Here is a 57,671-nt window from a genome sequence, read left to right on the forward strand (position 1 = left end):
CTGTAAGAGCGGAACCAATATCAGCCATCACCCAAATAACGGATATGTACCCACCCCCCGGCCACGCCAATCATCCCCCAGCCTTATCGCGCACCATTCACCCCCAGCCGTATTTATTGTGACCCCAGGCCCCGTGCCTGACACTCAACCCATCCACCCCTAACCACCCCTGGAGTCCCCAATGAGTGAGCCTGTGCAGTTCCAAGACAAGGTCGTGATCGTCACCGGTGCCGGCGGCGGACTAGGCCGCGCCCACGCACTCCTGTTCGCCAGACACGGCGCCAAAGTGCTGGTCAACGATCTTGGCGGCTCAACCCAGGGCGAAGGCGCCAACGCCTCGGCGGCCGACCGCGTCGTGGCCGAAATCCGCGAAGCCGGCGGCATCGCCGAGGCCAACCACGACTCCGTCACCGACGGTGACAAGATCGTCCAGAACGCCCTCGACGCCTTCGGCCGCATCGACGTCGTGGTCAACAACGCCGGGATCCTGCGGGACAAAACCTTCCACAAAATGGAAGACAGCGACTGGGACCTGGTCTACCGCGTACACGTCGAAGGCGCTTACAAAGTCACCCGCGCCGCCTGGCCCCACCTGCGTGAACAAGCCTACGGCCGGGTGATCTTCACCGCCTCCACCTCCGGTATCTACGGCAACTTCGGCCAGTCCAACTACGGCATGGCCAAGCTCGGCCTGTACGGCCTGACCCGCACCCTGGCGCTGGAAGGCCGCAAGAACAACATCCTGGTCAACGCCATCGCCCCCACCGGCGGTACACGCATGACCGAAGGCCTGATCCCGCCGCAAGTCTTCGAACGCCTCAAGCCGGAATTGATCAGCCCGCTGGTGGTGTACCTGGGCAGCGAGGCGTGTCAGGAAACCTCCGGGCTGTTTGAGGTGGGCGGCGGCTGGATCGGCAAGACCCGCTGGGAGCGCAGCCTGGGGGTTGGGTTTGATCCTGAAGCCGGGTTCTCCCCGGATGATGTCGCCGCCCACTGGCAGCAAATCTGTGACTTCGACGGGGCCGCTCACCCCAAGGACAACATCGAGGCCTTGAAGGAGATGATGGCCAACCTGCAGAAGTACAGCCTGTGATCATTACGTGAAAAAGTTTTAATCAAGCGGGGCGCCATGGCGCCCCGCTTTATTTCAGGCATAAAAAAAGCCGCTGCAAAGGCAGCGGCTGAAGTAAGACGTTTGATCAAGGAGCAATAAATCAACGTCAGTGAACACCGGTAACAGATTGAAAATATTGATCAATCCATAAAAAACTGGCTGTTCTTCCAGGTTCTGGAAGCGGGCGGTTTGCCCTGAAAGCCAGGCAAGAATAGGCTTTTGTTACAAAATGAAAAATAGCGATTCGAGACAAGGACTGTTACCAAACCCGCAACAGTGGCAATAACACCTCATCCATCCTCCTGATAATCCTTCATCCATCTCGTCCATGGCCTCTCCAAGACCCCAGCCAGAGCGCCCTCTCATCCTTTCGAGCGACAACACGAATACCTCCTTGGTGCGCTTATCGCTCTTGATCGCGGGCAGTAGGGTGGGGCCTTCTGTCACACCACCGGGGAAGACGCATGACAAAAACAACAATGCGCGCCATCTTCAGGCCACAGGCGCTGGCCGCTGCGGTTGCTTTGGGTTGCTGTGCCCAGGCGCAGGCTGTTTCGTTCAACATCGGCGAGATCGAAGGGCAATTCGATTCCTCGCTGTCGGTCGGTGCCAGCTGGGGCATGCGCGATGCCGACAAGAAGCTGGTGGGCATTCCCAACGGAGGAACGGGCCAGGCTTCCACCGGCGATGATGGTCGCCTGAACTTCAAGAAGGGTGAGACCTTCTCCAAGATCTTCAAGGGCATCCACGACCTGGAACTCAAGTACGGCGACAGCGGCGTGTTCGTGCGCGGCAAGTACTGGTACGACTTCGAACTGCAGGACGAAGACCGCGAATTCAAGCAGATCAGCAATAACCACCGCGACGAAGGCGCGCGCTCTTCCGGCTACGAATTACTCGATGCATTTGTCTATCACAACTATTCCATCGGCGATTTGCCGGGCAACGTGCGCGTCGGTAAACAGGTGGTCAGTTGGGGGGAAAGTACGTTCATCGGCAACTCCATCAACAGCATCAACCCCATCGACGTTTCCGCGTTCCGCCGCCCTGGCGCCGAGATCAAGGAAGGCCTGATTCCGGTCAACATGGTGTTCGCCTCCCAAAGCCTCACCAACCAGTTGAGCGTGGAAGGTTTCTACCAGTTGAACTGGGAAAACACCGTGGTGGACAACTGCGGCACCTTCTTCGGTAACGACGTGGTGGCCCACGGCTGCAACGGCAACTACACCGTCGGCAGCCCGGCGATTGCACCATTGCAACCGGTAGCGGCGGCGTTTGGCCAGGGCTTCCAGGTTACGAAAGAAGGCGTAGTGGTGCAGCGTGCAAAAGACCGCGAGGCGCGCGATGGCGGCCAGTTCGGCATGGCGTTGCGCTGGCTGGGAGATGACACCGAGTACGGCCTGTACTTCATGAACTATCACAGCCGCACGCCCACCGTCGGTACCATCACCGCCAACACCAACCTGGCAACCATTGGCGCTATTGCCAACGCGGCCAACGGGATCGCCCCGGGTACCGGGGCCGGCCTGGCGCAAAGCACGATGCTCGGTCGCGGCCAGTATTACCTCGACTACCCGGAAAACATCCGCCTGTTCGGTGCCAGTTTCTCCACCACCTTGCCCACCGGCACCGCCTGGACCGGCGAAATCAGCTACCGCCCGAATGCTCCCGTACAACTCAACACCACCGACCTGACGCTGGCCCTGGTCAACCCGATTGCCGGCAACGCCGCTTCACCGATCAGCAGTTCCTTCGGTGCCGACAACGCCGGCTACCGCCGCAAGGAAATCACCCAGATCCAGAGCACCATGACCCAATTCTTCGACCAGGTACTGGGCGCCGAACGCCTGACCCTGGTGGGCGAGGCGGCCTTTGTGCACGTCGGCGGGCTGGAGGCGAAATCCAAGCTGCGTTATGGCCGTGACTCGGTCTACGGCCAGTACGGGTTCGGCGGCGACACCGATGGGTTTGTCACGGCCAACTCCTGGGGTTATCGCGCCCGGGCCATCCTCGATTACAACAACGTATTCGCCGGGGTCAACCTCAAGCCCAACGTGTCGTGGTCCCAGGACGTCAGCGGCTACGGCCCCAACGGCCTGTTCAACGAAGGCGCCAAGGCCATCAGCGTCGGCGTGGATGCGGACTACCGCAACACCTACACCGCGAGCCTGAGCTACACCGACTTTTTTGGCGGTGACTACAACACCCTCACCGACCGCGACTTCATCGCCCTCAGCTTTGGCGTGAACTTCTGATTTGGCTTAAGTAAGGACAAGAGACTATGCGCAAAATGATTCTGCAATGCGGGGTGTTGGCCCTGAGCCTGTTGGCCGTCAACGTGATGGCCGCAGTGTCGCCGGAAGAAGCGGCCAAGCTCGGCACTACCCTGACCCCGGTGGGCGCCGAGAAGGCCGGTAACGCCGATGGTTCGATCCCGGCATGGACCGGTGGTATCCCGAAAAACGCCGGGGCGGTGGACAGCAAGGGTTTCCTCGCTGACCCGTTCGCCAATGAAAAGCCGCTGTTCGTGATCACCGCCGCCACGGTCGACAAATACAAGGACAAACTCTCCGAAGGCCAGGTGGCGATGTTCAAGCGCTACCCGCAAACCTACAAGATTCCGGTGTACCCGACCCACCGCACGGTCAACCTGCCGCCGGAGATCTACGAGTCGATCAAGCGCAGCGCGCTCAACGTACACGCGATCAACGACGGCAACGGCCTGGAAAACTTCACTGGCAACCGCTACTACGCTTTCCCGATTCCGAAAAATGGCGTGGAAGTGCTGTGGAACCACATCACCCGTTACCACGGCGGGAACCTGCGCCGCATCATCACCCAGGCCACGCCGCAGACCAACGGCAGCTACACGCCGATCCGTTTCGAGGAAGAAGTGGCCGTGCCGCAACTGATCCCGGACATGGACCCGGTCAAGGGCGCCAACGTACTGACCTTCTTCAAACAATCGGTGACCGCCCCGGCGCGCCTGGCCGGCAACGTACTGTTGGTGCATGAGACGCTCGACCAGGTGAAGGAACCGCGCCTGGCCTGGGTCTACAACGCCGGCCAGCGCCGGGTACGCCGTGCGCCGCAAGTGGCCTACGACGGGCCGGGCACTGCGGCCGACGGCCTGCGCACCTCGGATAACTTCGACATGTTCTCCGGCGCCCCCGACCGCTACGACTGGAAGCTGGTGGGCAAGAAGGAGATGTACATTCCCTACAACAGCTACAAGCTCGATTCGCCGACCCTCAAGTACGACGACATCATCAAGGCCGGCCACATCAACCAGGACCTGACCCGCTACGAGCTGCACCGGGTCTGGGAAGTGATCGGCACGGTCAAGCCGAGCGAGCGCCACATCTACGCCAAGCGCCACATGTACATCGACGAAGACAGCTGGCAGGTGGCGCTGGTGGACCACTACGACGGCCGCGGCCAGCTGTGGCGTGTTGCTGAAGGTCACGCGCAGTTCTACTACGACCATCAGGTGCCGGCCTACACCGTCGAAACCCTGTACGACATCATCGCCGGGCGCTACATCGCCCTGGGCATGAAGAACGAAGAGAAGAGCAGCTTTGTGTTCGGCTTTGCGGCTAAGGCGGCCGACTACACGCCGGCAGCATTGCGCTCGGAAGGCGTGCGCTAAAACCTGATTGAAATGCGATCAAACTGTGGGAGCGGGCTTGCTCGCGAAAGCGGTCTGTCAGTTAAAGCATCAGTGACTGATACACCGCCTTCGCGAGCAAGCCCGCTCCCACATTTACGGTGTTCCACCTTTAGAACGAGTGCCGGGTGGCCTTTTGGCTCCCGGCTTTTTTATGCCCGCCAATCAGCCTGCTGAATACTCCTCAACAACCGCCAGCCACAGGACTAGGGTAGGGCGCACGCCGCCTAATAATAAAAAACAGGGACGCAGTAATGACCGCCATGACCCGTTGTCTGGATCGTCCTGGATTCATGCCACGCTTGTCTCCCCATCATCTGTTGCGCCCGCGCCTGGCCGTGCCGCTGCTCAACGCCACTGCGCGGGTGAAGTTGCTCTGCGCCCCGGCCGGCAGTGGCAAGAGTGCATTGCTCGCCGAGTGCGCGTTGCAGGCGCCTTCGCAGTGCCAGGTGTACTGGTTGCCGCTGAATGGCGTGGCCTCGGATTTGTGTCAGCGCCTGGCGCAAAGCCTTGGCCTCGACTTTGTTGATGAGCCCACCTTGCTGCTGGCCCTGAACCGCTGGCAAGCGCCGGCCTGGTTGTTTCTCGATGACTTCTGCCGCGTGCCGGCGCCTGAACTGGATGGGTTGCTTGACCGCATTCTGGCGGCCAGCAGCCCGGCCTTGACCTGGTGGATCGGCGCGCGGCGGCGGCCGGCCTGCAACTGGCCCCGGCTGTTGCTTGATGATGAGCTGTGGGAATGCAGCGCTGCCGAGTTGGCGTTTGACCCCAGCGAAATCCAGCACTTGGCCGGGCCCAGCGCCGACAAGGTGTTGCAGTTCAGCGCCGGCTGGTGCGCCGGAGTGCGTATCGGATTGCTTGAAGGCGACGGGCACCCGGACAAAACCTTGCTCGACTACCTGCAACACGAGTTGTTCACGGGCCTGGCGCCGGAATTGGCCGAGGCCTGGCGCGTGCTCGCGCACCTGCCACGCTTCAACCCGAGCTTGTGTGACCACCTGTTCGGCTTTGGTGACGGCGGCAACTACCTGCGAGACTTGCAGACGCTGGGCGCCTTTATCGAGCCCTGGGAAGAGTCCACCGACTGGCTGCAAGTCTTCCCGCCACTGGCCCAACTGATGCGCGCCGAACCCTGGCCAGCGAGGCGCTCCTGGCACCGGCGCGCGTGCCAATGGTTTACCGCCGCCGAGGACTGGCAAGCAGCCTTTGAGCAAGCGTTGCAGGCCGAAGAGTACGAAGTGGCCGTGAGCCTGTTGCAGCACTTCAGTTTTGAAGACCTGTTCCGCCAGCAAAATGCGGTGCTGTTGTTGCGCCTGCATGAGCAGCATGGCGATGAATTGATGCTGGGCTCGGCGCAACTGGTGGGCTTGGTAACGGCGGCGTTACTGTTTGCCGGGCGTTTCGACCAGGCGGCGTTGTGCATTGACCAACTGGCGCGTTTCACTCCGCAACCGACCGCGCACCTGCAGCGTTATCTGCTGGCCCGCTGGCAGGCGCAATGGGGCTGGCTGTTGCATCTGGGCGGCGAAGCCGCACGGGCCCGGGAACATTTTCTCGAAGCCCTGCAAGACTTGCCCGAGAGCGCCTGGACGTCGCGCCTGATGTGCCTGTCGGGCCTGACCCAGCAAGCCTTGCTGCGTGGCGAGCTGGACGTGGCCCAGGCGCTGAACCGCGAGGCGTTGTGCCTGGCGCGCTCCCACGGCTCACTGCTGTTGGAGGCATTGTTGGAGCTCGATCATGCGCAGTTGCTGGAGCAGCGCGGCGCGCCGTATCGGGCCCAGAGCCTGCTGGAAAATGTGCAGCGCATGCTGGTGCAACAGCGGCTTAAAGCCGGGCCGTTGATGGGGCGGATTTGCTTGCGACGTGGGCACCTGGCGTTGCGCCAGGGCCACGACGGCGTGGCCGCCGAATGCTTCGAATCCGGCCTGGGCATGTGCCTGCACAGCCAGGACAAACGCGTGCTCTACGGCTACCTGGGACTGGCGCTATTGGCCGCCAACAAGGGCGATTACGCCCAGGCGTTTATCCAGTTGCGCGACGCTGAGCGCCTGATGCAGCAACGCCAGGTGCCCGACACCGTCTATCGCGCCGTATTGCTGTTGCTCAGCGGGCATTTCTGGCTGCAACAGGGTCGCGCCGAACTGACCCTGGAGGCGGTGACCCGGGTGCTGCGGCACTACCGTGGCCCCAAGGCGAAACAAGCACCGCCGGCCACCCTGGAGTTGATCCCCAGGCTTGAATATTTGCAGGTGCTGGCCGAAGTGAAATTGCATCGCGCCGAAGAGCCTGTCGCCCGCCTGAGTGCGTTACTGGAGGCCGCCCGTCAGCGGGGCATGCTGTGCCTGGAAGCGGAGTTGCACTTGGTGCTGGGGGAAGTGGCCTGGCAAGTCGGCGATCGCCCGTTGGCCGTGCGCTCGCTGGAAGCCGGATTGGAACTGGCGGGGCGTTGCCAGGTACAGCAGGCGATTCGCGAGCTGCGCCTCAGGCAACCGGGGTTGTTGAGTGCATTGGGGCTGGAACCGCAGGAATGCCCGGCGGCGGCGGGGGAGAATCCTCTGAGCCAGCGCGAGCTTGAGGTGCTGCAACTGATTGCCCAGGGCAATTCCAATCTGGAAATTGCCAGCCAATTGTTTATCTCGCTGCACACGGTAAAAACCCATGCGCGGAGGATTCACAGCAAGTTGGGGGTGGAGCGGCGTACCCAGGCAGTGGCCAAGGCCAAGACGCTGGGCTTGATGGCTTGAAGCCATGCACTATTCGTCAAACAATGACGATCAAATGTGGGAGCGGGCTTGCTCGCGAATGCGGTGTATCAGTCACTGATGCTTTAACTGACAGACTGCATTCGCGAGCAAGCCCGCTCCCACATTTTGTTCTGTTGGGTGCCTGATACTGAGCGTTACGGCTGATAACCCATGCGCCAACTCACCGCCTGGGTCGCCGCCAGCAAACGCTTCGCCGCCGGGCCGTCTTCATCGGCATGGAACAGCGACGTCGGCCCCACCACGGTCAACACCGCCGCCACTTGCCCGACCGCGTTGAACACCGGCGCCGACAACGCGTCCACACCCGGCATCAGCAAACCATGCACAAAGTGCAAGCCGCGCTGGCGGATCTGCTCACAGGTGGTCGCGTATTCCTGGTCATCCGCCAACGCATGGGCAACGCCCGCCTGAATCTCCCGCTCGCGCAACTCCACGGTTTCCCGCGACGGCAGGAACGCACTGAACACCAGCCCGGTGGACGAACTGAGCAACGGCAACACCGAGCCCAATTGCGTGACCACCGTCACCGCGCGCACCGCCGGCTCGATATGCACCACCGTCGCGCCCTGGTTACCCCAGACGGCCAGGAAGCAGGTTTCATTCAACTCATCCCGCAGTTCCGCCAGGGGCAGGGCGGCGACTTTCAGCACGTCCATGCTGCCCAGCGCGGCCAGCCCCACGCGCAAGGCTTCGCGGCCCAGGCCGTAATGGTTGGTGGCGGTGTTCTGTTCGGCAAAACCCGAGGCAATCAGCGCCTGCAAATAGCGGTGGACCTTGCTCGCCGGCATTTGCACGTGCTCGGCCAGGCGCGACAACGAGGTGGCCGGCGACAGTTCAGCCAGGGCCTTGAGGATGTCGGTGCCCACTTCAGCCGAGCGGACTTTCTGTTTACCGGTGTCGCGGGGGGCGGGCGGCTTTTCCATGGAAGGCATGAATCCGAAAGACGAATGGGCGTCTTTATAGCTTGACGGTCAACAGGTATCAAATTACGTTATGCGTAACTGGATTACGATAAAAACAACTTCCGCTCAGAGGACGATCCATGACCCTCGAATACCAATCGGGTTTTGGCAATGAATTTGCCACTGAAGCCTTGCCCGGTGCATTGCCCGTCGGCCAGAACGCCCCGCAGAAAGCGCCCTACGGGCTGTACACCGAACTCTTCTCCGGCACCGCCTTCACCATGGTCCGCAGCGAAGCCCGGCGCACCTGGTTGTACCGCATCCAGCCGTCGGCCAATCACCCGGCGTTCGTCAAGCTGGAACGGCAATTGGCCGGTGGACCGCTGGGCGCTGTGACGCCCAACCGCCTGCGCTGGAACCCGCTGGATATTCCGGGTGAGCCGACAGATTTCATCGATGGCCTTGTAGGCATGGTCGCCAATTCCGGATCGGAAAAACCCTCGGGCATCAGCATCTACAACTACCGCGCCAACCGTTCGATGGACCGCGTGTTCTTCAACGCGGACGGCGAACTGTTGGTCGTTCCCGAGCAGGGCCGCCTGCGCATTGCGACCGAACTGGGTGTGCTGGAAGTCGAGCCACTGGAAATCGTCGTGCTGCCCCGGGGCCTGAAATTCCGCGTCGAACTGCTGGATGCCCAGGCCCGCGGTTACGTCGCCGAGAACCATGGCGCGCCACTGCGCCTGCCGGACCTCGGCCCTATCGGCAGCAACGGCCTGGCCAACCCACGGGATTTCCTCACACCCGTCGCCCATTACGAAGACCTCAAGCAACCGACCACGCTGGTGCAGAAATTCCTCGGTGAACTGTGGGGCTGCCAGCTCGACCATTCGCCGCTGAACGTGGTGGCGTGGCACGGCAACAACGTGCCGTACAAATACGACCTGCGTCGTTTCAACACCATCGGTACCGTGAGCTTCGATCACCCGGACCCGTCGATCTTCACCGTATTGACCTCGCCCACCAGCGTGCACGGCCTGGCCAACCTCGACTTCGTGATCTTCCCGCCCCGCTGGATGGTCGCCGAAAACACCTTCCGGCCACCGTGGTTCCACCGCAACCTGATGAACGAATACATGGGCCTGATCCAGGGTGCCTACGACGCCAAGGCCGAAGGCTTCGTGCCCGGCGGCGCGTCGTTGCACAGCTGCATGAGCGCCCACGGCCCGGATGGCGAGACCTGCACCAAAGCCATCAACGCGACGCTTGAGCCCCACAAGATTGATAACACCATGGCGTTCATGTTCGAGACCAGCCAGGTGCTGCGTCCCACCCAGTTCGCCCTTGAATGCTCGCAGCTGCAACCTTCCTACGACGCTTGCTGGGCCTCACTGCCCGCAACCTTCAACCCGAATCGGAGATAACCCATGACGCAGCCTAATCTCACCCGCAGTTGGGTGGTTTCCGCCAACGGTCACCGGGATTTCCCGCTGCAAAACCTGCCGTTGGGGGTGTTCAGCCTTAATGGCTCGGCACCGCGCAGTGGCGTGGCGATTGGCGAGCAGATTCTTGATCTGCACGCCGCGTTGGAATGCTTTGAAGGCGAAGCCCGCCGGGCCGTTGAAGCCACCGCTGGCGGCCAACTGAACGCATTTTTCGAACTCGGCCGTGGCCCGCGCGTGGCCCTGCGCGAACGCCTGCTGGAACTGTTGGCCGAAGGCAGCGAACAGCAAGGCAAACTGCAAGCTGCGCTGCGCCCGGCTGCCGATTGCCAGATGCACCTGCCGGCCAAGATCAACGACTACACCGACTTCTACGTGGGCATCGAGCACGCGCAAAACGTCGGCAAGCTGTTCCGCCCGGACAACCCGCTGCTGCCCAACTACAAGTATGTGCCGATCGGCTACCACGGCCGCGCGTCGACGATTCGCCCGTCGGGCACCGAGGTCCGCCGCCCGAAAGGCCAGACCCTGCCAGCCGGCCAGACCGAGCCGACCTTCGGCCCCTGCGCACGCCTGGACTACGAGCTGGAGCTGGGCATCTGGATCGGCAAGGGCAATGCCATGGGCGACTCGATTGCCATCGGCGACGCGGCTGATCACATCGCCGGTTTCTGCCTGCTCAACGACTGGTCGGCGCGGGATATCCAGGCCTGGGAATACCAGCCGCTGGGCCCGTTCCTGTCGAAGAGTTTCATCACCAGCATTTCGCCATGGGTGGTGACGGCTGAAGCCCTGGAACCGTTCCGCAAGGCACAACCGGTGCGCCCTGAAGGCGACCCACAACCGCTGCCATACCTGCTGGACAAGCGCGACCAGGCTGCCGGTGGTTTTGATATCGAACTGGAAGTGCTGCTGACCACCGCCTCGATGCGTGAGCAGAACCTGCCGGCCCATCGCTTGACCCTGAGCAATACCCAACACATGTACTGGACCGTCGCGCAGATGGTTGCGCACCACAGCGTCAACGGCTGCCAGTTGCAGGCGGGTGACCTGTTCGGTTCGGGCACCTTGTCGGGGCCTGAAGCCGGACAATTCGGCAGCCTGCTGGAAATCACCGAGGGCGGTAAAAAGCCGATCGAACTGGCCTCCGGCGAGGTGCGGAAATTCCTTGAAGATGGCGACGAAATCATCCTGCGTGCCCGCTGCACCCGCGACGGTTTTGCCTCCATCGGCTTCGGCGAATGCCGGGGTACCGTGGTCGCGGCGCGCTGAGAGGGCAGGGCCATGGAACTCTATACCTACTACCGCTCCACTTCGTCGTACCGGGTGCGGATCGCGCTGGCCCTCAAGGGCCTGGACTTCACGGCGGTGCCGGTCAACCTGCTGGTGCCCAAGGGCGGCGCCAACCATCAGCCGGAGTACCTGGCGATCAACCCGCAAGGTCGCGTGCCGGCCTTGCGCACCGATGAGGGTGATGTGTTGATTCAGTCGCCGGCAATCATCGAGTACCTGGAGGAACGTTATCCACAGGTGCCGTTGCTCTCCACGGATCTGGCAACCCGCGCCCATGAGCGCGCGGTGGCGTCGATCATCGGTTGCGACATTCATCCGCTGCACAACTCCAGTACCCAGAATCTGCTCAAGCAATGGGGGCACGATGAAGCGCAGGTGCTGGAGTGGATCGGGCACTGGATCAGCCAGGGCCTGGCGGCGGTTGAGCAGTTGATTGGTGATCAGGGTTATTGCTTTGGCGAGCAGCCGGGGATGGCGGATACGTTCCTGATTCCACAGTTGTATGCGGCCGAGCGGTTCAAGGTGTCGCTGGCGGCATACCCGCGCATTCAGCGGGTGGCGGGGTTGGCGGCGCAGCATCCGGCGTTCATGGCGGCTCATCCCGCCAACCAACCGGATACCCCATAAATCTCCAGGCTCACACCGGCCAAATGTGGGAGCGGGCTTGCTCGCGAATACGATGTATCAGTCAGCAGATGTATTGACTGGCATACCGCTTTCGCGAGCAAGCCCGCTCCCACATGTGATCTTCAGCGTGTCCAAAATATATAAAAACAATACAGGTCCCTTGCGATGCACAATCAGATTGCCAGCTTTCGTGCGGCACTCGACGCCCGTCCGGTGTCGCGCTATCAGTGGTTGATTCTCCTGTTGCTGGCACTGTTGCTGGTCACCGACGGCTACGACGCCCAGGTCCTGGGCTACGTAGTACCGGCGCTGGCCAAGGACTGGGGCCTGGAAAAAGCCGCGTTCGGCCCGGTGTTCAGCGCCAACCTGCTGGGGCTGACGCTGGGCTCCCTGGCCGTCACGCCGCTGGCGGATCGCTTCGGGGTGCGGCGCATCCTGCTGTGCTGTGTGTTGATCTACGCCAGCCTCACGGTGCTGATGGTGTTCGCCAACTCTCTCAATACCTTGATGGCCGCCCGCTTTATCTGCGGCATCGGCATGGGCGGTGCAATGCCCAGCGCCATGGCCTTGATGTCGGAATACTCACCACCCCGCCTGCGAACATTGATGGTGACGCTCGCCGCCTGTGGCTTCTCTTTCGGCGGTGCGGCCGGTGGTTTTGTCGCGGCCGGGTTTATCGACAGCTTCGGCTGGCAGGCGGTGTTCCTCGCCGGTGGTGTGACGCCATTGCTGTTGTTTCCGTTTCTTGCCTGGATGTTGCCCGAATCCCTGCCACGCCTGCTGCGTGATGCACCGCCGTATGCGCGCCTGCAAAAAGTCACCGCGCGAATGCTGCCAGGCTGGCAACCGCCGCCAGCGAGCGAGGCTGAAAACCGCCAGGAGCAAGGCAGCAAACTGACGGTGGTGGAGCTGTTCCGCCATGGCTACGCGCGCCCGACATTACTGCTGTGGGCGACGTTTTTTGTCAGCCTGATCCTGCTGTATTTCATGATCAGCTGGCTGCCTTCGCTGTTGCTGGAAAGCGGCCTGGGCCTGAACGAAGCCAATCTGGTGACCTCGATGTTCCTGTTCGCCGGGACACTGGGCGCCATCGGCATGGCCTGGTTTGCCGACCGGCTCAAAAGCAAAGTGCGCCTGCTGTCCGGCGTGCTGGCAGCGGCTGCGGTGTGCACCATCCTGCTGGGGCTGAATCACGACAATCCGCGCTATCTGGTGGCCTGCGTGTTTGCGGCGGGCTTCTGCATCATCGGCGGTCAACTGACCCTGAACGCGTTCGCCAGTAACTTCTACCCGGCTCACGTGCGGGCCACCGGTACCGGCTGGGCGCTGGGTGTCGGGCGGTTCGGGTCGATCCTGGGGCCGCTGTTCGGCAGCCTGCTGCTGGCGATGCACATACCGGTGCAGCAGATTTTCTTCTTCTGCGCGATTCCGGCGGTGATAGCGGCGTTGTTGATTATCCAGGTGCGCTCGCCAGTCAATGCACCACAGAGTTCGGCGGCAAATGCCCCAGCCGTTCGGTCAGGCGTAGACGCTGGATCGGGTCTTCGCTGAGCATCAACGCGTGTTCCAGGTCAAAACGCTCGGCGTTCGGGCAATCCAGGCGCTGATACAAACTGGCCCGGGCCAGGTAATCGGCGGCGCTGGCATTGCCCAGCTCCAGCACGCGTTCGGCATCCACCAGAGCGGCCAGGTGGTCGTCGTTGGACAGGTGCAACTGGCGCAGATTACGCGACAGCCGTTGCAGGATCGATCGCGGCTCGGCGGTGTGCAGGTGGTCGGCCTGCAACTTGAGATTGGGCCCGTATTGGCGGGTCAGCAGGTCGCGGCAATCGTTGGGGTACAGGCGTCGGCCGCCGCAGGGGTCGAGCAGGTGATCGGCGCCCGGCACCCGCAACAGGAAGTGCCCCGGGAAGTTGACGCCCACCAGCGGAATGTCCAGGCGCCGCGCCAGCTCCAGGGCGATCAGCCCCAATGCCAGTGGCTGGCCGCGTTTACGCTTCAACACCTTGTCCAGCAGCGCGGCGGCGGGGCGCAGCGGGGTGTGGTCATCCTGGGCGAACCCCAGGTCGTTCATGCGCCGCAGCAACGGTTGTCCGAGTTCATCCGCCGGCAGCATCGGCATGCTGAGGCTGACCAATTGCTGCAATACCTTGAAGTCCTGCAGGATGGCCAAGGGGTCCACCGCCGGGTCGTGCTCGGCCGCCATCCACAGCGCGGCTTCAAACAGCGCGGGCGGTGACCGTTCCAGGCAGGCAAAAAAGGCGTCGCGGGGCTTCATTGGGTTCTCCGGCGGATGTCTCGTTTTAGCCTTGCTGTGAACTTTCGTCCAGTGCCTTAAGACAGGTCCTACCTGTTTATGTCGCAAACCCTTTAAAACCGGTGGTCTTATTCCTGCGCGCTTCAGCAGGGTTTCGCTGGCAGTCCTATACTTGGCGCCTACCAGAAGTGATTCGGGAGCTTGACGATGTTTGCGCTCATGCACAGCACCCGCCTTGAATCGCTGCACCTGAGCGTTGACCCGGCCACCGGGTTGAAGGCGGTCATTGCCATCCACAACAGCCGCCTGGGTCCCGCCCTTGGAGGCTGCCGCTACCTCTCTTACCCCGACGATGAAAGTGCCGTGGCGGATGCCGCGCGCCTGGCGCAGGGCATGAGCTACAAGGCCGCGCTGGCCGGTTTGCCGGTGGGTGGCGGCAATGCGGTGATCATCCGCCCCGCCCATGTGGAAAGCCGCGCGGCATTGTTTGAAGCCTTCGGCCGCTGCATCGAGCAGTTGGATGGCCGCTACATCACCGCCATCGACAGCGGCACCTCGGTGGCCGACATGGATTGCATCGCCCAGCAGACCCGCTATGTCACCAGCACCACGGCGGCCGGCGATCCCTCGCCCCACGCGGCGATGGGTGTATTTGCTGGAATACGCACCACCGCGATGGCTCGCCTGGGCAGCGATAATCTGGAAGGTCTGCGCGTGGCGATCCAGGGCCTGGGCAACGTCGGTTATGCCCTGGCCGAGCAACTGCACGCCGCCGGGGCTGAATTGCTGGTGAGCGACATCGACCACGGCAAGGTGCAACTGGCGATGGAGCAACTGGGTGCGCACCCGATTGCCAACGAAGCCTTGCTCAGCACTCCGTGCGATATCCTTGCGCCCTGCGGTGTGGGCGCGGTGTTCAACCGCTACACGGTCGCGCAGTTGCGATGCGCAGCGGTGGCCGGCTCCGCCAGTGCGCAACTGACCAACCTGCAAGTGGCCGATCAGTTGGAAGGGCGTGGGATTCTTTACGCGCCGGACTACGTGATCAACTCCGGTGGGCTGATCTACGTGGCCCTCAAGCACGGCGGCGCGGAGCTGGAAACCATCACCGCGCACCTGTCGAACATCGGCACGCGCCTGACCGAAATCTTCGCCCATGCCCAGGCTGAAAAACGCTCACCCGCGCGGGTAGCGGATGAGCTGGCGGAGCGCTTGCTGTACCGCTGAGGCGGGTCAAAGCTGATATTTCTCCCGGGCCAGTTGGCCCACGCCCATACGATCAAGGATGTGCATCGGGCACAGAATCGTGACCCGCACGGTTCCCGGCAGGCGGCTGATTTCAATCGAGCCGTTGATGGTCGCGCGGTTGCGCACTTCGTCGAGCGGCAGCCCGGTCACGGCGGCTGCGCGTTCCAGTCCGTTGTCTGTCGCGACGTTGAGATTGGTCCCACTGCCGATGAAGGTGATGGGCGCGTTCTCCTCGATCTCCACCTGGCCCCAGCGCTCCCCCAGTGCCTTCACCCGCAGGCGTTGCTCCGCGGTCATCGGGCGCGCCATGGGCGGCAGGTCATCGAGGTTTTGCAGCAGGATCGGCCCGTCCAGGCTCAGGCCCTTGATCACCTGCACCGTCAGTTCGGTTTCCCCCGACACATCGGTGGCATGCCCGGCAATTTCGCCATTGCCCTGTTGAGCATGCATATCGCCCATGTACACCCCGGCGCCGGGGACCTTCACCGGGCAGATCAGGATGCAGCCTTCGCGCACGGAATTGGTGTCCATGTGGCCATCGGTTTTCGCGGCGTGCAGTTCATCGTGGGTCATGCCGTAGCGATGGGGCGCGCCCACCAGGTACTGGCCGAAGTCGCCGCAGTTGTGGGAATCCGGAAGATCCCGTGAAGGCGTGGTACCGATGTTGCCCAGGAATGGGCGCATATGCGCGGCCAGGCCCGGGATATCGGCGCGGGCCAGGGACAGGATCGAGTGCTGGGCAGACAGTTCGGGCAGCGCCGACATGTCCGATGCCTTGCCGGCCAGGCGATCCGCCACGGCCTGGTTGACCGTCAGGGACACCTGATGCTCGGCATCCAGAACGATCACGTAACCATTGCTGAAACGAAACGCACTGACCTCGGCGCCACAGGCATCGCAACGAATGGCGTCATCGCCAATGCCTTCGACGTGGCTGGCGGGATGCTCTTGCCCGCAATTGGAGCAGAACTTCGCGACGAACGGGTCGCCGTGGTAACGCCCTTCGACAAAACTCATGACCCCCGAGGACGTGGCCAGGGAGGTGACGCGCATGCGCTTGATCTTCAGCGCCACCGCGTCGCCGATGTCGGCGCCGGCGATGAACACGGGCTGGGTCACTTCATGGCCACCCTCAAAGGCCGGCGTGATCATCGGGCCCCAGCAACCGGGCGGGGTGCCGGTGATCAAGGTGCCACCGTCGGCCAGCGGGCCGAGCATTTTCTGGCTGGGGCCGAGCAGCCCATTGGTGTAGGAGGTGACGGTGAGACGGTCGACAGAAGGGAGGTTATTCATTTTATTTTCCGGGCCCTGGGTGATTGAATGTTGAACAGGCTTCATCACTTAAGCGCCGATGTGTATCTGTCGTGTGTCGCGCTGCCGCGATTGCCGGTACGTGTGTATCTCAGGGGCATCCATACACACTCTGATACACCCGCAGTGGCGTTCACGGGTAAATACAGATATCTCTGTTGCAGGCTTACTTTTTCAAACCCACCAGAACGAGGTTGGCATGTCCAAACAAACAGCAGGGCGCTCCAGCGGGCGCATGATTACCTTCAAACGCCCGGATGGCGCTGACGTCAACGGCTACCTGGCCAGCCCGGCGGTACTCGAAGGCGCGCCGGCGATCGTGGTGATCCAGGAATGGTGGGGCGTAAACGATCAGATCAAGGGCGTGGCCAATCGACTGGCCGAATGCGGTTACCGCGTGTTGGTGCCGGACCTTTATCGCGGCGCGTCGACCGTGGAAGAGGAAGAGGCTCACCACCTGATGGATGGGCTGGATTTTGGTGACGCGGTTTCCCAGGACATCAAGGGTGCTGTGCAGTACTTGCAGGCGGATTCGAAAAAAGTTGGTGTGACCGGTTACTGCATGGGCGGGGCGTTGACGTTGCTGGCGTTGAACGCGATTCCGGAAGTGGCGGCGGGCGTGGTGTGGTACGGCTTCCCGCCGCTGGAGTATCTGGATGCTTCGAAGATCAAGGCGCCGCTGATCGGGCATTGGGGCACGCAGGATGCCTTCTTCAATATCGACACCGTGGCGGAGCTGGAGTCAAAACTGCATGCTGCGGGTGTGGACGCGACTTTCCATCGCTACCTGGCGCGCCATGCGTTTGCCAACGAGACGGCGATTGGTGATGGTCGGATTGCAGACACGCAATACGATGCCGCCTGGTCGCAACTGGCGTGGGACCGCACGTTGACGTTCTTCGGCAAGACCTTGTGGCAGGCATGACACATGTGAAAGGCATCAACGCATAACCTGTGGCGAGGGAGCTTGTTGTGGCGAGGGAGCTTGCTCCCGCTGGAGTGCGCAGCGCTCCCAAGCTTTTGGGTCTGCTGCGCAGCCCAGCGGGAGCAAGCTCCCTCGCCACAGCAAGCGCCCTCTGCCACAGCGAGCGCCCTTGCTCAAAGCAAGCTCCCTCGGCCACAGCAAGCCCTTTCGACACTACTGGCAATGCATCACTCAGCCGCTGGCTGCCCAATCTCCGCCAATGCACTCGCATTGTTCTTGAACGCCGCCGCAAACGCCGCGCGGTTCTTGGCCATGAAAATACCGGCATCTTCAGCCTGCTTCTCGCTCAAGCCTTCGACGTTTTTCAACAGCACTTCCATCAGGGACTCTGCCAGTTCAAGCATCTGGTCGTGTGCGTCGGCAAGTTTGCGATCCACGAATGTAGTCTCCAGGTCACGGGTACTGCGATACAGGGTTTCAACAGCCATTTTTCGGCCTCGTCATCGGTGCAGTATTGAAGGGAGTTGCCCTTGGTTCGAGTGTCGCCAAGCGTTCTCGCGACTACTGTATTTATATACAGCTAAAAGCATAAGCCAATCCATGGGGTTTGGGTAGTGGCTTTTTAATGTAGCTGGCAAATGCTGGTTTGCCCTATCGGAAACTTCTCACAGGTTGGTGGGGTTGCAGGAGCGTCATTCAGTGGCTTACCTTCTCCGGGCTTCGCTTATGCGGTACACGAGTTTGGCGGCTCGAATTTAAGGAGCAAACATCTTGTAAATCCAAGGAATGCACCATGGTAAAAATGACTGCCTGTTTTTCTGAATCGCCTATAAAGCCGCCTACCGCGCTTTTCGCTGTGACCCCAAATACTGACACTGAAACATTACTCGCCAATGCCAGCGAAACCTTGAACAGTGCCCGTGAAATGGCCAGTAGCCTGGCTTTTGAGCTTGAAGGACCACAGCGAAGTTTGGTTCTGGCGATCCATCAACTGCTGGAAATGAGTGGTTTATTGGTCGATCAAGCGTTGGATCAAGTCGCCCCGACCTGACCTGAATCACCCGGTCACCTGGATCGTTCCCACGCTCTGCGTGGGAATGCATACCGTGACGCTCCGCGTCACCTCTACCCGAAGCCCTGGGGCATGGGACGCGGAGCGTCCGGGGCGGCATTCCCACGCGGAGCGTGGGAACGATCATCAAGCAGCAAGATAAGTGCCTCATATCACCCCGCCACCATCTCACTTCCTGTTCCCTGGCCTTTTTTCTGCATGCAGAGAAACGGTCACGTCCAACCCGCATTATCCGGTCGAGCCGACCTAAGGAAGCATCATCGTGAAAATCAACTGGGCTGAAAACCTGCGCAAGACCGTGCACCAACTGGCCGAGTCCTTGGGAAATCTGTTCGTCGAGACCTTCCACTACCTGGCACTGTTCGCCATTGGTGCGGTGACCGCCTATGCCGCGGTGATGGAATTTCTGGGGATGCTGGAGACGGGGCACATCAAGATCGATGACATCTTGCTGCTGTTCATCTACCTGGAACTGGGGGCGATGGTCGGGATTTATTTCAAGACCAACCACATGCCGGTGCGTTTCCTGATCTACGTGGCGATCACGGCGCTGACCCGTCTGCTGATTTCCAACGTGTCCCACCACAACCCGCCCGACATCGGCATCATCTACCTGTGCGGTGGGATTCTGCTGCTGGCGTTCGCGATTCTGGTGGTGCGGTATGCGTCGTCGGCATTTCCGTCGGTGAAGGTCGAAGGCCCGCGCCGCAAGGGCGAAGCGAGCCTTGAAACAGAGAAGGGCGAGCTCTAGAACCCTGCGTTGAGCGGCGGTCTGCTGACCGGCGGCCGCTGCAGTACCTGGTGGCTGTCCCCATCGGTCATCACCGCCAATATCTCCATCGCGCTGTGCCCCTGCTCGATCGCAATCCCGAATTGCACACTCTGCACCAGCCGTTTCAGGCGCTGCGGGTCGTTGCGTTGTTCGGCGCTGATCATGCGTTTGGCCACGACGCCGTCTTCATCGGACAGGGTCAGCATGATGCTGCCGTCCAGCCGCTGGATGCTTAAATTGACCCGGTATTTCGGGGCGAAGGTGTCGGTGATGATCTGAAAAGGGTTGTCCATGGTGCGTTACCGCCTGATAAGAACATGCAGTCATTGACGACCGGTGTCGGGATTAGTTCGCGTTTCCTGACCACCGGCCATTCGCTCGCTGAGGTTTTCACAAGGTCCGTTTTCCTCAGTAGCTGTACAGCAAGGGGCGTGCCGTACAGCAATCTGCCTGCCATCAAATTTCCCCTGTGGGAGCGGGCTTGCTCGCGAATGCGGTGTGTCAGCCAATGATTGCTCAGCTGAACGACCGCTTTCGCGAGCAAGCCCGCTCCCACAGTGGGTGGGTGGTGTTTTTGAGTTCGGTGATCCGTTTCAGGGCATCACGGAAAAAACGATCGCAGACAGCGCAATCAAGCCGACCAACACCACAAACACGTTGGACGCCTGGCCCGAGTACTGGCGCAGGGATGGCACTCGGCGGATGGCGTACATCGGCATCAGGAACAACAGGCAGGCGATGATCGGCCCGCCCATGGTTTCGATCATGCCGAGGATGCTCGGGTTGAAGGTGGCCACGGCCCAGCAGGTGAGCACCATGAACAGCGCGGTGCAGCGCTCCAGCCACTTGGCCGACATGCTGCGGTTGCGCCCGCGCAGGGATTTGACGATCAGGCCCTGGAAGCCTTCGCTGGCGCCGATGTAGTGGCCCAGGAAGGATTTGGTGATCGCCACCAGCGCGATCAACGGTGCGGCGTAGGCGATGACCGGGGTCTGGAAGTGGTTCGCCAGGTACGACAGGATCGAGATGTTCTGCGCCTTGGCGGCGGCGAGGTCAGCCGGCGACAGGGCCAGCACGCAGCTGAAGCAGAAGAACATCACCGTCAGCACCATCATGCTGTGGGCCATGGCCAGGATGCCGCTGCTTTTGCGTTCGGCTTGCGGGCCGTACACGCGTTTCTGGTCGACGGCGAAGGCGGAGATGATCGGCGAGTGGTTGAAGGAAAACACCATCACCGGGATCGCCAGCCACAAGGTCTTGAAGAAGGCCGGCAGGGGCATGCCTTCGCTGGCGGAGGCGAAGAATGCACCGTTCCAGTTGGGGATCAGGCTCACCGCCAATAGCAGCAGGGCGGCGACGAAGGGGTACACCAGCACGCTCATGGCCTTGACAATCACGCCCTGGCCGCAGCGCACAATGGCCATCAGACCGAGGATCAGCACCAGCGACAGGATTGCCCGGGGCGGTGCAGCCAGGTGCAGTTGGTGTTCCATAAAGCTGGTCAGGGTGTTGGTCAGCGCCACGCTGTACACCAGCAAAATCGGGAAGATCGCGAAGAAGTACAGCAGGGTGATCAGCTTGCCGGCGCCGATGCCGAAGTGTTCTTCCACCACTTCGGTGATGTCGCCCGATTTGCCCGACAACACAAAGCGCGTCAGCCCACGGTGGGCGAAGAAGGTCATCGGGAAGGCCAGCAGCGCCAGCACGATCAACGGCCAGAAGCCGCCCACGCCAGCGTTGATCGGCAGGAACAAGGTGCCGGCACCGATGGCGGTGCCGTAGAGGCCGAGCATCCAGGTGGTGTCGTGTTTGTTCCAGCCTTGTGTAACGGTGGTCGGCGTCAGGTCTACAGCGGGATTTTCGGCAGCAGGTGTACGTACATCGGTCATCGTTATTGCCTCGTTATTATTTTTGCGCGGGCTCACGTTGGGGCGATCAGGGAATGCTCCTCAGCACTCCACCCAGCTGACGGCCAGGCCGCCCCGTGAAGTTTCTTTGTATTTGTCGTGCATGTCGGCGCCGGTGTCGCGCATGGTGCGGATCACCCGGTCCAGGGAGATGAAGTGTTTGCCGTCGCCGCGCAGGGCCATTTGCGTGGCGTTGATCGCCTTGACCGCGGCGATGGCGTTGCGCTCGATGCACGGCACCTGCACCAACCCGCCAACCGGGTCGCAGGTCAACCCCAGGTTATGTTCCAGGCCGATTTCGGCGGCGTTTTCCAGTTGCTCCGGGGATGCGCCGAGCACGTCTGCAAGGCCGGCAGCGGCCATGGCGCAGGCGGAACCGACTTCGCCCTGGCAGCCGACTTCGGCGCCGGAGATCGAGGCGTTTTTCTTGCAGAGGATGCCGACGGCGGCGGCAGCCAGGAAGAAATTCACCACGTCATCGTCGGATGCGTCCGGGTTGAACTTCATGTAGTAGTGCAGCACCGCCGGGATGATTCCCGCCGCGCCATTGGTCGGTGCCGTCACCATGCGCCCGCCGGCGGCGTTTTCTTCGTTGACGGCGAGGGCGAACAGGTTGACCCATTCCATGGCCGACAAGGTCGAGGTGATGACGTTGGGTTTGCCGATTTCCAGCAGGCTGCGGTGCAGTTTCGCCGCGCGCCGTGGCACATCCAGACCGCCGGGCAGGATGCCTTCGTGGCGCAGGCCTTGTTCGACGCATTCACGCATCACCGACCAGATATGCAGCAGGCCGCTGCGGATCTCGGCATCGCTGCGCCAGGCCCGCTCGTTGGCCATCATCAGCTCGGAAACCCGCAGGCCGTGCTTGTTGCACAAAGCCAGCAGTTCGACGGCGCTGGAGAAGTCGTAAGGCAATTCCACTTCGCTGGCCGGCGCAATGCCGGATTCGGCTTCCGCCGCTTCGATGATGAAACCGCCGCCCACCGAGTAGTACGTTTGCTCGCTCAACAGGCCGTTTTCGCCGTAGGCATGCAGGGACATGGCGTTGGGGTGGTAGGGCAGGCTTTCGTCCAGCAGCAAGAGGTCGTGTTGCCAGTTGAAGGCAATCGACGTGCGGCCGCCGAGCAGCAATTGGCCTGACTCGCGCAGTTGCTGGATGCGTGGGCCGATACTGGTGGGGTCGATGCTGTCTGGCCATTCGCCCATCAGGCCCATCACACAGGCGCGGTCGGTGGCGTGGCCGACACCGGTGGCGGACAGCGAGCCGTACAAACGCACCTCTACGCGACGGGTTTCGTCGAGCAATTGCTGGTCGATAAGCGCTTGGACGAAGGTCGCCGCGGCCCGCATCGGGCCGACGGTATGGGAGCTGGAAGGACCAATGCCCACTTTGAATAGATCGAAAACACTGATAGCCATGCTAAACCCTTACAAGCAATGGAGTAGGAATCGCTGCCATGTTTTGTAGGACAAGCGGAATTGGCGCGATACTGAGCCTCTGGATCGGCACTGACCAACGAATTATCCTAAGACACCCTTTAGCAGGACTAAACCCTATGGCTCGCCCGCTTCATGGCCAGACCTACGTCTGGCTGCACGTTTTTTCCTGCGCGGCACGGCATTTGTCGTTCACCCGCTGCGCCGAGGAACTGCACATCACCCCGGGCGCGGTCAGCCAGCAAATCCGTCAGTTGGAGGAGCGTCTGGGGTTTCGCCTGTTCCATCGGCGCGCACGCGGGGTTGAGCTGAGCGCAGAGGGCCAGCGGTTGGCGATCACCGTGGGCGAGGCCTATGGCAGCATCGATGCCGAGTTGCAGCGGCTGGACGCCGGGATGATCAGCGGCACCTTGCGCCTGCGCTCGATCCCGTCGTTTCTCGGCAAATGGCTGACCCCGCGTTTGCCGCGTTTGCAGCAGCGCTTCCCGGATATCCAGCTGCGCATGGTTGCCGAAGACAGCAGCGTCGCCCTGCACGAGGGCGACTTCGACCTGGCCATCGACCTTAACGACGGCAGCTATCCGGGCTTGTTGTCCACAGCCTTGCTGGACGAGCAGATTTTCCCGGTGTGCGCACCGAGCCTGCTGCGGGGGCGACCGCCACTGCATGGCCCCGCTGACCTGGTGCATTTCCCGCTGCTGCACGACATCACTGCCTGGCGTGGGAGTTATGAGTACGCAGAGTGGGAGTTCTACCTGAATGCCATCGGCTATGACGCCGCCGACGTACGGCGCGGGCATACCTTCAACCGCAACCACCTGACCATCGAGGCGGCGATTGCGGGCATGGGCGTGGCGATTGCCCGGCGAACCTTGCTCAATGACGAACTGGAACGCGGCACCTTGATCGTGCCATTCGGCCTCGCCGTCCCCAACCACAAACGCTATGTGCTGCTGTACGCGCCGGGTGCGCTGAGCCATCCGGGCGTGCGGGCGGTGCATGACTGGCTGGTGGAGGAAGCGGAGATTTTTCGCGGATTGCACCCGTTGGGAGAGGGGCAATTGTAAGGAAGTTGGCGGTAAGAAGATGTAACCAACTCCCCACCCTAACAGCGTTTTTGGTTGTAGTCAGGGTTAATTTGTAATGTGGGATTTATCTTTGCAAAGGGGTTGAAATGTTCCTCTGTCTGCTCAATTGTGTAATCAGGAGGTCATGGTTTTCACCCATCCGGTGAAGCAGGAATGGCCTTCGGCGAGCTAGCTGAAATAAGGGAAAACTATGCAAATCCAAGTCAATAGCGATAACCATATTGAAAGCAGCATCCGACTGGAGGAGTGGGTACGTACCACCATTGAGAGCACGCTCGAACGTTACGAAGAAGATCTGACCCGCGTCGAGGTTTACCTGCGGGACGAGAACGGTGACAAGCCCGGCCCACACGATCTGAGTTGCCGACTGGAAGCACGGCCAAAAGGCCATCAACCGCTTTCGGTCCTCCATAAAGCCGATACGCTGGAACAGGCGATCGATGGCGCAGCGACCAAGCTGGAGCATGCCCTGGAGCATCTGTACGGCAAACTGCGCGGCAAACCACGCGCCGCGGGTCAAAGCCTGCCCAATACCAAGGCCGACGAGGCCGAGCTAGAAGAGGAATTCCTGGAAAACGAACAGGCTGCGCTTAACGGCTGATAGCTGATACTTTTTTCAACCCCACTGAAAACGGGCCTGCAGATGCAGGCCCGTTTTTTTATGCGCAAAAGGTCAGTGCGGGCTGCGCCGGAAAAACCAGGCGCTCAAGGCCGCCAGTGCGCACGCTCCAACGCCGGCATACAACATGGCCCATCCCGCACCGTTGCGCAGCGCGGCCTGGGCGATCAGTGGGCCCTGCGGCAACACGTCCAGCTTGCCGGCGGCGATGTCCTGACTGAGGGTGGCCAGTTGCGCGGTGTCGGGCAATACGCCAGCCAGGTAATGAGCGATCCCGAGTATCAACACCAACCCCATCAACGCGATATTCAGCGCCAGGGTGATCAGCCGTGCACTGAAGTCGATGCCCGAGGCCATGCCCGCGCGGTCGGATGAAACTGATCCGGTGGTGGTGTTGGTGGTGGGCGAGTTGGTAAACGCCAAGCCGCTGCCGGCAATCCCACAGGCGATCAGGACCCATACCACACTGGGCTGGCCGCTATGATTGATCGCCGCCATTGTCACAAACCCCACGCCCATCAGGCCCAGGCCCAATGGAATGATGCGTTCGGCGCCATAGCGCAGGGCCAGGCGTTCAGCCAGCGGCGGCACCACCAACGTGGGCAGGGTATAGGCGAGCAGGGCGAGCCCGGTGAGCATGGTGTCGTAGCCCAGGCCGGCCTGGAAATACAGCGGCAGGTAGATCATGAAGGGCCAGAAGCTGAAGTTCATGCCGATCGAGCCCATCAGCGCGCCGTTGAAGCGCGGGATGCGAAACACCGAGAAGTCGAACATCGGATGCAGGCTGCGCCGCTCGACAACCACGAACAACAACAGGCTGCCCACCGACAGTCCGGCCCAGCCGAGCATGGCCGGGGTGGCAAAGCCGCTCTCGGTGCCCTGGGTGATGAAATAAACCAGGGCGAACACTGCCAGGGTGAGGGTGGCCATACCGGCTATATCGAGGCGATGGGCCGCCGGGTCACGGGATTCCTGCACGCTGATGCGCAGCAACACCAGGGTGAACAAGGTCAACGGCACATGCACCAGGAACACCCAGCGCCAATCCGCCACCGCCAGGATCAATGCCCCCACCATCGGCCCGAAACCCAGGCCCACCCCGGCGATCACGCCCCACACCGCAAAGGCTCGCGCTCGGGCCGCCGGCTCGCGGAACTGGTGCGACAGGATCGCGAACTGGCAGATCATCATCGCCCCGCCACCCACGCCCTGGACAAAACGCGCCGCGATCAGCGTGGACGCATCGTTGGCCAGCCCGCAGGCGAGCGAAGCCAGCCCGAATACCCACAGGCACAGCACCAGCATGCGTCGGCGGCCAAAACGATCGGCCAATGTGCCGGCGGCCATCAGCACGCTGGTGCAGGCCAGGGTGTAGGCGTTCATGATCCATTGGGCGTCCTGAAAGCCGGTGCCCAGTTGCTGCTCAAGGGTGGGCAGGATGACCGGCACGCTGGAAATCTCCAGCCCGAACATCAGCGCCACCAGGCACACGGCGGTGAGCGCAAGGCCGTCCCGGGCGGTACGTGGCGGGTTGATGGCAGATACAACGGCGTCGGGTGGCATGGCCTCTTCCTTTCAATGGGGGAAGGTGTCATTTTCACGGGAATCTGATTCTTTATTAGCGATACTTCTTCCTGTGATAAGGGAATATAGGGCGACAAACGACCATGGCCACTCCGCGTTTTGATGGTGTTGAACTGTTTTTGCAGATCGTCGAGAGCGGCAATCTGACGGAGGCCGCCGAACGGCTGAACCTCACGCGCTCGGCGGTGGGCAAAGGCTTGGCACGTCTGGAAGCGCGGCTGGGGACGTCTTTATTGCAACGCTCCACCCGGCGCCAGCGTTTGACCGAAGACGGGCAGGCCTACTACGAGCACTGCCTGCGTGCACTGGCAGAGCTGGAAGCGGCTGAATCCGTGCTGGAAAGTGGCCGCCAGCAGCCACGAGGGCGGTTACGGGCGAGCCTGCCTTTGGCATTCGGCCACCACTATGCGGCGCCGGCGTTGTGGGGGCTGATGGACCGTTTTCCGCAACTGGAGATTGAAATTTCCTTCTCCGACCGATTGATCGACTTGGCGCAGGAAGGCTTCGACCTGGCGGTGCGCATTGGCGCATTGCCTGACACCGACCGCTTGAGTGCACGTCGCCTCGGCGAACAGGCGATTGCCCTGGCGGCGTCACCCGCGTACTTGCAGCGCACACCTCGTATTGACTCCATCGACGACCTGGACGGGCACCGGGGCATTGCCTATCGCAGCAATGCCCCGCACCGCGAGCGAGTCGCCTCGCCGTTGATCCTCGATGACCTGCAGGCCGTGGCCGATGCCGCCATCGCCGGGGTCGGCCTGGCCTGGTTGCCCAGTTGGCTGATCGCCCACTACGTGTTGCGCGGGCAACTGCAGGCGGTACTGCCGGGCCACCGCGAGCAACCGATGCCGATCCATGTCATCTGGCCCACGGCGACGCACATGCCGGCCAAGACCCGATGCGCCATCGACGCGTTGGTGGCCGGCACACCGTCGTGCCTGGCGGGTAGCTGATCAGAACGCGATGGACGTCTGCACATACAGCGTGCGCGGCTCGCCGACGTATTTGCCCTTGTTGTTATCGTCAAACGAGCGGGTGTAGTACTGCTTGTTGAAGATGTTTTTCACACCCACCGCCACGTTCAAATCCGACAGCTGCGGGCCAAAGTCGTACGCCGCGCGGCTGCTGAACAGCATGTAGCCAGGAATGCGTCCGGTGCTGCCATCAGCACTTTCTGCTTCAGTGTTGGCGTTGTCGGCAAACTGGCTGCTCTGGTAGCTGCTGTCCACATTCAACTTCCAGCGACCTTCGGTGTAACCCACGCCCAGGGTGCCCTTGTGCTTGGAGGAGAAGGGCACGCGGTTGCCTTTGTTCGGGCCGTCTTCGCGGATGGTGGCGTCGACGTAGGCGTAGGTGGCGTACACATCAAAACCGGCGAGCGCCGGGCTCAAGCCGTCGAGGGCGTAGTTGATGCTGGACTCGATGCCCTGATGGCGGGTTTCGCCGCGGGCGATCACGGTGTCGTTGGTCTGGTTGCTGTCATACTGGTTGTCGAAGTTGATCAGGAACGCGCCGATTTCGGCGCGCAAGGTGCCGTTGTCATAGCGTGTGCCGAGTTCCCAGGTGCGGGCTTTTTCCGGCTTCACTTCGCCACTGGTCACGCGGTTGGGCATCTGGCTGTACTGCACGCTGCCGAACGAACCTTCGGTGTTGGCATAGAGGTTCCAGTCGTCGGTCAGGTGGTAGAGCACGTTCAGCGCCGGCAGGGCGGTGTTGTAGTCGCCTTTGTATTTGACGTTGCTGAGGTTGTTGGTCTGCTGGGACTCGATCATCTCGTAGCGGATGCCCGGGGTGATGGTCCACTTGCCGATATCTATCCGGTCGTCGACGAAGAACGCATTGGCTTCGGTGCTGCCTCGGGTGTCGCGGTCGTTGCGGCTGTCGGTGGTCGGCAGTTGCTGATTGGCGGAAATCGGCGTGCGGTAGCGCAGTTCGTGGCCGGCCTCGTTGATGTAGCGGTAGCCCACGCCGACTTCGTGGCTGGTTGGGCCGAGGTCGAAGCCTTGGGCGAAACGGGTTTCCAGGCCGCGTACCCAATACTCGCGGGGCGACAGGGAGAGGAAGTTGCCCTGGTCCAGGTAACCGCTGCGCAGGGTGGTGGTGAAGAAGCTGTTGACCGTGAATTCCCGGCGGTCTTCCTGGTAGCGATAGCCTGCGTTGAACATGGTGCGCCGGCCCCAGAACTGGTCGTAGGGGCGGGTGGACTGATACGGGTCGGCCTTGTAGGCCGCAGTGCTCAAACCACCGGGCATATCCGCCTTGCCTTCGTAGTACTGCGCCATGGCGTTGAAGCTGTTGGCGTCGTCCAGCTGGTACTTGCCCTTGAGGATCAGGTCGTCGATGCGGGTGTCGCTGTTCTCGCGCCAATCACCACCACGGGTGCCGGAATACAGGATCGCGCCGCCCAGGCCGTTGTCCGCCGTGCCGCCGGCCAGCAGGTTGCCGGTGGTCTTGAAGCCATCGTGGCTGGAAGACGGGCTGGTTTCGGTTTGCAGGCCGCCTTTCACCGTTGGCGCATCGGGAATCGCGCGCGTGACGAAGTTGACGATGCCGCCGACGTTCTGCGGGCCATAACGCACTGCGCCGCCGCCCCGTACCACGTCCACGGCATCCATGTTGCCCATGCTGATGGGCGCGAACGACAACTGCGGCTGGCCATACGGCGCGAACGGCACCGGGATGCCGTCCATCAAGACCGTGGAGCGCGAGGCCAAGCGTGGGTTGAGCCCGCGAATGCCGAAGTTCAGCGCCATGTCGTGGCTGCCGGTGCCGTTGTTTTCCGGGGCGTTGACCCCGGGAATGCGGTTGAGCACGTCGCGGGCCTGGGTGGCGCCCTGGCGTTCGAATTCTTCGCGGCGGATCACGTCCCGGGCGCCAGGGTGCTCGAAGACGTTGGTTTGCGCCGCGTCCCCCAGCCAGTCGCCGACCACGTTGGAGGTGCCCAATTCGAGGGTGGCCGGAGCATTCGCCGGTTGCAGGCTGAAGGCGTTGTTGCCCTCGGCACGGGCTTGCAGGCCGGTGCCTTTGAGCAACGCATTCAAGCCTTCTTCAGCGGTGTAGTTGCCCGACAGGCCGTGGCTTTGCACGCCGGCGGTCACGTCCGAGCCAAATGAAATCAGCACGCCGGCTTCCCGGCCAAATTGATTCAGCGCCGCTTCCAGTGACGTAGGGGCGATGCGGTAGGGCTTGGCGTCGGCCGCCATTACGTAGGGAACGGTGCTGAAACTGAGGCTGGCCCCCAGCAACAAGTGGCGCAGGGTGCGGGCGAGTGGCGTCAGGCGAGTCGGTTGCTGGGGCATGAAGTGCGGTCCTGAGAAGGAAGGATCAAGGTGGCTTTCCTTCTCTGTCACGCGAGGTGCGGAAAACGGCTCACGGGTTTTGAAAATATTTCAGGCACGCGCTTCGACAGTGACCCAGTAGCGGGTAAACCGCCGGACCCTGACCGGCAGGCTGACTTGCAGCAGGTCCAGGATTCGTTCGCTGTCGTCCAGCGGGTAGCTGCCGGAAATCAGCAGGTTGGCCACCTGCGGGTCGCAATTGAGCTGGCCACGGCGATAACGGCTCAATTCGGCGAGGAAATCTTCCAGGCGCATGTGGGCCGCCACCAGCATGCCGTCGGCCCAGGCGCCGCTGCCGGCGTCGGTGGGGCGGGCGGTGTCCCAGCCTTTGCGGGTGAAATTGACCTGATGGGCTTTCTCCACCGACAACGGCAAACCGCTATAGGTGTTGGGCATCACGTCAACGTGCCCATCAAACACCGCCAGTTGTGTGTGATCGTTGAATTGCCGCACGTTCAGCCGCGCGGCCTGGGCGCTGAGCAGGCCCTGGGAAGTGATGACCCGCAGCGGGGCGTTGCCGGGTTTGGCGGTCAGCAGGATTTCGCCTTCGAGCAGGCGGATCAAGCGTTGCTGGCCATCAAAATGCACATCCACCGCACTGCCGGTGTTGAGCTGCAACTGGCTGCCATCCGCCAGCTGGAACTTGCGCCGTTGGCCGATGGGGCTGCGGTAGTCGGCACTCAACGGCGGCAATATATGTTGCTGGCGCAAACCCCAGGCCGCTGCCGACCCGGCGCCGAGTATCAGCAACAACTTCAGGGCCTGGCGGCGACTGCTGGATTTCGGCGCATTCAAGGCGGCATGGGCCAGGGGTGATGGCATCCCGCGCAAGCGCTGGTTCACTCGCTGGATGTGCTCCCAGGCCCGCTGATGTTCGCTGTGGGCGTCCAGCCACTGTTGCCAGGCTGCCTGTTTGCGTGGGTTGAGCGGGCCCTGCTGCATTTCCATCAGCCAGTGCACCGCTTGTTCGGCGACTTGCGTTGAGAAACTCATAGGGCGAAGTAGCAGCGCATCGCCGCTTTATTCAGATGGCGCTTGACCGTGGCGATGGAGATGCCCAGTTCCGCGCCGATTTGCGCGTAGGTCAGGCCGTCGAGCTGGGACAGCAGGAACGCGCGTTTGACCAGGGGCGCCAAGCCGTCCAGCAACTGGTCCAGCTCCATCAGGGTTTGCAGGATGATTGCCCGCTCTTCCTCCGACGGCGCCACGTGTTCGGGCATTTGCGCCAGGGCGTCGAGGTAGGCGCGCTCCAGGTCCTGGCGGCGGTAATGGTTGCACAGCACACGCTTGGCGATGGTGGTGAGGAAGGCGCGAGGTTCGATCAGCGTCGGTGTTTCCCGTGCGGTGAGCACGCGGATGAAGGTGTCCTGGGCCAGGTCGGCGGCGCTTTCCGGGCAGCCGAGCTTGCGTCGCAACCAGCCGGTAAGCCAGTGGTGATGGTCGTGGTACAGGACTTCGACGGTGTTGGACGGCTGCAACGCGCACACTCCGGCAGCATGGGCATGCTTTAGAGAACAAGAATTGTTCGCATTGTAGGGCGCGCAGGCGGGTTCGGCAATTGCCAGTGATGCGTTCTCTTTTGCTTATGAGAACCTTTATCATTAATATTGCGCACTGACGAACCTGGCGCCTTGTGCATGAAACGCAAAACCTCACTTCCCGTTTCCTACCGTCTTGCCGTGACGTCGCGGGTGCTGGCGGCTGTGGTCGGCGGTTACCTGCTGGCCTCGCTGGCCAGCGTGTGCATGACGCTGTGGCTGCCCACCAGCCGCGCCGATGCGGTGATCAGCGGCATGCTGAGTTCGTTTGTGTTCTACCTGTTGGCAGTCATCTGGTGCTTCGCCTGCCGCACGGCCTGGCGCGCCTGGTTTGGCGTGTTGCTGCCCAGCGCGATAATGGCCACGTTCGCCGGGTTGGCGTACTGGATGGCGCGCACATGAAAGAGGGCTTCCGCCAGGCCATGGCCTGGTTGCACACCTGGGCCGGGCTGATCTTTGGCTGGCTGCTGTTTGCGATTTTCCTGACGGGCACCCTGTCGTATTTCAAGGACGAAATTACCCACTGGATGCAGCCCGAAGTGCAGGCGCATCCCGTCGATGACGCCCGTAGCCTGGCCGCCGCCCAAACCTATCTGCAACACCAGGCGCCCAATGCCGCGCGCTGGTTTATCACCTTGCCGAGCAGCCGTGAGCCGGGCCTGTCGGTGATGTGGCAAGACAAGGTCGACCCGGGCAAACGCGGCAATTTCGTCGAAAAACTCCTCGATCCCGTCAGCGGCCAGCAGGTCCAGGCCCGGGAAAGCATGGGCGGCGAATTCTTCTATCGTTTCCACTTCCAGCTGCAAATGCCCTATCCGTGGGGGCGCTGGCTGTCGACCATCGCCGCGATGGTGATGTTCGTGGCGTTGATCACCGGGATCATTACCCACAAGAAAATCTTCAAGGACTTCTTCACCTTCCGTCCGCGCAAGGGCCAGCGTTCCTGGCTCGACGGGCACAACGCCGTGGGCGTGCTGGTGTTGCCGTTCCACTTGATGATCACCTACAGCAGCCTGGTGATTTTCATGAGCATGGTAATGCCGGCGAGCATCCTCGCTTCCTACGGCAACGATACCCGTGCGTTCTTCAACGATGTGTTTCCGGCCACCGACAATGCGCCGGCCCTCGGCCAGCCGGGGCAATTGCTGCCACTGGGTCCGATGTACGAGCAGGCGCGCGAGCAATGGGCCGGCGGGCATGTCGGACGGCTGGTGGTGAATAATCCAAGCGATGTAAACGCCTCGGTCAATGTGTTCCGCGCCGGGTCGGATCGAGTGGTGCATGACTTTGGCAGCACCGTCTCATTCAACGGCACTACCGGCGAACTGTTGCGGGTGAGCGGCGAGCAGTCGCTGCCGGCGGCGATTGGTGGCAGCTTCTACGGTTTGCACATGGGCCATTTCGCCGGCCCGGTATTGCGCTGGCTGTATTTCATCTGCGGCCTCGCGGGCACGGCAATGATCGGCACCGGGCTGGTGATGTGGCTGGGCAAGCGTCAGCTCAAGCACACCAAAACCGGTGTGCTGCCCTTTGAGCTGCGGCTGGTGGAAGTGCTGAACATCGCCAGCATGTCCGGCTTGATGATTGCCATCGCTGCATTCTTCTGGGCCAACCGCCTGTTGCCGGCCAGCTTTGCCGGGCGCTCGGACTGGGAAGTACAAGCCTTCTTTATTGCCTGGGGCTTGAGCGTCGTGCACGCGATTGTTCGCCAGGGGCGCCGCGGCTGGGTTGAGCAATTGAGTGTGGGCGCGCTGCTGTTTATCGGCGTGCCGGTGCTCAACGCGCTGACCACGACCCAGCATTTGGGTGTGTCTCTGGCCAACGGCGACTGGGCCATGGCCGGTTTTGACCTGACGTGCCTGGGCAGCGGCGTGTTCCTCGCCTGGGCTGCCTGGAAAATGCAGCACCGCCGTGTCCCTCAGCCCAAGGCCGAACGTGCCCGGCCATTGACCCTCAAGGGCGAGGTGAACTGAATGCTCCTGGCGCTATTGCTGTGTTACGCAGGGTTTACCGCGTTGTGCCTGTCCATGGACCGGCACCATGGCGAACTGCTGCACAGTAAACCTTCGCCTCGTCGGCGCCTGGGTTTGCGCGTGGGCGGCTGGCTGCTGTTGATTGTCTCGATCTGGCCGGCGGTGCTCGCGACCGGGTGGAGCCAGGGGTTGGTGGAGTGGTGCGCGGTCTTGATGCTCAGCGGGTTGTTGCTGGTGTTGCTGTTGCCGTATCGGCCAAGGCTGGCCTTGATCCTGGCGGGCCTCGGCCTGCTGGCCAGCCCGGTTGCGGCCTTCGCGACCCTTTGAGTCCACCGTTGATGATCACCACGCCCCCCGAACACCCAGAGCAGCACGCAGACGCGGCGGGCGGACGGGCGCATTTCCTGCAGGTGTTCCTGTCCCAGCGCTCGCAGATGGAAGCGCTGGTCAGCCGCCGCGTGGGCTGCCGTGCGACGGCGGCGGACCTGGTGCAGGATTTGTTCCTGCGCTTCTGGCGCCGGCCGCTGGTGCAGGTCGAGGAACTCAGCACCTACCTGCTGCGCTGCGCCGGCAATATCGCCATCGACCACCTGCGCAGCGAAGGCGCCCGGGTGCGCAGCAGCGAAGGCTGGCTGCCGGAACAACAGGATAACCAGGGCTGCGAACCCCAGGCCGCGCTGGAGGCGGGCAATGATCTGCGTCACGTTGAAGCAGCCTTGCGCAGCCTGCCGGAACGTACCCGGCAGATTTTCCTGCTCAACCGCATCCATGGCCGCAAGTACGCGGAAATCGCCAAGGCCATGGGCCTGTCCCAAAGCGCCGTGGAAAAACATATGATGCGTGCCCTCGAAGCCTGCAAGGCCAGCCTTCGTGAACCATCGCCAAGGAAAGCCCCGTGAACCCCACCGCCAGCGTCACCCCGACGCCCGACCAGGAACAGGCCGCACTGGCCTGGTTGAGCCTGTTGCACGACCAGCCCAGCAGTGGCGACCAGGCCACGTTCAGCCGTTGGCTGCGGGCCGATCCTGCGCATGTGGAAGCCTATGCCCAGGCCCAGGTGCTGTGGGAATTGAGTGAAGTACCGGCCAGAACGTTGGCGGATGAGGATGCCCTGGCGCTGCAGGGTTACTTGAACGCGATGAATACCTCGAAACGCTCCAGCGTGCGGCGCTGGTCTGGCGCCCTGGCCATGGCCGCCTGCCTGCTGGTGATGATCTCGATGGGCGCCGGCTGGCAGCCGTCACGCTGGGTCGATGACTTCGGCGCGGATTACGTCACCGCGCCGGGTGAGGTGAAGACCGTGACCCTGGCCGATCAAAGCCAGGTCACCCTGGACGCCGACAGTGCGATCGCAGTGGATTTCAAGCATGGCGAGCGCCATATCCAGCTACGCCGTGGCGCCGGTTTTTTCAGTGTGACCCACACTGGCGAATCCTTTGTGGTCGAGGCCGGCAGCGGCGAAGCACGGGTGCTCGGCACGCAGTTTGAGGTGCGCCTGCAACCGGCAGGTGCGCAGGTGACGGTGTTGTCCGGTCGGGTTGGGGTAACGCCGTCGAAGTATGCTCAGCAACAGATTCTGACGGCCGGCCAGCAAGTGGCCTACGCCGACGGTGTCGCCGATGAGCTGCACGCGGTCGACAGCGAGTCGCGCCTGGCCTGGCGCGATGGTTGGCTCAACTACTACAAGGCGCCGCTGGCCGATGTGGTGCAAGACCTCGGCCGCTACTATCCGGGGCGCATTCTGCTGCTCAACGAAGACCTCGGCGCCCGGCGTGTCAGCGGCAGTTTCCCGAGCAAGGACCCCCAGGCGGTGCTCAATGCGTTGCAGGCGGTCCTGGGGTTTGAACAACACTCGCTGCTCGGTCGGATGATCGTATTGCGCTAGATACAGAGCGCTACGCCGCAATGGCGTGGCGCTGTCATTACTTGCACCACCTTCCCTTGAAAATCCCCATGCCTTGGCACATCCGTGTGTGTGGACCTTTCATTTAACCTTCATCGCAATCGCCAAAACCTGTAACCAAATCGTTACGTGATGCACGGATGATCCTCGGATTCCTGAGCAGGTGGTCAGGAAGATTGGCGGCGCTGTTCACCCGGCCGAGATCGCCAATACCTCCCCCATAACAACAGATAGATGCATGTAAGGGATCTACTCGTGACCTACAACAAACTCTATGCCCTGCTTTTAGCATCGGGCCTGGGCGGCTTTGCGCCGCTGGTTCTGGCAGACGATTCCCAGGATGTCGGTTCGGTGCACGTCGCCGGCGAACGTACCCTGGGCACCGGCCACATGATTCAGGAAGAAAGTGCCAAGGCCCGGTCCACGGTGACCAAGGAAGCCATGGACGAAATGTCCCCGACGGCCAACGCCATCGACAAGCTCAAGTACACCCCGGGCATCAACGTTTCCAACGACGACGCCAGCGGCATGAGCGGCACCAGCTTCACCATGCGCGGCATGAACTCCGACCAGGTCGGGGTTTCCATGGACGGCGTGCCGATCAACGACTCCGGCAGCTACGGTGTTTACGCCAACCAATTGGGCGACCCGGAAAACGTCGGCGAAGTATTTGTCACCCAGGGCTCCTCGGAAGCGGACGGCCCGCACATTGGTTCCAGCGGCGGCAATATCGGCATGGTCACCATTCGGCCGACCAAGGAGCCGGGGCTGTTCGTCAAGCAATCCATGGGTTCGAACAACCTGACAAAGTCCTTCGCCCGCATCAACACCGGCGACCTCGGCGGCTTCAAGACCTGGGTGTCGGCCTCTCACACCGAGGGCGACAAGTGGCGCGGCAAGGGCACCTTGCGGGGCGACAAGGTGGAGTGGAGCACGCTGTTCGAAGACGACAACGGCAACACCAGCAACTTCACCATGAAGTACAACACCCAGGAAAACTACAACTACAACACGCTGAGCAAGAGCCAGTTCCAGCAACAGGGCCGCCGCCTGGATTACGCGGAAACGCCGGTCTACAAGAACGGATTGCTGTCGTCTTCCTACAAGCTCAACCGCAACCCATTTGAAAGTGTCATGACCACCTTCACCCAGCGCTGGCGCCTGCGTGATGACCTGGCCCTGACGGTTGCGCCTTACTACTACTGGGGCAACGGCGGCAGTTTCAGCGGCCAGACCGCGACCAACCTGGGGCCGAAGTCCGACAAGAGTGGCAACTACGACCTGAGCAACCTCAAGTCGGCCAACTACTATCGCCCCTCGTGGACCGAAACCTGGCGCCCTGGCGTGACGGTCAAAATGAAATGGGACATCAACGAGGAGCACAGCCTGGATTACGGCTACTGGTACGAGCGCGCTCGCCAGCGCCAGACCCAGCCGTATATCGGGATCAACAGCGAAGGTGCACCGGACGACGTCTGGGGCGATTACAACAGCGGCGGCCAGGTGGTCGACAAGAACGGCAAGACTGTCCAGGGGCGTCATCAATACACCGTGACCCCGGCCCAGAAGCTGTGGGTGCAGGACAGCTGGCAAGCCACGCCAGACCTGAGCTTTGTCGGCGGGTTGGCGTACCAGTACGTCGAGCGTGACGGCGACAACCTGGGTAGCCTGTACGACAAGCCGGAAAAGCGTAACGCCCGCTACCATCAGTTCCTGCCGAACTTCAGTGCCAAGTACCAGGTCGACGAGAGCAACCAGGCGTTCTACAACGTCACTCGCAACATGCGCACACCGCAGAACTACGTGCTGTACAACAAGGGCGATTCCCTCAACCTCAACCCCGAGCTGAGCTGGAACCAGGAACTGGGCTGGCGCTACACCGAAGAGAAAATGGCCCTCAGCGCCACCCTGTTCTACATCACCTTCAAGGACCGTCAGCTGTCGACCACCGACTTGAACGGTGACTACGTGATGGCCAACGTCGGTGACGTGACCAACAAAGGCCTGGAGTTGGAGTGGAGCGGCCTGCTGCCGTACAACTTCAACTACTACGCGTCGTACACCTATACCAAGTCCGAGCAGCAGGACGACTTTGTCAGCAAGAACGTGTTGTTGCCGACCAAGGGCAACCAGTTGGCCAACGTGCCGGAAAACATGCTCAACCTGGTGTTTGGTTACGACGACAAGCGCTACTACGGCAACATTGCCGGCAAGTATGTCGGGGCGTTCTACGGTGATTTGACCAACAACGAGAAAATCTCCGGGCGCACCGTGTTTGATCTCAACGCCGGTATCTACCTGCCGGTGGACAAGAAGGTCTTCAAGTCGGCCGCGCTGCGCTTCTCGATGCTCAATGTGTTTGATAAGGAATACTTGAGCTCGGCGCGCACCGTGTCGTTCAACTCGGCGCCAGTGAATGGCCTGGCGGCCAGTTCGGCGTATTACAACGTAGGTGAAGAGCGTACGGCGATGGTTTCCCTGGAGGCCAATTTCTAACGCGTACGCAAACCCAATGTGGGAGCGGGCTTGCTCGCGAAAGCGGTGGATCAGTCGCCAGATGTATTGACTGAACCAGCGCATTCGCGAGCAAGCCCGCTCCCACATTTGATCTGCGGTATTTTACAGAGTGAGTTACTTCAGGGCCGCCATGATCGCTTCCGGGTTGTAGTCGCGAATCAGCGTGCCGTTCACGTCCACAAACGGAATCCCGCCGCCCCCCAACGCCTCGTACACCTTGCGCGCCTGGGCGTCCTTCTCGATATCAAACGCCTGGTAGGGAATCCCCTTGGAATCCAGAAAGCGCCGGATCTGTTTGCAGTAGCCGCACCACTCGGTGGAATACAGCACCACGCGCGCTGCCGCGCGTGTCTGCTCCGGCACCACCTGGGAGGGGTTGAACAACCGCTCGATCTTGCCCCAGTTCTGGAAAACCACCACCACCAGCAACACCAGCAGGACTTTCTTCAGAACCCCGCCCAGCATCAGTTGCGACGCTTGAGCTGGTCGGTCAACTGGGTCGGCAGGCCCTTGATGATCAAGGTGCCGGCGGCTTCGTCGTATTCGATCTTGTCGCCCAGCAGGTGCGCTTCAAAGCTGATGGACAAGCCTTCGGCACGCCCGGTGAAACGGCGGAACTGGTTGAGGGTGCGTTTATCCGCCGGGATTTCCGGCGACAGGCCGTAGTCCTTGTTGCGGATGTGATCGTAGAAGGCTTTTGGCCGATCTTCATCGATTAACCCGGACAGCTCTTCCAGGCCCATCGGCTCGCCGAGCTTGGCCTGGCTGCTGGCGTAGTCCACCAGGGTCTTGGTTTTCTCGCGGGCGGATTCGTCCGGCAGGTCTTCGCTTTCGACGAAGTCGCTGAAGGCCTTGAGCAGGGTGCGGGTCTCGCCCGGGCCGTCGACGCCTTCCTGGCAGCCGATAAAGTCGCGGAAGTACTCCGAGACCTTCTTGCCGTTCTTGCCCTTGATAAACGAGATGTACTGCTTGGATTGCTTGTTGTTCTGCCACTCGGACACGTTGATGCGCGCGGCGAGGTGCAGTTGGCCAAGATCCAGGTGGCGCGACGGCGTCACGTCCAGCTGGTCGGTCACGGCCACGCCTTCACTGTGGTGCAGCAGGGCGATCGCCAGGTAATCGGTCATGCCCTGTTGATAGTGGGCAAACAGCACGTGGCCGCCGGTGGAGAGGTTGGACTCCTCCATCAGCTTCTGCAGGTGTTCCACCGCAATGCGGCTGAAGGCGGTGAAATCCTTGCCGCCGTCGAAATACTCCTTCAACCAGCCGCTGAACGGGTGCGCGCCGGACTCGGCATGGAAAAAGCCCCAGGCCTTGCCTTGTTTGGCGTTGTAGCTCTCGTTGAGGTCGGCGAGCATGTTCTCGATCGCGGCCGACTCGGCAAGCTCGGAGTCGCGGGCGTGGAGAACTGCGGGTGTGCCGTCGGGTTTTTTGTCGATCAGGTGGACGATGCAATGACGGATCGGCATGGGCTTCTCAGCTGGTTGAAGGGGAGGGGTGGGGCTCCCGGAAAAAGTCGCCAGTGTACCGCACCCGCTGGGGATGGCGCTGTTCGGAGGGCGTTTTGAGCGCCATCCGACGGGCCATATGCCTTTTTTTCACGGTTTAGAGCGATAAAGCTGACCAAATGGGTATGTTGAGGCGGATATTTCCCCGTCTCTGTGCTAGTTTTGCCCCGTCTTACGCGCAGTCTGGGCGTTAAGCGTGCATTCAGCATTTGTCAGGTCGAACCAAACCCGGTTTCAGGTATCTATAACCCCGATCTTCGTGGTTATAGCCCTTGGGTGCCAGGCCTTGATGGCAGGGCTCGATGGCTGACACTGCACTCTGCAATCCAAATGAATTTGATAGGGAAGGAACACCACAATGGCTATTACTAAAGACCAACTGATCGCTGATCTGGCTGAAGCTGTAGACGCACCGAAAACCACCGTGCGTGCTCTGCTGGACCAACTGAGCCAGATCGTTGCTGATCAGCTGGAAAACGGCGGCGAAATCACTCTGCCAGGCGTTGGCAAACTGAAAGTGACCGAGCGTCCTGCCCGTACTGGCCGTAACCCTTCGACTGGCGCAGCCATCGAAATCGCTGCCAAGAAAGTTATCAAGCTGGTTGTGGCCAAAGGCCTGACCGACGCTGTTAACAAGTAAGACGCAGCAAAAAAAACCGTGCTCCGGAGCGATCCGGGCACGGTTTTTTGTTGCCTGCGATTTATCAGTCTTTACGGGCCCAACGCTGGCGCCACACCTGTTGCTCGCTCGGGGTCTGGAAGGTCCAGGCGACGAAGCGGCTCTGCTTCTGGCCCTGGGACATCTCTACCACCTGGCTTTCCAGCACACCGGCCTTTTTCAGCGCTGTCTGAATGGCCGGCAAGTTCGACGCTTTCGACACCAGCGTGCTGAACCACAGCACCTTGTGCTGGAAATGCGCGCTTTCAGCGATCAGTTGCGTCACGAACCGCGCTTCACCGCCTTCACACCACAACTCCGCCGACTGGCCACCGAAGTTCAGCACCGGCAACTTGCGTTTCGGATCAGCCTTGCCCAGTGCGCGCCATTTACGTTCGCTGCCCTTGGTCGCTTCATCCATGGACGCGTGGAAGGGCGGGTTGCACATGGTCAGGTCAAACCGCTCGCCCGGCTCCAGCAAACCCAGCAGGATCTGCTTGGGGTTGGTTTGCTGGCGCAGCTGGATGGCCTTGTTCAGCCCGTTGGACTGCACGATCGCCTTGGCGGCGGCCACGGCGGTCGGGTCGACTTCCGAGCCGAGGAAATTCCAGCGGTACTCGCTGTAGCCAATCAACGGATAGACGCAGTTGGCGCCCATGCCGATGTCCAGCACCTTCACCGGCGCGCCACGGGGGATCACGCCTTCGTTGACGCTGGCCAGCAGGTCGGCGAGGAAGTGCACGTAGTCGGCACGCCCCGGTACCGGTGGGCACAGGTAGTCAGCCGGGATGTCCCAGTGATTGATGCCGTAGAACGCCTTGAGCAACGCCCGGTTGAACACCCGCACCGCGTCTGGGCTGGCAAAGTCGATGCTTTCCTTTCCGTACGGGTTGATGATCACGAATTGCGCCAGTTCGGGCGTGGTCTTGATCAGCGCCTGGAAGTCGTAACGGCCCTGGTGGCGGTTACGCGGGTGCAAGGTGGCCTCTTTGCGCGGAACGACGGGCTTGGCCGGCGTACTGGATTTTGGCTTCTTGCGCGGTGCTTTGGGTGTGCTGGGGGCGGTCATGGGCTGCGTCGATTCTGCGTTTGTTTCAAAAGTGGTGGGTATTGTCACACATTCCTTGGTCGAACTCGGTCAAATGTGGGAGCTGGCTTGCCTGCGATGCAGGCGACTCGGTGTATCTGCCAGACCGAGGCGATGCCATCACAGGCAAGCCAGCTCCCACATTGGTCGGGTTTCCAAAGAGAAATAGCGGTGTTTTTCCAAGCAAAAAAAAGAGACCCGAAGGTCTCTTTTTCCGCACGGGCAGCCTCTTACAGGCTGGAAATCCGTGCGTGTTGCTCCGCCAGCTTGCCCAAAGCCTGTTCAGCCTCAGCCAGTTTGGCGCGTTCTTTCTCGATCACTTCAGCCGGAGCCTTGTCGACGAACGCCGCGTTGGACAGCTTGCCGCCCACCCGCTGCACTTCGCCTTGCAGGCGCAGGATTTCCTTGTCCAGGCGCGCCAGTTCGGCACCCTTGTCGATCAGGCCGGCCATCGGCACCAGCACTTCCATCTCGCCCACCAGTGCGGTGGCGGACAGCGGTGCTTCTTCGCCAGCGGCCAATACGGTGATCGACTCCAGCTTCGCCAGCTTCTTGAGCAGCGCGTCGTTCTCGGTGAGGCGACGCAGGTCTTCGCTGCTGGCGTTCTTCACGAACACGGCCAGTGGCTTGCCCGGACCGATATTCATCTCGGCGCGGATGTTGCGTGTACCCATCATCAGGGTCTTGAGCCACTCGATATCGCTTTCGGCCGCCTCGTCAATGCGGGCTTCGTTGGCCACCGGCCAAGGTTGCAGCATGATGGTCTTGCCGTCTTTGCCCGCCAGCGGCGCGATGCGCTGCCAGATTTCTTCGGTGATGAACGGCATGAACGGATGCGCCAGGCGCAACGCCACTTCCAGTACGCGCACCAGGGTTTGACGGGTGCCGCGCTGACGTTCGATCGGCGAGTTCTCGTCCCACAGCACGGGCTTGGACAGTTCCAGGTACCAGTCGCAATACTGGTTCCAGATGAACTCGTACAGGGCCTGCGCCGCCAGGTCAAAGCGGAACTGGTCGAGTTGACGGGTCACTTCGGCTTCGGTGCGCTGCAGCTGGGAGATGATCCAGCGGTCCGCCAGGGACAGCTCGATGGTCTCGCCGTTCTGGCCGCAGTCTTCGCCTTTATCCAGTACGTAGCGCGCGGCATTCCAGATCTTGTTGCAGAAGTTGCGATAGCCTTCGACGCGGCCCATGTCGAACTTGATGTCGCGACCGGTGGACGCCAGCGAGCAGAAGGTAAAGCGCAGGGCGTCGGTGCCGTAGCTGGCGATGCCGTCTGCGAACTCGTCGCGGGTCTGCTTCTCGATCTTCTTCGCCAGTTTCGGCTGCATCAGGCCCGAGGTGCGTTTCTGCACCAGGGTTTCCAGGTCGATGCCGTCGATGATGTCCAGCGGGTCCAGGACGTTGCCCTTGGACTTGGACATCTTCTGGCCCTGGCCATCACGCACCAGGCCGTGCACGTACACGGTCTTGAACGGTACCTGCGGGGTACCGTCTTCGTTTTTCACCAAGTGCATGGTGAGCATGATCATCCGGGCAACCCAGAAGAAAATGATGTCGAAGCCGGTGACCAGCACGTCGGTGGAATGGAACTTCTTCAGGAACTCGGTCTGTTGCGGCCAGCCGAGGGTGGAGAACGTCCACAGGCCCGAGCTGAACCAGGTGTCCAGTACGTCGTTGTCCTGTTGCAGCGTCACGTCCGCGCCAAGGTTGTGCTTGGCACGTACTTCGGCTTCGTCGCGGCCCACGTAGACCTTGCCCGACTCGTCGTACCAGGCCGGAATCCGGTGGCCCCACCACAGCTGGCGGCTGATGCACCAATCCTGGATGTCACGCATCCACGAGAAGTACATGTTTTCGTACTGTTTCGGCACGAACGCGATGCGGCCGTCTTCCACGGCAGCAATCGCGGGCTCAGCCAGCGGCTTGGTGGACACGTACCACTGGTCGGTCAGCCACGGCTCGATGATGGTGCCGGAGCGGTCGCCCTTCGGCACTTTCAGGCCGTGGTCGTCAACGCTTACCAGCAGGCCGGCGGCGTCGAAGGCGGCAACGATCTGCTTGCGCGCCTCAAAACGGTCGAGGCCGGCGTATTCAGCCGGGATCTTGCCGTCGATGCTCTCGTTCAGCGTGCCGTCGAGGTTGAACACCTGGCAGGCCGGCAGAACGGCGGCGTTTTTATCGAAGATGTTCAGCAGCGGCAGGTTGTGGCGCTTGCCGACTTCGTAGTCGTTGAAATCGTGGGCCGGGGTGATTTTCACGCAGCCGGTGCCGAATTCAGGGTCGCAGTAGTCATCCGCGATAATCGGGATGCGACGACCAACCAGCGGCAGCTCGACGAACTTGCCGATCAGCGCCTGGTAGCGTTCGTCGTTCGGGTTGACCGCGACAGCGGCGTCGCCGAGCATGGTTTCCGGACGGGTGGTGGCGACGATCAGGTAATCATTGCCTTCAGCGGTCTTGGCGCCGTCAGCCAACGGGTACTTGAGGTTCCACAGGAAACCTTTCTCATCGTGGTTTTCCACTTCAAGGTCGGAAATCGCCGTGTGCAGCTTGGTGTCCCAGTTGACCAGGCGCTTGCCGCGGTAGATCAGGCCGTCTTCATGCAGGCGCACGAAGGCTTCCTTCACGGCTTCCGACAGGCCGTCGTCCATGGTGAAGCGCTCGCGGCTCCAGTCGACGGACGAGCCCAGGCGACGGATCTGACGGCTGATATTGCCGCCGGACTGATCCTTCCATTCCCAGATTTTCTCGAGGAATTTCTCGCGGCCCAGGTCGTGACGGTTCTGGCCGGTGGCTTCCAGTTGGCGTTCCACCAGCATCTGGGTGGCGATACCGGCGTGGTCTGTACCTGGTTGCCATAGAGTATTGCGACCCTGCATGCGGCGGAAACGAATCAGGGCATCCATGATCGCATTGTTGAAGCCATGGCCCATGTGCAGGCTGCCAGTGACGTTCGGTGGCGGAATCATGATGGTGTAGGCATCGCCCGCGCCTTGCGGAGCGAAATAATTCTCGGACTCCCAGGTCTGGTACCAGGAAGTTTCAATAGCGTGCGGCTGGTAGGTCTTATCCATGCGCGGCGGGACCCTAGTTGGCATTAATTCAGGAAAGCCGACAAGTATAACGGGGGATAGGGGAGAGGGGTAGGAGCGAGCTTGCTCGCGAAAAACCTGAGGGCGGCGCGTTCATTCAGGATGTACGCGTTATCGTTCACGCCCTTCGCGAGCAAGCCCGCTCCCACAGGGGATATGTGTCAGCCTTAGTTCTGGTACTGGCTCAACAACCGTTCCATGCGCGCATCCAGCCGGCGCTTGATCTCGGTTTCGATATGCGGGGCAAAATCGTCGATCACGTCTTGCATGATCAGTTGCGCGGCGGCGCGCAGTTCGTTGTCCAGGTGCAGCAGCAGGGCGTCGGGGGCTTTTTCGGCGGCAGGTACGGCAACAGCCGCAGCCGGCGCAGCTTGCACCGCGGGCGTTTCGACAGGTTCCGGCGTAACCGGCTTGCCACCCACCATATCGAACAGCAGGGGAATTTGTACGTCACCGTTGACCGCATCGGTCAGCAATGGCGGTTGCAGGTCATCATCACCGAGCAGCTTGCGGATCGACTCAAGGTCGTCCAGCAGGTGGTCAGAGTCTTTTAGCGGGTTTGGAGTGTCCATCGTGTGCTCAAAGTCGTTGTAGCCGGTGATCTTGCAGAGAATAGCCCTGTTCGCGGTAGAAGCGGAAACTCTCCCGCGCGGCCTGACGAATAGCCGGGTCTTCCACCACCACTTCCGCCACGCGGGCGAAACCCTTGGCGAAGGCCGGTACTTTCAGGTCAAGGTTGACCAGCAGGTCTGTGTGATCGCCACAGCTGTCGCCCAAACCCAGTACCACCAGGCCTTCCGGCTCTGATTCGGCGGGGCCGTGGGGCACGAAGCTTTCGCCCTTGAAGCGCCACAGGCGGGCGTCGAGGTCGTCACGCTGGGCGGCATCGCTGCAATGCAGGTAGATACGGTGGCCCATGCGCCAGGCTTTTTCGGTGAGCTTGCAGGCGAAGTCCAGGCGCGCGGAAGGATCGGCGCTGGGCAATATATAGAAGTCGACTTGGGTCATTGCGGTTCCTGAGCCCCGGGCGGCTTTACAGGCGCCCGGGGATCTTCAGTTTCAGGCTTTGGCGCGGTCCAGCAGGTACTGGGTCAGCAATGGAACCGGACGGCCAGTGGCGCCCTTGTCCTTGCCGCCGCTGGTCCAGGCAGTGCCGGCGATGTCCAGGTGCGCCCAGTTGAAGTTCTTGGCGAAACGCGACAGGAAGCACGCCGCAGTGATGGTGCCGGCTTTCGGGCCACCAATGTTGGCGATGTCGGCGAACGGGCTGTCCAGCTGTTCCTGGTACTCATCGAACAGCGGCAGTTGCCAGGCGCGGTCGTCTGCAGCCTGGCCGGCGCTGAGCAGTTGGCCGATCAGTTCGTCATTGTTGCCCAGCAGGCCCGATGTGTGGGCGCCCAGGGCAACCACGCAGGCACCGGTCAGGGTGGCGATGTCGATCACGGCTTGCGGCTTGAAGCGCTCGGCGTAGGTCAGGGCGTCGCACAGCACCAGGCGGCCTTCGGCGTCGGTGTTGAGGATTTCCACGGTCTGGCCGCTGAGGGTGGTGACGATGTCGCCCGGACGGGTCGCGCCGCCGCTCGGCATGTTCTCGGCGCAGGCCAGGATGCACACCAGGTTGATCGGCAGCTTGAGTTCCAGCACGGCACGCAGGGTGCCGAACACGCTGGCGGCGCCGCCCATGTCGTACTTCATCTCGTCCATGCCCAGGCCCGGCTTGAGGCTGATGCCGCCGGTGTCGAAGGTGATGCCTTTGCCGACCAGGGCAAATGGCTTCTCGGACTTCTTGCCGCCGTTGTATTGCATCACGATCAGGCGTGGCGGCTGGTCGCTGCCCTGGCCCACGGCATAGAACGAGCCCATGCCCAGTTCCTTGATCTTCTTCTCATCCAGGACTTCGACTTTCAGGCCCTTGAATTCCTTGCCCAGCGCCTTGGCTTGCTCGCCCAGGTAGGTTGGGTGGCAGATGTTCGGTGGCAGGTTGCCCAGGTCACGGGTGAACGCCATGCCGCCGGCGATGGCCTGGGCGTGGGTCACGGCGCGTTCGACTTCAGCCTGGGCCGCCTTGATGGTCAGCAGGGTGACTTTCTTCAGGGCGCGGGGTTCGGCCTTGGTGCTCTTGAACTGGTCGAAGACGTAGCCGCCGTCCAGCAGGCTTTCGGCCAGCAGGCGGGTCTTGCCGTAGCTGTCGCGGCCCTTGACCACGACTTCGTCCAGCGCCAGGGCCGCGTCGGTGCCGCCCAGGCCCTTGAGGGTGTTGAGGATGCCGGCGATGATCTTGCGGAACGGACGGTCGCCCAGTTCGGCGTCTTTACCAACGCCCACCAGCAATACACGGTCGGCTTTAAGGTTAGGCAGGCTTTGCAGCAGCAGGCTTTGGCCAACCTTGCCGGCCAGGTCACCGCGCTTGAGGACTGCGCTGATGGCGCCGCCGCTCAGTTCGTCCAGTTGCTTGGCGGCAACGCCGAGCTTGCGGCCTTCGCCGACAGCGACCACGAGGGTGGCGGTTTTCAACGTTTCGGGGCTAACGCTTTTTACAACCAGTTCCATTTTCGGGTCCCTTATAAAGGTCAGTGAGCCAGGAGTCTGTACTCCGGCTTGTAAGCTTGGCAGCCTGTAGGCCGCCCGCGACAAAGGCCGCAGTTTGAACCTCGCCGCCCGAGCCTGACAACCCTTGCGGGCAGCTTTGTGCACGCGTATGAGCAAGCTCCGTGACAGGTGCGGTCAATCACAGGATAATGCGCCATCTTTTTAGCCGGCCTGCAGCAATGGGTCGACTCGATATGCTTGCTTGTTTGGCCGCCTTAGCCTGACAACCCTGGAGTGTCTGGTTTGATCGTCTTCCGTTATCTATCCCGCGAAGTCCTGTTGACCCTGAGTGCCGTGAGTGCGGTATTGCTGGTCATCATCATGAGTGGTCGCTTCGTCAAATACCTCGCCCAGGCTGCCTCGGGTGCCCTGGATCCGGGTTCGCTGTTCTTGATCATGGGCTTTCGCCTGCCGGGCTTCCTGCAGTTGATCCTGCCATTGGGCCTGTTTCTCGGGATTCTGCTGGCCTATGGCCGCTTGTACCTTGAAAGCGAAATGACCGTGTTGTCGGCCACCGGCATGAGCCAGCAACGTTTGCTGGCCATGACCATGGTTCCGGCCACCGGTATCGCGCTGGTGGTGGCCTGGCTGAGCTTGAGCCTGGCACCCCAGGGTGCCCTGCAGTTCCAGCTGGTGCTGAACAAACAGGACGCCATGACCGAATTCGACACCCTGGAGCCGGGCCGCTTCCAAGCGCTCAACGATGGCACCCGGGTGACCTATACCGAGCAAATGACGGATGACCGTGCCAACCTGGGTGGTGTGTTCATCTCCCAGAAAAACCTCGGCCAGAACCAGAAAGACCGTGGTATTTCGATTCTGGTGGCCGACAAGGGGCGCCAGGAAGTACGCCCGGATGGCAGCCGTTACCTGATCCTGGAAGATGGCTATCGCTATGACGGCAGCCCCGGTCAGGCTGATTACCGCGCAATCAAGTACGACACCTATGGCGTGATGCTGGCCCGGCCGGATGTCAGCGATGAGGTCACCGACCGCGACGCGATCCCGACCCCAGACCTGATCGGCAGCAAGGAACTGCGTTCGATCGCCGAGCTGCAATGGCGGATTTCCCTGCCGCTGCTGGTGTTTATCGTGACCTTGATGGCCGTGCCGCTGTCCCGGGTCAACCCGCGCCAGGGCCGCTTCCTCAAGCTGCTGCCGGCAATCCTGCTTTATATGGCTTACCTGACCATCCTGATTTCCGCCCGCGGCTCCCTGGAGAAGGGCAAGCTGCCGCCGGCCCTTGGGTTGTGGTGGGTCCACGGGGTCTTCCTGGCCATTGGCCTGGGGCTGCTTTATTGGGAACCGATGCGGTTGAAGATGCGGAGTCGTCGCAGCGTGAAGGAGATGGCCCGTGGTTAAGCTCGACCGCTACATTGGTAGCAGCGTCCTGGTCGCAATCCTTGCGGTATTGGGCATTATTCTAGGGCTGGCCTCGTTGTTCGCCTTCATTGATGAAGTCGGCAACGTCAGCGATACCTACACCGTTACCGACGTCCTGAGCTACGTGGCGCTGACGGCGCCCCGTCGCCTGTACGACATGATGCCGATGGCTGCGCTGATCGGCTGCCTGATCGGCCTGGGCAGCCTGGCCAGCAACAGCGAGCTGACCATCATGCGCGCGGCGGGTGTTTCCATCGGTCGCATCGTGTGGGCGGTCATGAAGCCCATGCTGTTGCTGATGGTGGTCAGCGTGCTGATCGGTGAATACGTGGCGCCTCCAGCCGAGTCCACAGCCCAGGCCAATCGTGCCCTGGCCCAGGGTTCGGGCGATGCCCAGAGCTCCAAGCATGGCCTGTGGCACCGCCAGGGTGAGGAGTTTATCCACATCAACGCCGTGCAGCCGGGTGGCTTGCTGGTGGGTGTCACCCGCTACCACTTCGACAAGGAACGTCACCTGCTGTCGTCGAGCTTCGCCAAACGTGCGCAGTACGCCGACGAAAAGTGGCAACTGAGCGATGTGACCACCACCTATTTCCGTGATATCGGCAAGGGTGCGGCATCGACCACCGAAGTGATCAATGTGCCGACGGAGCAGTGGGATATTTCCCTCAAGCCCGAATTGCTGAATACCGTGGTGATGATCCCGGAAAGCCTGCCTATCTCCGGCCTGTGGGGGTATATCCATTACCTCAAGGACCAGGGCTTGAACAACGGCCGTTACTGGCTGGCGTTTTGGGTCAAGGTGTTGCAGCCGGTGGTGACGGCTGCGCTGGTGCTGATGGCGATCTCGTTCATCTTTGGCCCGTTGCGTTCCGTGACCCTCGGCCAGCGCGTGTTTACCGGCGTACTGGTGGGTTTCACCTTCCGTATCGCCCAGGACCTGCTGGGGCCGTCCAGCCTGGTATTCGGTTTCTCGCCGCTGTTTGCGGTGCTGGTGCCGACCGCCATCTGCGCCGTGGCCGGCTTCTGGCTGTTGCGTCGGGCCGGTTGAGCCCGCGCTTATGAACAAAAAATGCCCCGTTCGAACGACCGGGGCATTTTTGTTCTTGGTCGCCATGGATGACGTCTGGTCTGCGCATCAGGTACAATTCCCGGCTATTTTTCAGCGGGCAGTCTGCCTGCAGCCTTTTTGAGTGTTGATCCGTGAGTGATTTGAGTCATATCCGCAATTTCTCCATCATCGCCCACATTGACCATGGCAAGTCGACGCTGGCCGATCGATTCATCCAGATGTGCGGCGGCCTTGCCGAGCGTGAAATGGAAGCCCAGGTGCTGGACTCCATGGACCTCGAGCGCGAGCGCGGGATCACCATCAAGGCCCACAGCGTAACCCTGTACTACACCGCCAAAGACGGTATCAAGTACCAGCTCAACTTCATTGACACCCCGGGTCACGTCGACTTCACCTATGAAGTCAGCCGTTCCCTGGCGGCCTGCGAAGGTGCGTTGCTGGTAGTGGACGCGGGCCAGGGCGTTGAAGCCCAGTCCGTGGCCAACTGCTACACCGCCATCGAGCAAGGCCTGGAAGTGATGCCGGTGCTGAACAAGATCGACCTGCCTCAGGCCGATCCGGACCGCGTCAAGGAAGAGATCGAGAAGATCATCGGCATTGACGCCACCGACGCCGTCGAGTGCAGCGCCAAGACCGGCCTGGGCGTCGACGAGGTGCTCGAGCGCCTGGTCAAGACCATTCCAGCCCCCACCGGCAACTACGAAGATCCGCTGCAAGCGTTGATCATCGACTCCTGGTTCGACAACTACCTGGGCGTTGTTTCCCTGGTACGCGTGCGCCACGGCCGTGTGAAGAAGGGCGACAAGATCCTGGTCAAGTCCACCGGCAAGATCCACCTGGTGGACAGCGTCGGTGTATTCAACCCGAAGCACACGGCTACCACTGATCTGAAAGCCGGCGAAGTAGGCTTCATCATCGCCGGTATCAAGGACATCCACGGTGCACCGGTAGGTGACACCCTGACCTTGAGCTCCACCCCTGACGTCGACGTGCTGCCGGGCTTCAAACGCATCCAGCCGCAGGTTTACGCCGGCCTGTTCCCGGTCAGCTCCGATGACTTCGAGGACTTCCGCGAAGCCCTGCAGAAGCTGACCCTCAACGACTCTTCGTTGCAGTACACCCCGGAAAGCTCCGACGCCCTGGGCTTCGGCTTCCGCTGCGGGTTCCTGGGCATGCTGCACATGGAAATCATCCAGGAGCGCCTCGAGCGCGAATACGACCTGGACCTGATCACCACCGCGCCGACGGTTATTTTTGAACTGGCGCTGAAAACCGGTGAAACGATTTACGTCGACAACCCGTCCAAGCTTCCGGATCTGTCTTCCATCGAAGACATGCGCGAACCGATCGTGCGGGCCAATATTCTTGTGCCGCAAGAGCATCTGGGCAACGTCATTACCCTGTGTATCGAAAAGCGTGGCGTACAACACGACATGCTGTTCCTCGGTACCCAGGTGCAAGTGACCTACGATTTGCCGATGAACGAAGTGGTCCTGGACTTCTTCGACCGTCTCAAATCCACCAGCCGCGGCTATGCTTCGCTGGATTACCATTTTGACCGTTACCAATCAGCTAATCTGGTGAAGCTGGATGTACTGATCAACGGCGACAAGGTGGATGCCCTGGCGCTGATCGTGCACAAGGACAACGCGCACTACAAAGGTCGCCAGTTGACCGAGAAGATGAAAGAACTGATTCCGCGCCAGATGTTCGACGTCGCGATCCAGGCCGCCATTGGCGGGCAGATCATTGCACGGACTTCCGTCAAGGCACTCAGAAAGAACGTACTGGCCAAATGCTATGGCGGCGACGTCAGCCGTAAGCGCAAGCTGCTCGAGAAGCAAAAGGCCGGTAAAAAACGCATGAAGCAAGTGGGTAACGTGGAAATTCCACAAGAAGCCTTCCTTGCGGTGCTCAGGTTGGATAGTTAGGTCCTATGTCACTAAATTTCCCGCTGTTGCTGGTCATCGCCGTTGCCGTTTGCGGTCTATTGGCGTTGCTCGATCTGGTGTTCTTCGCCCCGCGTCGCCGGGCAGCCATCGCGTCCTATCAGGGCAGCGTCAGCCAGCCCGATGTGGCGGTGATCGAGAAACTGAACAAAGAGCCGATGCTGGTTGAATACGGCAAGTCGTTCTTCCCGGTGTTGTTCATCGTGCTGGTGCTGCGTTCGTTCCTGGTGGAACCGTTTCAGATCCCTTCGGGCTCGATGAAACCTACCCTGGACGTGGGCGACTTCATCCTGGTGAACAAGTTTTCCTACGGGATCCGCTTGCCGGTGATCGACAAGAAAGTGATCGAGATCGGTGACCCGCAGCGCGGCGATGTGATGGTGTTTCGCTACCCAAGCGACCCGAACGTCAACTACATCAAGCGTGTAGTGGGCCTGCCGGGCGACGTGATTCGTTACACCAGTGACAAGCGCCTGTTCGTCAACGGCGAGTCGGTGGCAGAAAAACTGATCGGTTCCGAGCCGAACACCCTGGGCAGCGCCGAGCTGTACCAGGAAAAACTCGGGGCGGTAGAGCACGAAATCCGCAAGGAGATGAGCCGCTACCGTTCGCCGCCTGACAACCAGTGGACAGTGCCTGCCGGGCACTACTTCATGATGGGCGACAACCGCGACAACTCCAACGACAGCCGCTACTGGGATGACCCGAATATTCCCAAGGACCTGCTGGGCATGGTCCCCGACCAGAATATCGTCGGCAAGGCCTTCGCGGTCTGGATGAGTTGGCCGGAACCCAAGCTCAGCCACCTGCCGAACTTCTCGCGGGTCGGGCTGATCAAGTAATCCATGCGGCGCTGTGAACACAGCGCCGAATGCTTTTCTGGGGCTTGGACAAAACCAGGCTCCATGCAGCAACCACCAGGATTTGAATTTGAACACAGCGTTAATCGTCGCAGGCCACCGGTGCCTCGAACTGAATGTGGGTAAACCGTGAGCGTTTCTCTAAGCCGTCTCGAGCGCCAGCTCGGCTACACCTTCAAGGATCAGGAATTGATGATCCTTGCCCTCACACACCGCAGTTTTGCCGGGCGTAACAACGAGCGCCTGGAATTCCTCGGTGATGCCATCCTCAATTTCGTCGCCGGCGAAGCCCTGTTCAATCGCTTCCCGCTGGCCCGCGAAGGCCAGTTGTCGCGCTTGCGTGCGCGCCTGGTGAAAGGCGAGACCCTGGCTGTACTGGCCCGTGGTTTCGACCTGGGTGATTACCTGCGCCTGGGCTCCGGCGAGCTGAAGAGCGGCGGTTTCCGTCGCGAGTCGATCCTGGCCGACGCCCTTGAGGCACTGATCGGCGCGATCTACCTCGACGCGGGCATGGAAGCGGCCAAGGAGCGCGTCGTCGCCTGGCTGTCGACCGAAATCGAAAGCCTGACGCTGGTAGACACCAACAAAGATCCAAAGACCCGCCTGCAGGAATTCCTGCAGTCCCGTGGTTGCGACCTGCCGCGTTACGAAGTGGTGGATATCCAGGGTGAGCCGCATTGCCGAGTCTTCTTCGTCGAATGCGAAATCACCTTACTGAATGAAAAAAGCCGAGGTCAGGGTGTGAGCCGTCGTATTGCCGAACAGGTAGCGGCCGCTGCAGCACTGATTGCCCTGGGCGTGGAGAATGGCCATGACTGATTCAACCGCAACTCGCTGTGGCTATGTTGCCATCGTCGGCCGTCCGAACGTGGGCAAGTCCACGTTGCTGAACCACATCCTGGGACAGAAGCTGGCGATCACCTCGCGCAAGCCCCAGACCACCCGCCACAACATGCTGGGCATCAAGACCGAAGGCGCCGTACAGGCTGTCTACGTTGATACCCCGGGCATGCACAAAGGCGGCGAAAAGGCCCTCAACCGCTACATGAACAAAACCGCTTCGGCCGCGTTGAAAGACGTCGACGTGGTGATCTTCGTGGTCGACCGCACCAAGTGGACCGACGAAGACCAGATGGTTCTGGAGCGCGTGCAGTATGTCACCGGCCCGTTGATCGTCGCGTTGAACAAGACCGACCGCATCGAAGACAAGGCCGAGCTGATGCCGCACCTGAGCTGGCTGCAGGAACAACTGCCGAACGCCCAGATCATGCCGATCTCGGCCCAGCACGGGCACAACCTCGAAGCCCTGGAACGTGTGATTGCTGGCTACCTGCCGGAGAACGAACACTTCTTCCCGGAAGACCAGATCACCGACCGCAGCAGCCGTTTCCTCGCCGCCGAACTGGTACGCGAGAAAATCATGCGCCAGATGGGTGCCGAGCTGCCGTACCAGATCACCGTCGAAATCGAAGAGTTCAAGCAGCAGGGCAAGACCCTGCATATCCATGCGCTGATCCTCGTCGAGCGTGACGGCCAGAAGAAAATCATCATTGGCGACAAGGGCGAGCGCATCAAGCGCATCGGCACCGAAGCGCGCAAGGACATGGAGTTGCTGTTTGATTCCAAGATCATGCTCAACCTGTGGGTAAAGGTTAAGGGTGGTTGGTCCGATGATGAGCGCGCGTTGCGTTCGTTGGGTTACGGCGACCTGTAACAGGTCTCCGGAACACCGCAGGACAAATGTGGGAGCGGGCTTGCTCGCGAATGCAGTGGATCAGTCACTAGATGTGTTGACTGACACCCCGCATTCGCGAGCAAGCCCGCTCCCACATTGGATAGTCGTTGTTTTCCAGACCGTGTTCCCGCAGCGAGAACCCCATGTCTCAAACCCCACCCACCGGCCAACCCGCCTACGTCTTGCACAGCCGCGCCTACCGCGAGACCAGCGCCCTGGTGGACTTCCTCACGCCCCAAGGCCGCCTGCGCGCGGTCTTGCGCAGTGCACGCGGCAAGGCCGGCACCCTGGCGCGGCCCTTCGTGGCCCTGGAAGTGGAGTTTCGTGGACGCGGCGAGCTGAAGAACGTCGGCCGCATGGAAGCTGCCGGCGCCTCCAACTGGCTCAACGGTGAGGCGCTGTTCAGCGGCCTCTACCTCAACGAATTGCTGATCCGCCTGCTCCCCGCCGAAGACCCGCACCCCGGCGTCTTCGATCATTATGCCGCCACCTTGCTCGCCCTCGCCGAAGGCCGTCCCCTGGAACCGCTGCTGCGCGCATTCGAATGGCGCCTGCTGGATGACTTGGGCTACGGCTTCGAACTGAGCAACGACCTGCACGGCGACCCCATCGCCGCCGACGGCATGTATCGCCTGCAAGTGGACGCAGGCCTGGAGCGGGTCTACCTGCTGCAACCCGGCCTGTTCCAGGGCACCGAATTGCTCGCCATGAGCGAAGCCGACTGGACCGCCCCCGGCGCCCTGTCCGCCGCCAAGCGCCTGATGCGCCAAGCCCTGGCCGTGCATCTGGGCGGTCGGCCACTGGTCAGCCGCGAGTTGTTTCGAAAGCCCTGACATCCCCGTGTATGCTGTGCAGCGATTCCTTCCCTCTTCAGGAGCGCTTTTCGTGACCACCAGCAATCGCATTCTTCTCGGCGTGAACATCGACCACGTAGCCACCCTGCGCCAGGCCCGGGGCACCCGTTACCCGGACCCGGTCAAGGCCGCGCTGGACGCCGAAGAAGCGGGCGCCGACGGCATCACCGTGCACCTGCGCGAAGACCGGCGCCACATCCAGGAGCGCGACGTGCTGCTGCTCAAGGACGTGCTGCAAACCCGCATGAACTTCGAAATGGGCGTCACCGAGGAAATGATGGCGTTCGCCGAGCGCATTCGCCCGGCGCATATCTGCCTGGTGCCGGAAACCCGCCAGGAACTGACCACCGAAGGCGGCCTCGATGTGGCTGGCCAGGAAGCGCGGATCAAGGCTGCCGTGGAGCGCCTGTCGAAGATCGGCAGTGAAGTCTCGCTGTTCATTGATGCCGACGAGCGCCAGATCGAAGCTTCGCGCCGTGTCGGTGCCCCGGCCATCGAACTGCACACGGGCCGTTATGCCGACGCGACCACGCCGACCGAAGTTGCCGACGAATTACAGCGCATCATCGACGGCGTCAACTGCGGCCTGGGCGAAGGCCTGATCGTCAACGCCGGCCACGGCCTGCACTACCATAACGTCGAAGCCGTGGCTGCGATCAAGGGCATCAACGAGCTGAACATCGGCCATGCACTGGTGGCTCATGCGCTGTTCGTCGGCTTCAAAGGCGCCGTCGCCGAGATGAAAGCCTTGATTCTGGCCGCCGCCAAACATTAAAAGAGCGCTGAAGATCCAATGTGGGAGCGGGCTTGCTCGCGAAGGCGGTGGGTCTGTTACTCATGCATCGTCTGACACGCCGCTTTCGCGAGCAAGCCCGCTCCCACACAAGCCCGCTCCCACATGTGGCAATGCGAACCCTTACTGTTTAGGTGATGCCGGTGTATGGTATCTGCCCTTTGCGGGTCTCGGACCCGCGGCAGATACGTGAGGTTGTTGTGTCCCAATCGTTTTCCCGTCGACAAATCCTGGGTGGTCTTGCCGGTCTCGCGGTGGTGGGCGTCGGTGCCGGTGGCGCCTATCGCTACTGGCTCGGGAAGGTGGCCGAGGCCGAGGCGGGGCACGATTACGAGCTGATCGCCGCGCCGCTGGACGTGGAGCTGGTGCCGGGGCACAAGACCCAGGCCTGGGCCTTCGGCCCTTCGGCGCCGGGCACCGAGTTGCGAGTGCGCCAGGGTGAATGGCTGCGGGTACGCTTTATCAACCATCTGCCGGTCGCCACCACCATCCACTGGCATGGCATACGCCTGCCGCTGGAAATGGACGGCGTGCCGTATGTCTCGCAATTGCCGGTACTGCCGGGCGAATACTTCGACTACAAATTCCGCGTGCCCGATGCCGGCAGCTATTGGTATCACCCCCACGTGAACAGCAGCGAAGAACTGGGCCGTGGCCTGGTGGGCCCGCTGATCATCGAGGAGCGCGAACCCACCGGTTTCAAGCACGAACGCACCCTGAGCCTGAAAAGCTGGCACGTGGACGAAGAGGGCGCCTTTGTCGCCTTCAGCATTCCCCGCGAAGCGGCCCGGGGCGGCACCGCCGGACGCCTGTCGACCATCAATGGCGTGTCCCAGGCGGTGATCGATTTGCCGGCCGGGCAGATCACCCGTGTGCGCCTGCTCAACCTCGATAACACCCTGACCTATCGCATCAACATCCCCGACGTTGAAGCGCAGATCTATGCCCTGGACGGCAACCCCATCGAACCGCGCCCGCTGGGCAAGGAATACTGGCTCGGCCCTGGCATGCGCATCTGCCTGGCGATCAAGGCGCCGCCCGCTGGTGAAGAATTGTCGATCCGCAACGGCCCGGTACGCCTGGGCACCTTCCGCTCGGTGGCCAGCACCGACACGGCGACCGAATGGCCGCCTGCGTTGCCGGCGAACCCGATTGCCGAGCCGGACCTGGCCAATGCCGAGAAACTCAACTTCAATTTCGAATGGGTTGGATCGGTCTCGGTGAACGTGGACAATAAGCCACCGAGCCTGTGGCAGATCAACGGCCAGGCCTGGGACATCACCGACAAGACCTGCGCCGACCGCCCGATTGCCAAGCTTGCAAAGGGCAAGAGCTACATTTTCGAATTGAAGAACATGACCCAGTACCAACACCCGATCCACCTGCACGGCATGAGTTTCAAGGTCATCGCCTCGAACCGCCACAAGGTGATTCCGTACTTCACCGACACCTACCTGCTGGGCAAGAACGAGCGTGCCCGCGTGGCGCTGGTGGCGGATAACCCGGGTGTCTGGATGTTCCACTGCCATGTGATCGACCACATGGAAACCGGCCTGATGGCCGCCATCGAGGTGGCGTGATGCGCCAGTTTCGCCCCACGGCGATTATCGACCGCAGCCGCGACCAGGACTTCATGCGTGAAGCGCTGGCCCTGGCTGCCCAGGGTGCCGCGCTGGGCGAAGTGCCGGTGGGCGCGGTGCTGGTGCAGGACGGCGAAGTGATCGGGCGCGGCTTCAACTGCCCCATCAGCGGCAACGACCCCAGTGCGCATGCCGAGATGGTCGCGATTCGGGCCGCTGCTCAGGCCGTCAGCAATTACCGGCTGCCGGGCAGCACGCTCTACGTCACGCTGGAGCCGTGCAGCATGTGCGCCGGGCTGATCGTGCATTCACGGATTGCCCGGGTGGTGTACGGCGCGCTGGAGCCGAAAGCCGGGATTGTGCAAAGCCAGGGGCAGTTTTTTACCCAGGGCTTTCTCAACCATCGGGTGCTGTATGAAGGCGGGGTGTTGGCCGAGGAGTGCGGGACGATGTTGAGCGAGTTCTTCAAGGCGCGAAGAGCCAAAGGCTGACGCGATACCCTGTGGCGAGGGAGCTTGCTCCCGCTGGGCTGCGTAGCGGCCCCAAAATCTGGGGAGCGCTGCGCACTCCAGCGGGAGCAAGCTCCCTCGCCACAACAGCAGTCTTATTTCTTCAACACAACAGCAGTCTTATTTCTTCGCGACAATCACCGCCCGCATCGGCGCCGGCAGCCCTTCGATGGTCTTGCTGTGATCTTCAGGGGCCAGGAAGTCGCTGAGGGACTGATACTTCATCCACTCCGTGCCGCGCTGTTCCTCGACCGTGGTCACGCTCACGTCCACACAGCGCACCTCACTGAAGCCCGCACGTCGCAGCCACAGCATCAGCGCCGGCACCGACGGCAGGAACCAGACGTTGCGCATCTGCGCGTAGCGGTCTTCCGGCACCAGCACTTGCTGCTGATCGCCTTCAACCACCAGCGTCTCCAGCACCAGCTCCCCACCCTTGACCAGGCAATCCTTCAGCGCCAGCAAATGCTCGATGGGCGAGCGGCGATGGTAGAACACACCCATGGAAAATACCGTGTCGAAGCCTTCCATGTTCGACGGCAGGTCTTCAAACGGGAACGGCAGGTGCCAGGCCTTGGGCGTCGGCAGATAACGCTGCACCGCCTGGAACTGGCAGAAGAACAACCAGTTCGGGTCGACGCCAATCACACTGTCGGCGCCGGCGCCGAGCATGCGCCACATGTAATAGCCGTTGCCG

Annotated in this window: 51 protein-coding genes (1 of these 51 running past the window's edge); 32 read left to right on the forward strand and 19 right to left on the reverse strand. The window is 61.5% G+C overall.

Going from position 1 to position 57,671, the window contains the following annotated elements; genetic code table 11:
• Window positions 1-181 precede the first annotated feature (181 nt).
• The 4 genes from HX821_RS09075 (at window position 182) to HX821_RS09090 (ending at window position 7,525) form a co-directional block, all read left to right on the forward strand.
• Window positions 182-1,093, forward strand: a complete 912-nt coding sequence (locus HX821_RS09075; RefSeq protein ID WP_008438591.1) for an SDR family oxidoreductase — start codon at window positions 182-184, stop codon at window positions 1,091-1,093.
• A gap of 485 nt (window positions 1,094-1,578) precedes the next feature.
• Window positions 1,579-3,369 (forward strand): DUF1302 domain-containing protein, encoded by a 1,791-nt coding sequence (locus tag HX821_RS09080; protein WP_023659149.1) that lies wholly within the window; start codon window positions 1,579-1,581, stop codon window positions 3,367-3,369.
• Between the two features lie 26 nt (window positions 3,370-3,395).
• Complete coding sequence (locus HX821_RS09085; RefSeq protein ID WP_177021365.1) at window positions 3,396-4,763, forward strand: DUF1329 domain-containing protein; 1,368 nt, start codon at window positions 3,396-3,398, stop codon at window positions 4,761-4,763.
• 272 nt (window positions 4,764-5,035) lie between these two features.
• The gene (locus tag HX821_RS09090; RefSeq protein WP_177027944.1) at window positions 5,036-7,525 is read left to right on the forward strand and encodes a LuxR C-terminal-related transcriptional regulator; all 2,490 of its coding nucleotides are present in this window, start codon (window positions 5,036-5,038) and stop codon (window positions 7,523-7,525) included.
• A gap of 155 nt (window positions 7,526-7,680) precedes the next feature.
• On the opposite strand, the gene HX821_RS09095 is transcribed toward HX821_RS09090, so the two are convergent.
• Window positions 7,681-8,469: an IclR family transcriptional regulator gene (locus tag HX821_RS09095; RefSeq protein WP_008438587.1), complete on the reverse strand. Its 789-nt coding sequence runs from the start codon at window positions 8,467-8,469 to the stop codon at window positions 7,681-7,683.
• 119 nt (window positions 8,470-8,588) lie between these two features.
• Between HX821_RS09095 and hmgA the strand changes: the two genes are divergently transcribed.
• The 4 genes from hmgA (at window position 8,589) to HX821_RS09115 (ending at window position 13,361) form a co-directional block, all read left to right on the forward strand.
• Complete coding sequence (hmgA, locus tag HX821_RS09100) at window positions 8,589-9,872, forward strand: homogentisate 1,2-dioxygenase (protein WP_177021366.1); 1,284 nt, start codon at window positions 8,589-8,591, stop codon at window positions 9,870-9,872.
• Between the two features lie 3 nt (window positions 9,873-9,875).
• Entirely contained in the window at window positions 9,876-11,162 is a 1,287-nt protein-coding gene (gene fahA, locus HX821_RS09105) for a fumarylacetoacetase (protein ID WP_177021367.1), read from the forward strand.
• A 12-nt stretch (window positions 11,163-11,174) separates the two neighbouring features.
• Window positions 11,175-11,810: a maleylacetoacetate isomerase gene (gene maiA / locus HX821_RS09110; protein WP_008438576.1), complete on the forward strand. Its 636-nt coding sequence runs from the start codon at window positions 11,175-11,177 to the stop codon at window positions 11,808-11,810.
• A gap of 165 nt (window positions 11,811-11,975) precedes the next feature.
• Complete coding sequence (locus tag HX821_RS09115; RefSeq protein WP_087695182.1) at window positions 11,976-13,361, forward strand: aromatic acid/H+ symport family MFS transporter; 1,386 nt, start codon at window positions 11,976-11,978, stop codon at window positions 13,359-13,361.
• On the opposite strand, the gene HX821_RS09120 is transcribed toward HX821_RS09115, so the two are convergent.
• Window positions 13,285-14,088, reverse strand: coding sequence for a SirB1 family protein (locus HX821_RS09120; protein ID WP_003212796.1), 804 nt, complete (start codon window positions 14,086-14,088; stop codon window positions 13,285-13,287). The two genes, HX821_RS09115 and HX821_RS09120, sit on opposite strands and share 77 nt — an antisense overlap.
• 186 nt (window positions 14,089-14,274) lie before the next feature.
• On the opposite strand from HX821_RS09120, the gene HX821_RS09125 reads away from it, so the two are divergent.
• On the forward strand, window positions 14,275-15,294 hold the full coding sequence (locus HX821_RS09125; RefSeq protein WP_010176963.1) for a Glu/Leu/Phe/Val dehydrogenase dimerization domain-containing protein: 1,020 nt from the start codon (window positions 14,275-14,277) through the stop codon (window positions 15,292-15,294).
• A 6-nt stretch (window positions 15,295-15,300) separates the two neighbouring features.
• On the opposite strand, the gene HX821_RS09130 is transcribed toward HX821_RS09125, so the two are convergent.
• Window positions 15,301-16,608 (reverse strand): acetamidase/formamidase family protein, encoded by a 1,308-nt coding sequence (locus tag HX821_RS09130; RefSeq protein ID WP_177035642.1) that lies wholly within the window; start codon window positions 16,606-16,608, stop codon window positions 15,301-15,303.
• 217 nt (window positions 16,609-16,825) lie between these two features.
• Here HX821_RS09130 and HX821_RS09135 point away from each other — a divergent pair, with 217 nt between their 5' ends.
• A complete protein-coding gene (locus HX821_RS09135; protein ID WP_087695180.1) occupies window positions 16,826-17,551 on the forward strand; it encodes a dienelactone hydrolase family protein in 726 nt (241 codons plus the stop codon).
• A gap of 227 nt (window positions 17,552-17,778) precedes the next feature.
• Here HX821_RS09135 and HX821_RS09140 read toward each other — a convergent pair whose 3' ends face one another.
• Complete coding sequence (locus tag HX821_RS09140; RefSeq protein WP_003212789.1) at window positions 17,779-18,039, reverse strand: YebG family protein; 261 nt, start codon at window positions 18,037-18,039, stop codon at window positions 17,779-17,781.
• A 305-nt stretch (window positions 18,040-18,344) separates the two neighbouring features.
• Here HX821_RS09140 and HX821_RS09145 point away from each other — a divergent pair, with 305 nt between their 5' ends.
• Window positions 18,345-18,602 carry a DUF6124 family protein gene (locus HX821_RS09145; RefSeq protein WP_177035643.1) on the forward strand — a complete coding sequence of 86 codons (258 nt, stop codon included), beginning with the start codon at window positions 18,345-18,347 and terminating at the stop codon, window positions 18,600-18,602.
• Window positions 18,603-18,885: 283 nt separating this feature from the next.
• Entirely contained in the window at window positions 18,886-19,374 is a 489-nt protein-coding gene (locus HX821_RS09150) for a phosphate-starvation-inducible protein PsiE (RefSeq protein WP_003212783.1), read from the forward strand.
• Here HX821_RS09150 and HX821_RS09155 read toward each other — a convergent pair.
• From HX821_RS09155 to HX821_RS09165, 3 genes are all read right to left on the reverse strand, one after another.
• Window positions 19,371-19,688: a DUF3509 domain-containing protein gene (locus tag HX821_RS09155; RefSeq protein ID WP_003212781.1), complete on the reverse strand. Its 318-nt coding sequence runs from the start codon at window positions 19,686-19,688 to the stop codon at window positions 19,371-19,373. The genes HX821_RS09150 and HX821_RS09155 overlap by 4 nt on opposite strands.
• A 300-nt stretch (window positions 19,689-19,988) precedes the next feature.
• On the reverse strand, window positions 19,989-21,284 hold the full coding sequence (locus HX821_RS09160; RefSeq protein WP_177021370.1) for a serine/threonine transporter: 1,296 nt from the start codon (window positions 21,282-21,284) through the stop codon (window positions 19,989-19,991).
• A 60-nt stretch (window positions 21,285-21,344) separates the two neighbouring features.
• Window positions 21,345-22,721, reverse strand: a complete 1,377-nt coding sequence (locus tag HX821_RS09165) for an L-serine ammonia-lyase (protein WP_177035644.1) — start codon at window positions 22,719-22,721, stop codon at window positions 21,345-21,347.
• Between the two features lie 137 nt (window positions 22,722-22,858).
• Here HX821_RS09165 and HX821_RS09170 point away from each other — a divergent pair, with 137 nt between their 5' ends.
• Both HX821_RS09170 and HX821_RS09175 read left to right on the forward strand, forming a co-directional pair.
• Window positions 22,859-23,806, forward strand: coding sequence for a LysR substrate-binding domain-containing protein (locus HX821_RS09170; protein ID WP_003212775.1), 948 nt, complete (start codon window positions 22,859-22,861; stop codon window positions 23,804-23,806).
• A 211-nt stretch (window positions 23,807-24,017) separates the two neighbouring features.
• The gene (locus HX821_RS09175) at window positions 24,018-24,428 is read left to right on the forward strand and encodes an HPF/RaiA family ribosome-associated protein (RefSeq protein ID WP_003212772.1); all 411 of its coding nucleotides are present in this window, start codon (window positions 24,018-24,020) and stop codon (window positions 24,426-24,428) included.
• Window positions 24,429-24,500: 72 nt separating this feature from the next.
• Here the strand turns inward: HX821_RS09175 and HX821_RS09180 are convergent, their stop codons facing one another.
• Window positions 24,501-26,009: an MFS transporter gene (locus HX821_RS09180; RefSeq protein WP_177035645.1), complete on the reverse strand. Its 1,509-nt coding sequence runs from the start codon at window positions 26,007-26,009 to the stop codon at window positions 24,501-24,503.
• Window positions 26,010-26,113: 104 nt separating this feature from the next.
• On the opposite strand from HX821_RS09180, the gene HX821_RS09185 reads away from it, so the two are divergent.
• The gene (locus HX821_RS09185) at window positions 26,114-26,986 is read left to right on the forward strand and encodes a LysR family transcriptional regulator (protein ID WP_177035646.1); all 873 of its coding nucleotides are present in this window, start codon (window positions 26,114-26,116) and stop codon (window positions 26,984-26,986) included.
• Here HX821_RS09185 and fecA read toward each other — a convergent pair whose 3' ends face one another.
• From fecA to HX821_RS09200, 3 genes are all read right to left on the reverse strand, one after another.
• On the reverse strand, window positions 26,987-29,332 hold the full coding sequence (fecA, locus tag HX821_RS09190; protein ID WP_102605177.1) for a TonB-dependent Fe(3+) dicitrate receptor FecA: 2,346 nt from the start codon (window positions 29,330-29,332) through the stop codon (window positions 26,987-26,989).
• 90 nt (window positions 29,333-29,422) lie between these two features.
• On the reverse strand, window positions 29,423-30,364 hold the full coding sequence (locus HX821_RS09195) for a FecR domain-containing protein (RefSeq protein ID WP_134325774.1): 942 nt from the start codon (window positions 30,362-30,364) through the stop codon (window positions 29,423-29,425).
• Window positions 30,361-30,849, reverse strand: coding sequence for a sigma-70 family RNA polymerase sigma factor (locus tag HX821_RS09200; protein WP_177035647.1), 489 nt, complete (start codon window positions 30,847-30,849; stop codon window positions 30,361-30,363). Before HX821_RS09200 ends, HX821_RS09195 begins: the two co-directional genes overlap by 4 nt.
• A 159-nt stretch (window positions 30,850-31,008) precedes the next feature.
• Here HX821_RS09200 and HX821_RS09205 point away from each other — a divergent pair, with 159 nt between their 5' ends.
• The 6 genes from HX821_RS09205 (at window position 31,009) to HX821_RS09230 (ending at window position 37,281) form a co-directional block, all read left to right on the forward strand.
• Window positions 31,009-31,311 carry a DUF3649 domain-containing protein gene (locus HX821_RS09205; protein ID WP_003212759.1) on the forward strand — a complete coding sequence of 101 codons (303 nt, stop codon included), beginning with the start codon at window positions 31,009-31,011 and terminating at the stop codon, window positions 31,309-31,311.
• Window positions 31,308-32,882 (forward strand): PepSY domain-containing protein, encoded by a 1,575-nt coding sequence (locus tag HX821_RS09210; RefSeq protein ID WP_177035648.1) that lies wholly within the window; start codon window positions 31,308-31,310, stop codon window positions 32,880-32,882. Before HX821_RS09205 ends, HX821_RS09210 begins: the two co-directional genes overlap by 4 nt.
• Window positions 32,883-33,209 (forward strand): DUF3325 domain-containing protein, encoded by a 327-nt coding sequence (locus HX821_RS09215; protein ID WP_003212755.1) that lies wholly within the window; start codon window positions 32,883-32,885, stop codon window positions 33,207-33,209.
• An 11-nt stretch (window positions 33,210-33,220) separates the two neighbouring features.
• The gene (locus HX821_RS09220; protein WP_003212753.1) at window positions 33,221-33,781 is read left to right on the forward strand and encodes an RNA polymerase sigma factor; all 561 of its coding nucleotides are present in this window, start codon (window positions 33,221-33,223) and stop codon (window positions 33,779-33,781) included.
• Window positions 33,778-34,767, forward strand: coding sequence for a FecR family protein (locus tag HX821_RS09225; RefSeq protein ID WP_087695170.1), 990 nt, complete (start codon window positions 33,778-33,780; stop codon window positions 34,765-34,767). The genes HX821_RS09220 and HX821_RS09225 overlap by 4 nt, the downstream gene beginning before the upstream one ends.
• Before the next feature lie 273 nt (window positions 34,768-35,040).
• Window positions 35,041-37,281 carry a TonB-dependent receptor gene (locus tag HX821_RS09230; RefSeq protein WP_008438524.1) on the forward strand — a complete coding sequence of 747 codons (2,241 nt, stop codon included), beginning with the start codon at window positions 35,041-35,043 and terminating at the stop codon, window positions 37,279-37,281.
• Window positions 37,282-37,416: 135 nt separating this feature from the next.
• Here HX821_RS09230 and HX821_RS09235 read toward each other — a convergent pair whose 3' ends face one another.
• Together HX821_RS09235 and yejK are read right to left on the reverse strand one after the other, a co-directional pair.
• Window positions 37,417-37,767: a glutaredoxin domain-containing protein gene (locus HX821_RS09235; RefSeq protein WP_177035649.1), complete on the reverse strand. Its 351-nt coding sequence runs from the start codon at window positions 37,765-37,767 to the stop codon at window positions 37,417-37,419.
• Entirely contained in the window at window positions 37,767-38,771 is a 1,005-nt protein-coding gene (gene yejK / locus HX821_RS09240) for a nucleoid-associated protein YejK (RefSeq protein WP_003212745.1), read from the reverse strand. The genes HX821_RS09235 and yejK overlap by 1 nt, the downstream gene beginning before the upstream one ends.
• A 397-nt stretch (window positions 38,772-39,168) precedes the next feature.
• On the opposite strand from yejK, the gene HX821_RS09245 reads away from it, so the two are divergent.
• Entirely contained in the window at window positions 39,169-39,450 is a 282-nt protein-coding gene (locus HX821_RS09245; protein ID WP_003212743.1) for an HU family DNA-binding protein, read from the forward strand.
• A 64-nt stretch (window positions 39,451-39,514) separates the two neighbouring features.
• Here the strand turns inward: HX821_RS09245 and rlmF are convergent, their stop codons facing one another.
• The 5 genes from rlmF to HX821_RS09270 form a co-directional block, all read right to left on the reverse strand.
• Window positions 39,515-40,537: a 23S rRNA (adenine(1618)-N(6))-methyltransferase RlmF gene (gene rlmF / locus HX821_RS09250; protein ID WP_003212741.1), complete on the reverse strand. Its 1,023-nt coding sequence runs from the start codon at window positions 40,535-40,537 to the stop codon at window positions 39,515-39,517.
• 248 nt (window positions 40,538-40,785) lie between these two features.
• Window positions 40,786-43,632, reverse strand: coding sequence for a valine--tRNA ligase (locus tag HX821_RS09255; RefSeq protein WP_177035650.1), 2,847 nt, complete (start codon window positions 43,630-43,632; stop codon window positions 40,786-40,788).
• A 185-nt stretch (window positions 43,633-43,817) separates the two neighbouring features.
• Window positions 43,818-44,222, reverse strand: coding sequence for a DNA polymerase III subunit chi (locus HX821_RS09260; RefSeq protein ID WP_177027932.1), 405 nt, complete (start codon window positions 44,220-44,222; stop codon window positions 43,818-43,820).
• A gap of 7 nt (window positions 44,223-44,229) precedes the next feature.
• Entirely contained in the window at window positions 44,230-44,658 is a 429-nt protein-coding gene (locus HX821_RS09265) for a DNA polymerase III subunit chi (RefSeq protein WP_102605183.1), read from the reverse strand.
• A 51-nt stretch (window positions 44,659-44,709) separates the two neighbouring features.
• Window positions 44,710-46,200: a leucyl aminopeptidase gene (locus tag HX821_RS09270; RefSeq protein ID WP_177035651.1), complete on the reverse strand. Its 1,491-nt coding sequence runs from the start codon at window positions 46,198-46,200 to the stop codon at window positions 44,710-44,712.
• Window positions 46,201-46,482: 282 nt separating this feature from the next.
• Here HX821_RS09270 and lptF point away from each other — a divergent pair, with 282 nt between their 5' ends.
• From lptF to tadA, 10 genes are all read left to right on the forward strand, one after another.
• Entirely contained in the window at window positions 46,483-47,601 is a 1,119-nt protein-coding gene (gene lptF, locus HX821_RS09275; protein WP_134325780.1) for an LPS export ABC transporter permease LptF, read from the forward strand.
• Window positions 47,594-48,673, forward strand: a complete 1,080-nt coding sequence (gene lptG / locus HX821_RS09280; RefSeq protein ID WP_003210440.1) for an LPS export ABC transporter permease LptG — start codon at window positions 47,594-47,596, stop codon at window positions 48,671-48,673. Before lptF ends, lptG begins: the two co-directional genes overlap by 8 nt.
• Window positions 48,674-48,825: 152 nt before the next feature.
• On the forward strand, window positions 48,826-50,625 hold the full coding sequence (gene lepA / locus HX821_RS09285) for a translation elongation factor 4 (protein WP_003210439.1): 1,800 nt from the start codon (window positions 48,826-48,828) through the stop codon (window positions 50,623-50,625).
• A gap of 5 nt (window positions 50,626-50,630) precedes the next feature.
• Window positions 50,631-51,485, forward strand: coding sequence for a signal peptidase I (gene lepB / locus HX821_RS09290; RefSeq protein WP_003210437.1), 855 nt, complete (start codon window positions 50,631-50,633; stop codon window positions 51,483-51,485).
• 147 nt (window positions 51,486-51,632) lie between these two features.
• Window positions 51,633-52,322: a ribonuclease III gene (rnc, locus tag HX821_RS09295; RefSeq protein ID WP_003210434.1), complete on the forward strand. Its 690-nt coding sequence runs from the start codon at window positions 51,633-51,635 to the stop codon at window positions 52,320-52,322.
• Window positions 52,315-53,217 carry a GTPase Era gene (era, locus tag HX821_RS09300; RefSeq protein WP_003210432.1) on the forward strand — a complete coding sequence of 301 codons (903 nt, stop codon included), beginning with the start codon at window positions 52,315-52,317 and terminating at the stop codon, window positions 53,215-53,217. The genes rnc and era overlap by 8 nt, the downstream gene beginning before the upstream one ends.
• 164 nt (window positions 53,218-53,381) lie before the next feature.
• Entirely contained in the window at window positions 53,382-54,071 is a 690-nt protein-coding gene (recO, locus tag HX821_RS09305) for a DNA repair protein RecO (RefSeq protein WP_093201548.1), read from the forward strand.
• A gap of 52 nt (window positions 54,072-54,123) precedes the next feature.
• Window positions 54,124-54,867 (forward strand): pyridoxine 5'-phosphate synthase, encoded by a 744-nt coding sequence (gene pdxJ, locus HX821_RS09310; RefSeq protein WP_003210427.1) that lies wholly within the window; start codon window positions 54,124-54,126, stop codon window positions 54,865-54,867.
• A 218-nt stretch (window positions 54,868-55,085) separates the two neighbouring features.
• Window positions 55,086-56,465, forward strand: coding sequence for a multicopper oxidase family protein (locus HX821_RS09315; protein WP_087695164.1), 1,380 nt, complete (start codon window positions 55,086-55,088; stop codon window positions 56,463-56,465).
• Entirely contained in the window at window positions 56,465-56,956 is a 492-nt protein-coding gene (tadA, locus tag HX821_RS09320; RefSeq protein ID WP_177035652.1) for a tRNA adenosine(34) deaminase TadA, read from the forward strand. The genes HX821_RS09315 and tadA overlap by 1 nt, the downstream gene beginning before the upstream one ends.
• Window positions 56,957-57,094: 138 nt before the next feature.
• Here the strand turns inward: tadA and cmoB are convergent, their stop codons facing one another.
• Window positions 57,095-57,671, reverse strand: the 3' portion of a protein-coding gene (cmoB, locus tag HX821_RS09325) for a tRNA 5-methoxyuridine(34)/uridine 5-oxyacetic acid(34) synthase CmoB (RefSeq protein ID WP_177035653.1). Its footprint extends 380 nt past the window's final position; only the last 577 of its 957 coding nucleotides appear in the window; its start codon lies off the right edge, out of view; its stop codon occupies window positions 57,095-57,097.

Source organism: Pseudomonas sp. B6001 (assembly GCF_013386015.1).
Taxonomy (GTDB): Bacteria; Pseudomonadota; Gammaproteobacteria; order Pseudomonadales; family Pseudomonadaceae; genus Aquipseudomonas.

Coding starts and splice junctions, on each gene's coding strand:
- HX821_RS09075 (WP_008438591.1), top strand. CDS start 182: ATGAGTGAGCCTGTGCAGTTCCAAGACAAGGTCGTGATCGTCACCGGT.
- HX821_RS09080 (WP_023659149.1), top strand. CDS start 1,579: ATGACAAAAACAACAATGCGCGCCATCTTCAGGCCACAGGCGCTGGCC.
- HX821_RS09085 (WP_177021365.1), top strand. CDS start 3,396: ATGCGCAAAATGATTCTGCAATGCGGGGTGTTGGCCCTGAGCCTGTTG.
- HX821_RS09090 (WP_177027944.1), top strand. CDS start 5,036: ATGACCGCCATGACCCGTTGTCTGGATCGTCCTGGATTCATGCCACGC.
- HX821_RS09095 (WP_008438587.1), bottom strand. CDS start 8,469: ATGGAAAAGCCGCCCGCCCCCCGCGACACCGGTAAACAGAAAGTCCGC.
- hmgA (WP_177021366.1), top strand. CDS start 8,589: ATGACCCTCGAATACCAATCGGGTTTTGGCAATGAATTTGCCACTGAA.
- fahA (WP_177021367.1), top strand. CDS start 9,876: ATGACGCAGCCTAATCTCACCCGCAGTTGGGTGGTTTCCGCCAACGGT.
- maiA (WP_008438576.1), top strand. CDS start 11,175: ATGGAACTCTATACCTACTACCGCTCCACTTCGTCGTACCGGGTGCGG.
- HX821_RS09115 (WP_087695182.1), top strand. CDS start 11,976: ATGCACAATCAGATTGCCAGCTTTCGTGCGGCACTCGACGCCCGTCCG.
- HX821_RS09120 (WP_003212796.1), bottom strand. CDS start 14,088: ATGAAGCCCCGCGACGCCTTTTTTGCCTGCCTGGAACGGTCACCGCCC.
- HX821_RS09125 (WP_010176963.1), top strand. CDS start 14,275: ATGTTTGCGCTCATGCACAGCACCCGCCTTGAATCGCTGCACCTGAGC.
- HX821_RS09130 (WP_177035642.1), bottom strand. CDS start 16,608: ATGAATAACCTCCCTTCTGTCGACCGTCTCACCGTCACCTCCTACACC.
- HX821_RS09135 (WP_087695180.1), top strand. CDS start 16,826: ATGTCCAAACAAACAGCAGGGCGCTCCAGCGGGCGCATGATTACCTTC.
- HX821_RS09140 (WP_003212789.1), bottom strand. CDS start 18,039: ATGGCTGTTGAAACCCTGTATCGCAGTACCCGTGACCTGGAGACTACA.
- HX821_RS09145 (WP_177035643.1), top strand. CDS start 18,345: ATGGTAAAAATGACTGCCTGTTTTTCTGAATCGCCTATAAAGCCGCCT.
- HX821_RS09155 (WP_003212781.1), bottom strand. CDS start 19,688: ATGGACAACCCTTTTCAGATCATCACCGACACCTTCGCCCCGAAATAC.
- HX821_RS09160 (WP_177021370.1), bottom strand. CDS start 21,284: ATGACCGATGTACGTACACCTGCTGCCGAAAATCCCGCTGTAGACCTG.
- HX821_RS09165 (WP_177035644.1), bottom strand. CDS start 22,721: ATGGCTATCAGTGTTTTCGATCTATTCAAAGTGGGCATTGGTCCTTCC.
- HX821_RS09170 (WP_003212775.1), top strand. CDS start 22,859: ATGGCTCGCCCGCTTCATGGCCAGACCTACGTCTGGCTGCACGTTTTT.
- HX821_RS09175 (WP_003212772.1), top strand. CDS start 24,018: ATGCAAATCCAAGTCAATAGCGATAACCATATTGAAAGCAGCATCCGA.
- HX821_RS09180 (WP_177035645.1), bottom strand. CDS start 26,009: ATGCCACCCGACGCCGTTGTATCTGCCATCAACCCGCCACGTACCGCC.
- HX821_RS09185 (WP_177035646.1), top strand. CDS start 26,114: ATGGCCACTCCGCGTTTTGATGGTGTTGAACTGTTTTTGCAGATCGTC.
- fecA (WP_102605177.1), bottom strand. CDS start 29,332: ATGCCCCAGCAACCGACTCGCCTGACGCCACTCGCCCGCACCCTGCGC.
- HX821_RS09195 (WP_134325774.1), bottom strand. CDS start 30,364: ATGAGTTTCTCAACGCAAGTCGCCGAACAAGCGGTGCACTGGCTGATG.
- HX821_RS09205 (WP_003212759.1), top strand. CDS start 31,009: ATGAAACGCAAAACCTCACTTCCCGTTTCCTACCGTCTTGCCGTGACG.
- HX821_RS09210 (WP_177035648.1), top strand. CDS start 31,308: ATGAAAGAGGGCTTCCGCCAGGCCATGGCCTGGTTGCACACCTGGGCC.
- HX821_RS09215 (WP_003212755.1), top strand. CDS start 32,883: ATGCTCCTGGCGCTATTGCTGTGTTACGCAGGGTTTACCGCGTTGTGC.
- HX821_RS09220 (WP_003212753.1), top strand. CDS start 33,221: ATGATCACCACGCCCCCCGAACACCCAGAGCAGCACGCAGACGCGGCG.
- HX821_RS09235 (WP_177035649.1), bottom strand. CDS start 37,767: ATGCTGGGCGGGGTTCTGAAGAAAGTCCTGCTGGTGTTGCTGGTGGTG.
- yejK (WP_003212745.1), bottom strand. CDS start 38,771: ATGCCGATCCGTCATTGCATCGTCCACCTGATCGACAAAAAACCCGAC.
- HX821_RS09245 (WP_003212743.1), top strand. CDS start 39,169: ATGGCTATTACTAAAGACCAACTGATCGCTGATCTGGCTGAAGCTGTA.
- rlmF (WP_003212741.1), bottom strand. CDS start 40,537: ATGACCGCCCCCAGCACACCCAAAGCACCGCGCAAGAAGCCAAAATCC.
- HX821_RS09255 (WP_177035650.1), bottom strand. CDS start 43,632: ATGGATAAGACCTACCAGCCGCACGCTATTGAAACTTCCTGGTACCAG.
- HX821_RS09260 (WP_177027932.1), bottom strand. CDS start 44,222: ATGGACACTCCAAACCCGCTAAAAGACTCTGACCACCTGCTGGACGAC.
- HX821_RS09265 (WP_102605183.1), bottom strand. CDS start 44,658: ATGACCCAAGTCGACTTCTATATATTGCCCAGCGCCGATCCTTCCGCG.
- HX821_RS09270 (WP_177035651.1), bottom strand. CDS start 46,200: ATGGAACTGGTTGTAAAAAGCGTTAGCCCCGAAACGTTGAAAACCGCC.
- lepB (WP_003210437.1), top strand. CDS start 50,631: ATGTCACTAAATTTCCCGCTGTTGCTGGTCATCGCCGTTGCCGTTTGC.
- era (WP_003210432.1), top strand. CDS start 52,315: ATGACTGATTCAACCGCAACTCGCTGTGGCTATGTTGCCATCGTCGGC.
- recO (WP_093201548.1), top strand. CDS start 53,382: ATGTCTCAAACCCCACCCACCGGCCAACCCGCCTACGTCTTGCACAGC.
- tadA (WP_177035652.1), top strand. CDS start 56,465: ATGCGCCAGTTTCGCCCCACGGCGATTATCGACCGCAGCCGCGACCAG.